53 protein-coding genes, 2 tRNA genes and 1 pseudogene (2 of these 56 cut by a window edge) are annotated in these 57,362 nt (G+C 66.0%); 32 read left to right on the top strand and 24 right to left on the bottom strand.

Features of this window, described 5'->3' with window-relative positions; translation table 11 throughout:
- From C7453_RS00800 to C7453_RS00790, 4 genes and pseudogenes are all read left to right on the top strand, one after another.
- Positions 1-824, top strand: a pseudogene (locus C7453_RS00800) (penicillin acylase family protein) (its annotated part extends 1,249 nt beyond the left edge of the window); the annotation flags it as partial.
- 109 nt (positions 825-933) lie between these two features.
- The gene (locus C7453_RS19565; RefSeq protein WP_259648894.1) at positions 934-1,206 is read left to right on the top strand and encodes a penicillin acylase family protein; all 273 of its coding nucleotides are present in this window, start codon (positions 934-936) and stop codon (positions 1,204-1,206) included.
- Positions 1,203-2,477, top strand: coding sequence for a serine hydrolase domain-containing protein (locus C7453_RS00795; RefSeq protein WP_114725159.1), 1,275 nt, complete (start codon positions 1,203-1,205; stop codon positions 2,475-2,477). Before C7453_RS19565 ends, C7453_RS00795 begins: the two co-directional genes overlap by 4 nt.
- Positions 2,478-2,482: 5 nt before the next feature.
- Positions 2,483-4,555, top strand: a complete 2,073-nt coding sequence (locus C7453_RS00790; RefSeq protein WP_114725157.1) for a S9 family peptidase — start codon at positions 2,483-2,485, stop codon at positions 4,553-4,555.
- Between the two features lie 12 nt (positions 4,556-4,567).
- On the opposite strand, the gene C7453_RS00785 is transcribed toward C7453_RS00790, so the two are convergent.
- From C7453_RS00785 to C7453_RS00775, 3 genes are all read right to left on the bottom strand, one after another.
- Positions 4,568-5,938 carry a sugar porter family MFS transporter gene (locus C7453_RS00785; protein ID WP_245948742.1) on the bottom strand — a complete coding sequence of 457 codons (1,371 nt, stop codon included), beginning with the start codon at positions 5,936-5,938 and terminating at the stop codon, positions 4,568-4,570.
- Between the two features lie 237 nt (positions 5,939-6,175).
- Positions 6,176-7,891 carry a stimulus-sensing domain-containing protein gene (locus C7453_RS00780; protein WP_114725949.1) on the bottom strand — a complete coding sequence of 572 codons (1,716 nt, stop codon included), beginning with the start codon at positions 7,889-7,891 and terminating at the stop codon, positions 6,176-6,178.
- Positions 7,892-7,956: 65 nt separating this feature from the next.
- Entirely contained in the window at positions 7,957-8,667 is a 711-nt protein-coding gene (locus tag C7453_RS00775) for a response regulator transcription factor (RefSeq protein ID WP_114725153.1), read from the bottom strand.
- 203 nt (positions 8,668-8,870) lie between these two features.
- Between C7453_RS00775 and C7453_RS00770 the strand changes: the two genes are divergently transcribed.
- The 6 genes from C7453_RS00770 (at position 8,871) to trmB (ending at position 15,975) form a co-directional block, all read left to right on the top strand.
- Complete coding sequence (locus C7453_RS00770) at positions 8,871-9,500, top strand: nucleotide exchange factor GrpE (RefSeq protein ID WP_114725151.1); 630 nt, start codon at positions 8,871-8,873, stop codon at positions 9,498-9,500.
- Positions 9,501-9,695: 195 nt separating this feature from the next.
- A complete protein-coding gene (gene dnaK / locus C7453_RS00765) occupies positions 9,696-11,600 on the top strand; it encodes a molecular chaperone DnaK (RefSeq protein WP_114725149.1) in 1,905 nt (634 codons plus the stop codon).
- Between the two features lie 191 nt (positions 11,601-11,791).
- Positions 11,792-12,928 (top strand): molecular chaperone DnaJ, encoded by a 1,137-nt coding sequence (gene dnaJ / locus C7453_RS00760; protein ID WP_114725147.1) that lies wholly within the window; start codon positions 11,792-11,794, stop codon positions 12,926-12,928.
- Between the two features lie 155 nt (positions 12,929-13,083).
- Entirely contained in the window at positions 13,084-13,854 is a 771-nt protein-coding gene (gene dapB, locus C7453_RS00755; protein WP_114725947.1) for a 4-hydroxy-tetrahydrodipicolinate reductase, read from the top strand.
- A 167-nt stretch (positions 13,855-14,021) separates the two neighbouring features.
- Positions 14,022-15,209, top strand: a complete 1,188-nt coding sequence (metK, locus tag C7453_RS00750; protein ID WP_114725145.1) for a methionine adenosyltransferase — start codon at positions 14,022-14,024, stop codon at positions 15,207-15,209.
- A gap of 37 nt (positions 15,210-15,246) precedes the next feature.
- Positions 15,247-15,975: a tRNA (guanine(46)-N(7))-methyltransferase TrmB gene (gene trmB, locus C7453_RS00745; protein WP_245948740.1), complete on the top strand. Its 729-nt coding sequence runs from the start codon at positions 15,247-15,249 to the stop codon at positions 15,973-15,975.
- 118 nt (positions 15,976-16,093) lie between these two features.
- On the opposite strand, the gene C7453_RS00740 is transcribed toward trmB, so the two are convergent.
- Together C7453_RS00740 and C7453_RS00735 are read right to left on the bottom strand one after the other, a co-directional pair.
- A complete protein-coding gene (locus tag C7453_RS00740) occupies positions 16,094-17,041 on the bottom strand; it encodes an SDR family oxidoreductase (protein WP_114725143.1) in 948 nt (315 codons plus the stop codon).
- Positions 17,038-17,619 (bottom strand): DedA family protein, encoded by a 582-nt coding sequence (locus C7453_RS00735; protein ID WP_174788014.1) that lies wholly within the window; start codon positions 17,617-17,619, stop codon positions 17,038-17,040. Before C7453_RS00735 ends, C7453_RS00740 begins: the two co-directional genes overlap by 4 nt.
- A 163-nt stretch (positions 17,620-17,782) precedes the next feature.
- Between C7453_RS00735 and C7453_RS00730 the strand changes: the two genes are divergently transcribed.
- Positions 17,783-19,768 (top strand): alpha/beta hydrolase family protein, encoded by a 1,986-nt coding sequence (locus C7453_RS00730; RefSeq protein WP_114725141.1) that lies wholly within the window; start codon positions 17,783-17,785, stop codon positions 19,766-19,768.
- A 106-nt stretch (positions 19,769-19,874) separates the two neighbouring features.
- Here the strand turns inward: C7453_RS00730 and C7453_RS00725 are convergent, their stop codons facing one another.
- The 3 genes from C7453_RS00725 to C7453_RS00715 form a co-directional block, all read right to left on the bottom strand.
- The gene (locus C7453_RS00725) at positions 19,875-21,323 is read right to left on the bottom strand and encodes a sugar porter family MFS transporter (RefSeq protein WP_114725139.1); all 1,449 of its coding nucleotides are present in this window, start codon (positions 21,321-21,323) and stop codon (positions 19,875-19,877) included.
- 163 nt (positions 21,324-21,486) lie between these two features.
- Positions 21,487-22,905: a protein adenylyltransferase SelO gene (locus C7453_RS00720; RefSeq protein WP_114725137.1), complete on the bottom strand. Its 1,419-nt coding sequence runs from the start codon at positions 22,903-22,905 to the stop codon at positions 21,487-21,489.
- 68 nt (positions 22,906-22,973) lie between these two features.
- A complete protein-coding gene (locus tag C7453_RS00715; RefSeq protein WP_114725135.1) occupies positions 22,974-24,029 on the bottom strand; it encodes an enoyl-CoA hydratase/isomerase family protein in 1,056 nt (351 codons plus the stop codon).
- 105 nt (positions 24,030-24,134) lie between these two features.
- Here C7453_RS00715 and C7453_RS00710 point away from each other — a divergent pair, with 105 nt between their 5' ends.
- A complete protein-coding gene (locus C7453_RS00710; RefSeq protein ID WP_114725133.1) occupies positions 24,135-24,629 on the top strand; it encodes a flavin reductase in 495 nt (164 codons plus the stop codon).
- 30 nt (positions 24,630-24,659) lie between these two features.
- Entirely contained in the window at positions 24,660-24,785 is a 126-nt protein-coding gene (locus C7453_RS19560; protein WP_255318224.1) for a hypothetical protein, read from the top strand.
- A gap of 9 nt (positions 24,786-24,794) precedes the next feature.
- Here the strand turns inward: C7453_RS19560 and C7453_RS00705 are convergent, their stop codons facing one another.
- The 3 genes from C7453_RS00705 to C7453_RS00695 are packed head-to-tail and all read right to left on the bottom strand — an operon-like array spanning position 24,795 to position 27,333.
- Entirely contained in the window at positions 24,795-25,610 is an 816-nt protein-coding gene (locus tag C7453_RS00705; protein WP_114725131.1) for a metal ABC transporter permease, read from the bottom strand.
- A gap of 23 nt (positions 25,611-25,633) precedes the next feature.
- Entirely contained in the window at positions 25,634-26,476 is an 843-nt protein-coding gene (locus C7453_RS00700) for a metal ABC transporter ATP-binding protein (RefSeq protein WP_245948675.1), read from the bottom strand.
- Entirely contained in the window at positions 26,473-27,333 is an 861-nt protein-coding gene (locus C7453_RS00695; protein WP_245948673.1) for a metal ABC transporter solute-binding protein, Zn/Mn family, read from the bottom strand. Before C7453_RS00695 ends, C7453_RS00700 begins: the two co-directional genes overlap by 4 nt.
- Positions 27,334-27,566: 233 nt before the next feature.
- On the opposite strand from C7453_RS00695, the gene C7453_RS00690 reads away from it, so the two are divergent.
- The 4 genes from C7453_RS00690 to C7453_RS00675 all read left to right on the top strand — a co-directional run bounded on the left by C7453_RS00690 (position 27,567) and on the right by C7453_RS00675 (position 30,425).
- On the top strand, positions 27,567-28,058 hold the full coding sequence (locus C7453_RS00690) for a transcriptional repressor (protein ID WP_114725127.1): 492 nt from the start codon (positions 27,567-27,569) through the stop codon (positions 28,056-28,058).
- A 109-nt stretch (positions 28,059-28,167) separates the two neighbouring features.
- Positions 28,168-28,881: a hypothetical protein gene (locus C7453_RS00685; protein ID WP_245948671.1), complete on the top strand. Its 714-nt coding sequence runs from the start codon at positions 28,168-28,170 to the stop codon at positions 28,879-28,881.
- A 20-nt stretch (positions 28,882-28,901) separates the two neighbouring features.
- Positions 28,902-29,900: an asparaginase gene (locus C7453_RS00680; protein ID WP_114725123.1), complete on the top strand. Its 999-nt coding sequence runs from the start codon at positions 28,902-28,904 to the stop codon at positions 29,898-29,900.
- Between the two features lie 18 nt (positions 29,901-29,918).
- Positions 29,919-30,425 (top strand): peptide deformylase, encoded by a 507-nt coding sequence (locus C7453_RS00675; protein WP_114725121.1) that lies wholly within the window; start codon positions 29,919-29,921, stop codon positions 30,423-30,425.
- Between the two features lie 142 nt (positions 30,426-30,567).
- Here the strand turns inward: C7453_RS00675 and C7453_RS00670 are convergent, their stop codons facing one another.
- The 8 genes from C7453_RS00670 to trpB form a co-directional block, all read right to left on the bottom strand.
- Positions 30,568-31,485, bottom strand: coding sequence for a sigma-70 family RNA polymerase sigma factor (locus C7453_RS00670; protein WP_245948670.1), 918 nt, complete (start codon positions 31,483-31,485; stop codon positions 30,568-30,570).
- The gene (locus tag C7453_RS00665) at positions 31,448-31,906 is read right to left on the bottom strand and encodes a carboxymuconolactone decarboxylase family protein (protein WP_114725119.1); all 459 of its coding nucleotides are present in this window, start codon (positions 31,904-31,906) and stop codon (positions 31,448-31,450) included. Before C7453_RS00665 ends, C7453_RS00670 begins: the two co-directional genes overlap by 38 nt.
- A 76-nt stretch (positions 31,907-31,982) precedes the next feature.
- Complete coding sequence (locus tag C7453_RS00660) at positions 31,983-32,948, bottom strand: nucleoside hydrolase (RefSeq protein ID WP_114725937.1); 966 nt, start codon at positions 32,946-32,948, stop codon at positions 31,983-31,985.
- Between the two features lie 142 nt (positions 32,949-33,090).
- Entirely contained in the window at positions 33,091-34,404 is a 1,314-nt protein-coding gene (locus tag C7453_RS00655) for a bifunctional folylpolyglutamate synthase/dihydrofolate synthase (RefSeq protein ID WP_114725117.1), read from the bottom strand.
- A gap of 9 nt (positions 34,405-34,413) precedes the next feature.
- Entirely contained in the window at positions 34,414-35,289 is an 876-nt protein-coding gene (accD, locus tag C7453_RS00650) for an acetyl-CoA carboxylase, carboxyltransferase subunit beta (RefSeq protein ID WP_114725115.1), read from the bottom strand.
- 122 nt (positions 35,290-35,411) lie between these two features.
- Positions 35,412-36,167, bottom strand: a complete 756-nt coding sequence (locus C7453_RS00645; RefSeq protein ID WP_114725113.1) for a class I SAM-dependent methyltransferase — start codon at positions 36,165-36,167, stop codon at positions 35,412-35,414.
- 85 nt (positions 36,168-36,252) lie between these two features.
- Entirely contained in the window at positions 36,253-37,074 is an 822-nt protein-coding gene (gene trpA, locus C7453_RS00640; protein ID WP_114725111.1) for a tryptophan synthase subunit alpha, read from the bottom strand.
- Positions 37,071-38,324, bottom strand: coding sequence for a tryptophan synthase subunit beta (trpB, locus tag C7453_RS00635; protein ID WP_245948669.1), 1,254 nt, complete (start codon positions 38,322-38,324; stop codon positions 37,071-37,073). Before trpB ends, trpA begins: the two co-directional genes overlap by 4 nt.
- A gap of 173 nt (positions 38,325-38,497) precedes the next feature.
- Here trpB and corA point away from each other — a divergent pair, with 173 nt between their 5' ends.
- Positions 38,498-39,472, top strand: coding sequence for a magnesium/cobalt transporter CorA (gene corA / locus C7453_RS00630; RefSeq protein ID WP_114725109.1), 975 nt, complete (start codon positions 38,498-38,500; stop codon positions 39,470-39,472).
- A 227-nt stretch (positions 39,473-39,699) separates the two neighbouring features.
- The gene (gene rho / locus C7453_RS00625) at positions 39,700-41,010 is read left to right on the top strand and encodes a transcription termination factor Rho (RefSeq protein ID WP_114725108.1); all 1,311 of its coding nucleotides are present in this window, start codon (positions 39,700-39,702) and stop codon (positions 41,008-41,010) included.
- 203 nt (positions 41,011-41,213) lie between these two features.
- Here rho and C7453_RS00620 read toward each other — a convergent pair whose 3' ends face one another.
- A complete protein-coding gene (locus C7453_RS00620) occupies positions 41,214-42,185 on the bottom strand; it encodes a quinone oxidoreductase family protein (protein ID WP_114725106.1) in 972 nt (323 codons plus the stop codon).
- A 33-nt stretch (positions 42,186-42,218) separates the two neighbouring features.
- The gene (locus C7453_RS00615; RefSeq protein ID WP_114725104.1) at positions 42,219-42,692 is read right to left on the bottom strand and encodes a methylated-DNA--[protein]-cysteine S-methyltransferase; all 474 of its coding nucleotides are present in this window, start codon (positions 42,690-42,692) and stop codon (positions 42,219-42,221) included.
- Positions 42,693-42,824: 132 nt separating this feature from the next.
- Between C7453_RS00615 and mnmE the strand changes: the two genes are divergently transcribed.
- The 6 genes from mnmE to C7453_RS00585 all read left to right on the top strand — a co-directional run bounded on the left by mnmE (position 42,825) and on the right by C7453_RS00585 (position 48,515).
- Positions 42,825-44,147 carry a tRNA uridine-5-carboxymethylaminomethyl(34) synthesis GTPase MnmE gene (gene mnmE / locus C7453_RS00610; protein ID WP_114725102.1) on the top strand — a complete coding sequence of 441 codons (1,323 nt, stop codon included), beginning with the start codon at positions 42,825-42,827 and terminating at the stop codon, positions 44,145-44,147.
- A 14-nt stretch (positions 44,148-44,161) separates the two neighbouring features.
- Positions 44,162-46,024, top strand: coding sequence for a tRNA uridine-5-carboxymethylaminomethyl(34) synthesis enzyme MnmG (gene mnmG, locus C7453_RS00605; RefSeq protein WP_114725100.1), 1,863 nt, complete (start codon positions 44,162-44,164; stop codon positions 46,022-46,024).
- A complete protein-coding gene (gene rsmG / locus C7453_RS00600) occupies positions 46,024-46,656 on the top strand; it encodes a 16S rRNA (guanine(527)-N(7))-methyltransferase RsmG (RefSeq protein ID WP_114725098.1) in 633 nt (210 codons plus the stop codon). The genes mnmG and rsmG overlap by 1 nt, the downstream gene beginning before the upstream one ends.
- Positions 46,622-47,464: a ParA family protein gene (locus tag C7453_RS00595; RefSeq protein WP_281271500.1), complete on the top strand. Its 843-nt coding sequence runs from the start codon at positions 46,622-46,624 to the stop codon at positions 47,462-47,464. The genes rsmG and C7453_RS00595 overlap by 35 nt, the downstream gene beginning before the upstream one ends.
- Complete coding sequence (locus C7453_RS00590) at positions 47,461-48,354, top strand: ParB/RepB/Spo0J family partition protein (protein WP_114725096.1); 894 nt, start codon at positions 47,461-47,463, stop codon at positions 48,352-48,354. The genes C7453_RS00595 and C7453_RS00590 overlap by 4 nt, the downstream gene beginning before the upstream one ends.
- Positions 48,355-48,439: 85 nt before the next feature.
- Positions 48,440-48,515 (top strand) — tRNA-Lys (locus C7453_RS00585).
- Between the two features lie 172 nt (positions 48,516-48,687).
- On the opposite strand, the gene C7453_RS00580 is transcribed toward C7453_RS00585, so the two are convergent.
- Positions 48,688-49,236, bottom strand: coding sequence for an arylesterase (locus tag C7453_RS00580; protein WP_245948668.1), 549 nt, complete (start codon positions 49,234-49,236; stop codon positions 48,688-48,690).
- Positions 49,237-49,372: 136 nt separating this feature from the next.
- Here C7453_RS00580 and C7453_RS00575 point away from each other — a divergent pair, with 136 nt between their 5' ends.
- Entirely contained in the window at positions 49,373-50,134 is a 762-nt protein-coding gene (locus C7453_RS00575) for an ABC transporter ATP-binding protein (RefSeq protein ID WP_114725092.1), read from the top strand.
- Positions 50,131-52,686 carry an ABC transporter permease gene (locus C7453_RS00570; RefSeq protein WP_245948666.1) on the top strand — a complete coding sequence of 852 codons (2,556 nt, stop codon included), beginning with the start codon at positions 50,131-50,133 and terminating at the stop codon, positions 52,684-52,686. Before C7453_RS00575 ends, C7453_RS00570 begins: the two co-directional genes overlap by 4 nt.
- Before the next feature lie 46 nt (positions 52,687-52,732).
- Here the strand turns inward: C7453_RS00570 and C7453_RS00565 are convergent.
- Positions 52,733-52,808: transfer RNA gene (locus C7453_RS00565), tRNA-Ala, on the bottom strand.
- A 250-nt stretch (positions 52,809-53,058) separates the two neighbouring features.
- Positions 53,059-53,697, bottom strand: a complete 639-nt coding sequence (locus C7453_RS00555) for a Maf family protein (protein ID WP_114725088.1) — start codon at positions 53,695-53,697, stop codon at positions 53,059-53,061.
- A gap of 431 nt (positions 53,698-54,128) precedes the next feature.
- Here C7453_RS00555 and hemE point away from each other — a divergent pair, with 431 nt between their 5' ends.
- The 5 genes in view from hemE to C7453_RS00530 are tightly spaced (at most 36 nt apart) and all read left to right on the top strand, a layout consistent with a single transcriptional unit that may run on beyond the window.
- Positions 54,129-55,196 carry a uroporphyrinogen decarboxylase gene (hemE, locus tag C7453_RS00550; RefSeq protein ID WP_114725086.1) on the top strand — a complete coding sequence of 356 codons (1,068 nt, stop codon included), beginning with the start codon at positions 54,129-54,131 and terminating at the stop codon, positions 55,194-55,196.
- Positions 55,193-55,915: an HAD family hydrolase gene (locus C7453_RS00545; RefSeq protein ID WP_114725084.1), complete on the top strand. Its 723-nt coding sequence runs from the start codon at positions 55,193-55,195 to the stop codon at positions 55,913-55,915. The genes hemE and C7453_RS00545 overlap by 4 nt, the downstream gene beginning before the upstream one ends.
- Entirely contained in the window at positions 55,912-56,361 is a 450-nt protein-coding gene (gene hemJ / locus C7453_RS00540) for a protoporphyrinogen oxidase HemJ (protein ID WP_114725082.1), read from the top strand. Before C7453_RS00545 ends, hemJ begins: the two co-directional genes overlap by 4 nt.
- A gap of 36 nt (positions 56,362-56,397) precedes the next feature.
- Entirely contained in the window at positions 56,398-57,282 is an 885-nt protein-coding gene (locus tag C7453_RS00535; protein WP_114725080.1) for an aldose 1-epimerase family protein, read from the top strand.
- 3 nt (positions 57,283-57,285) lie between these two features.
- Positions 57,286-57,362, top strand: the 5' portion of a protein-coding gene (locus C7453_RS00530; protein ID WP_114725078.1) for an SOS response-associated peptidase. It continues 604 nt past the right edge of the window; the window shows 77 of its 681 coding nt (coding positions 1-77); it begins with the start codon at positions 57,286-57,288; the stop codon falls past the right edge of the window.

The following is a 57,362-nucleotide window of genomic DNA, read 5'->3' as shown; positions in this document are numbered from 1 at the left end:
GGCTGGCCCCCGGCGCGAACGGCCTGCTGGCCAATATCGGCATCAATCTCGCCCATGACTGGCCCAGCTTCCGCGAGGCATTGCGGGTCCACACCAGCCCGACCAATTTCACTTATGCCGATACCAGCGGCAATATCGGCTGGCAGGCCGCCGGCGGTCTCCCCCATCGCGCAGACGGCCATGACGGGCTGATGCCGGCGCCGGGCAACGGACGATACGACTGGCAGGGGCTGCAACCGCTGGAGGCCCTGCCCAGCAGCTTCAACCCCGCGCGCGGCTGGTTCGGCACCTCGAACGAGATGAACCTCCCACCGGACTACCCGGCGGAAGAACGGCGCGTCAGCTTCGAATGGCGCGACCGCTTCCGCCATGAACGCGTCGCCCAGATGCTGGACGCCACACCCCGCGCAACCCTAGTGGACAGCGTGGCGCTGCAACACGATACGCTGTCGGTACTGGCCTTGCAGATGGTGCGGCTGCTGCCGGCAATCCCGCCCTCGCTCGCCACCGAAGCCGCATTGCTGCGCGCCTGGAACGGCCGCGTGGAGGCCGACAGCCCGGCGGCGGCCCTATACGAAGTCTGGTGGACACGGCTGGAACGCGCGCTGCACGCCCTGATCATTCCGCCATCCCTGCACGACCTCCTGCCCGGCCCGGTTGGCGCCACGGTGCAGCTTTCCCTGTTCCAGTCACCCGATTCCCGCTTCGGACCCAACCCGGCGCAGGCACGCGACAGAATGCTGGCCGACTGTTTCAGCGCGGCGGTCAACGAACTGCGCGAACGGCTGGGCCCCCTGCCGGCCGCCTGGCGATGGGGGGCGCTGCACACCGTCACGCTGCGCCACCCGCTGGCCTCCGTCCCGGCGATCGCGGCGGCCTTCCCCCCCCATCGGCGGCACCGAGGCGGAAAGCGGCGGCGACCCCTACACCGTCATGGCCCGCTGGTACAGCCCGCAGGCAGGCGGAGACCACGCCTATGCGGCAACGGGCGGCGCGAGCTATCTGATGGTCTGCGATGTCGGGGACTGGGACCAATCGCTGTTCCTCAATTTCCCCGGCCAGTCGGCCGACCCGCATTCACCCCATTACGCCGATTTCCTGCCCGTCTGGCTGCGGGGCGCGATGCAAAAGCTCCCCTTCAGCACACACGGCGTCAACACCGCCGCCGTGCGGCGCCAGACCCTCCAGCCAGGAGCCCGGCCATGAGAACCTCGCGTGCCTGCGGCCTCGCCCTCGCCGCACTGGCCGTCCTGCCCTCGGCGGCACAGGCACGGACGACCACCGACCAGGCACTCGGCCGCGTGCTGGCCGAAGGCGAGGCCCGGCCACTGGCCGCGATCGCCGCCATCCGCCTGCGCCACGGCCAGGTCGCCTACAGCTATTATGGCGGCTTCGCCCGCCGCACGCGGACCGGCACCACCCCCGTCGATCCGGACACACTCTTCCGCATCGCCTCGATCTCCAAGATCGTCACGACCATCGGACTGATGGAACTGGTCGAACAGGGCAGGATCAATCTCGATCACGATGCGTCCGACTATCTGGGCTTCCCGCTCCGCAACCCCGATTTCCCGGATGTGCCGATCACGGTGCGGATGCTGCTCGATCATACGTCCAGCATCCGCGACGCCGACGGCTACACGCTCCCCCCAGGCCACCCGATCGCGGAATTTTTCGACCCGTCGCGCAAACCCGGCGATCCCGCCTATCATTTCGCCCATGCCGACGGCCACCCGCCGGGTTCGTGGTTCGATTACTGCAATCTCTGCTACGGCCTGATCGGCACGATGATGGAGCGCGCCAGCGGCGAACGGTTCGACCGCTTCCAGCAGGCGCATGTACTGGCCCCGCTGGGAATCGACGGCGGCTACAACCCGGCCGCCCTGGCCCACCCGGAGCGTCTGGCCACGCTCTACCACCACCTGCCCTCAGGCTGGGCGGCGGAGACCGATACGCAACCGGTCAAAAGCCGAAGCACGGCGACGCTGGCCGCCTATACGCCCGGCACCAACGGCACCCTTTTTTCCCCGCAGGGGGGCCTGCGCATCTCCATGCGCGGGCTGACCCGCCTCGCGCGCTTCATGCTCGGCCACGGCACGCTGGACGGCACGCGCCTGCTCTCGCCCCACAGCATCGACCTGATGCTGACGCCAACCTGGCAGTATGACGGCCATAACGGCGCCTGCCCGTACCCGATCGCCAGCTACGGGCTCAGCATGATCCGGCTGACCGGCCAGCGGGATTCCTCCGGACGGGAGACCCGCCCCTACAAGGGATATTCCGGCGACCTGGCCGGCCATCTGGGCGATGCATACGGGCTGAAATCGGGATTCTGGTACGACCCGGCCACCGGCGACGGCTTCCTGTTCGCAGCCGACGGTTTCCCCGATGACGGGCAGGAACGTCCAGGTGCCTATTCCTCCTTCACCCATGTCGAGGAGGAACTGTTCACCGCCCTCGCCGACGCAGGACAGTAAGCCGCATGACCGTCCGATCATCTCTCCTCGCGGCGTCGGCCCTGTTCGCCGCCACCATTCTCCCCGCACACGCTGCCCCGGCGGAAGACGCCACCCGTCTGGCCACCCTGCTGGCCATGCCCTACGCCAACGGCCTGACCGGCGCCGCCGGCGCGCCCCGCCTGGCATGGGTCGAACGCCGCAACGGCATCCGCAATATCCTGGTCTCGGACGGCGGCGCCGCGCCACACCGTGTCACGGCCTACACGCAAGACGACGGAACCGACCTCTGGGGCCTCACCCTCAGCCCCGACGGGCGGATGCTCGCCTTCGTCGAGGGAGGCGATCCCGAATATCCCGATGACGCACCGCCGAACGCCGGCAACGCGCCGGTGCCGGGCAAGCAGACGGTGCGCGTCGTCCTCCCCGACGGACGGATCGCCACGGCAGGGGAGGGACACGCACCGACATTCTCGCCCGACGGCCGACAACTGGCCTTCGCCCATGGCGGCGCGCTGCTGGTCGGCCGGGCCGGCGGCGTCCCCCGCACGGTCCTGACCACACCGGGCACGATCACCGCCCTGCACTGGTCGCCCGACGGCACCCGTCTGGCCATCGAGATCGATCGCGGATCGCACGCCCTCATCGCGTTATGGCAGGACAAGCCCGGCAATGAGGCCCCCGTCTTCCTCCCCGCCGCCCTGGCCCAGGACCAGATGCCGGCCTTCTCGCCGGACGGACGATCCATCGCCTTCGTGCGGGCGCGCACGCCCCTGCTGACGGCCGAACGCGGCAAGGGCCATTTCTGGTCGATACAGGCCTACGACATCGCCACCGGCACGGAACGCACGCTCTGGACGGCACCGGAAGGCGCGGGCAGCCGCTTCTGGGCACCGGAGGGCATGGGCCTGACCTGGACCGGCAACGGGCGGCTGCTCTTCCCGTGGGAGGGCAGCGGCTGGCTCCGGCTCTGCGCGCTCCCGGTCGCGGCCAGCCCGCCAACCCCGCATTGCCTGACGCCGGACGGCGCCGAAATCGCCACCTATCGCCTGTCGGCGGACCGCACGCGCCTGCTCTACACGGCCAATAGCGGCGATCTCGACCATTGGCGCGCCTGGTCGCAACCACTCGACGATACCCCGGCCACCCCGCTGACCGCCGAAGACGAGCAGGTCACGGACCTGACGACGGCCGGCCAGGCCATCGCCGTCATGGCCACGGGCATCGCCCAACCCGCCCATCCGGTGGTGCTGCAAAACGGCGCCCGCCGGACCCCCGTCACCGCCACCGTGCCGAACGGCTTCACCTTCGCCCCTCCCCAGATCGTCCACATCCACGGCGCGGACGGGTACGACATCCACGGCCAACTGTTCCTGCCGCCGGCCACAACGCCCGGTCCGCATCCGGCGCTGATCTTCGTCCATGGCGGACCTGAACGGCAGATGCTGCCGGCCTTCAACGCCATGGGCTATTATTCCAACGCCTACATCATGAACCAGCTTCTGGCGGCGCGGGGTTATGTCGTCCTGTCGGTGAATTATCGCAGCGGCACCGGCTATGGCCTGGCCTTCCGCGACGCACCCGGCATCGGCCGGGCCGGCGCCAGCGAATATGGCGATGTCCACGCGGCCGGCCTCTACCTGCGCGCCCGCCCCGACGTGGCACCGGCCCGGATCGGCATCTGGGGCGGAAGCTGGGGCGGCTACCTGACGGCCCTGGCCCTCGCCCGCGACAGCGCCCTGTTCGCCGCCGGCGCCGACTTCCACGGCGTGCACGACCTCACGGAACCCGATCATCCGGGCCTCTCCCCCGAGGAAAAACAGCGGGCACGAGCCTCCGAATGGCGATCGTCCCCCGCCGCCGACATCGCGCACTGGCAAGCACCCGTCCTGCTGATCCACGGCGATGACGACCATAACGTCGCATTCGAACAATCCACCCTGCTGGCCCGCATGCTCACGGCGCGCAACGTCCCGTTCGAGGATCACATCTTCCCCGGCGAGCGCCACGCTTTCCTCCGCACGCAGGACTGGCTCGCCGCCTATCTGTGGACACTGCATTTTCTCGACGCCCACCTGTCGGCCGGGCACGAAAAATAACGCAAACCGCTCTCAGGACACCCGGCGCAGATTGTCTCCACCCGTGGCCCCTGCGCCGAGTGTCTTTTCAAGATATCGTTCCAGCGCCTCAAGCGTCATGCCTTTCGTCTCCGGAAGACATTTCATGACAAACAGCAGCGAACAGGCATTGATGGCCGCGAAACCGAAAAACGTGGCCGCCCCCATCGCATGCAGCATGATCGGAAAAATAAACGATGCCGTCGCATTGAATATCCACTGCGCGGCAACCGACAATCCCGTCAGCGCCCCCCGCACGCGCATCGGGAACAGTTCGGACATCAGCAGCCAGTAGAGCGGCGACACCATCATCTGGATAAACAGCAGGGCCAGCAGGATGCAGGCCAGGGCAAGCAGGCTCTTGGTCATGGACGCCGCGGGGAAGAGTAGAAGCACGGTGCCCAGGGCCATATGCGCCAGGACGACCGCACCCAATCCCCCCATGAACATCGTCCGCCGCGGGTAGCGATTCATCATCCATATGCCGGCAAACGTCGCAGCCACCGCCACAAGCCCGTTCCCGATCATCGCCGTCAGCGCCGCCTCGGTCTGCATGCCCGTCTGGCGCAGGATGATGGGGGTGAAATACATAAAGGCGTTCACGCCCGTAAACTGCGCGGCAAATCCCAACCCGATTCCGATGAGCAGAAGGCGGCGCATCCATCTCTCCCGGAACACATCACCCCACCCTTTCCGGTTCTCCTCCTCGTCGTTGTTCTCGATGATCTGCGCCATCTCCTTCCTGGCCTGCGTGTCGCTCGAACGAATGAGATCGAGAACCTGCCGGGCTTCTTCATGCCGCCCCTTGCTGGCCAGCCAGCGCGGAGAACGCGGGACGAAAAACAGCCCGCTCCCCAGCAGCAGCGCAGGCACGCCCGCGATCAGCAGCATCACCCGCCAGATCGCCGGAGAATCCGACACCACCGCCAGCACGGCATTGAGCACATAGGCAATCAACTGGCCGGTCACGATCATCATCTCATTCTGGCTGACAAGCGTCGCCCGTCTCCCGGCAGGCGCCATCTCGGAGATGAACATCGGCACCAGCGCCGATGCCCCGCCCACGGCAAACCCCAGCACCGCGCGCATGGCCACCATCGCCGGAATCGAAGGAGCCATGGCCGTTCCGACCGCACCGACAAGAAAGACCAGCGAAAGCACGATCAGACTGTCTCGCCGGCCATAACGGTCGGTAAAATGGCCGCAGACCAGCGACCCCACCGCAGCGGCCAACACAAGCGAGGACGTAACCAGGCCTTCCGTCAGCGGCGTCAGGCCAAGCCCACCCTGTGACGGCGGCCGTATCATGAAAGGAAGTGCGCCGGATATGACACCGGTATCGTATCCGAAGGCCAGCGCCCCCATCGTCACCACTATAACGATCTTGGTGACAAATTTCCGTTCCGCTGTAACTTTTGCCATTTCCGCCAGGCGGATCGCGAACCGCCGCTCCTTTGATCTTTATATGACAGGTCAGGAGCGGAATTAACGCGGAACAACAGATGAATGTTCCCTCTTTACATCAATGGTCCGATTTTATGCCATCACGAACACCACGGCATGAAACGCCTCCGAAGATGCATGGAGTGGCCGGTGCCCGTCCTATGCCCCGCCACGCGGCAGGGTCACGGCGAAACGCGCCCCCATCACTTGCCCGTCCGCCCCCACGCGGTTCTCGGCGCGGATCGTACCGCGCAGGGCCTCGACGATCTGGCGGCTGATGGACAGGCCCAGCCCGGAATGCTGGCCGAAATTCTCGCTGGTCGGCCGCTCGGAATAGAACCGGTCGAAAATGCTGCCCAGCTTGGCGGCCGGAATACCCGGCCCCTGGTCGGTCACCGCAATCTCCACCATCCCGCCGGCAACAGCAGCGGCACTGAGCACGATCTGGCCGTCCGGCGGCGAAAACGAGATCGCATTGCCAATCAGGTTGCGCAGCACCTGCACCAGCCGATCCTCGACCGCCATCACCGTCAGCGGCTTGTCCGTCGGCCCGGCGCTGACGCTCAGGATCGGCTGGCCCGCACGACGGGTCGCCTGATGGATTTCGGCCAGCACCGACAGCATCGGCACCACCGCCACCGGCTCGGCCCGCGCGCGCGACAGTTCGGCATCCACCCGGCTGGCATCCGAAATATCGGTGATCAACCGATCCAGCCGGCGCACATCGTCATTGATGATGGAAAGCAGCCGGCGCTGACGGTTCAGGTCCTCGATCCGCAGCAGGGTCTCGATCGCCGAGCGGATCGAGGACAGCGGGTTCTTGATCTCGTGGCTGACATCGGCGGCGAAACGTTCGATCGCATCCATGCGCGCCCACAGCGCGCGGGCACTGTCCTGCAAGGCCCGCGCCACCTCGCCGATCTCGTCCCGCCGGGCCAGCAGGCGCGGCGGCACGCTGTCCGACCGTCCTGAGGATTCACGGATCACATGGGCCGAAGCCGCCAGCCGCAGCAGCGGCCGCGCGATGGTCAGCGACAGGTACCACGACAGCAGCACGGTCAGGGCCAGCGCCACCAGCACCAGCGACAGGATCGACGACCGCACCGCGAACAGCGACCGATCCACATCGCGCGCCTGACGCGTCAACTGGATGATGCCGACCGTCTGCCCCTCATGCATCACCGGTTCGGCCACGGTCACGATCAGATGGCGGTTGGCGGTACGGCGGATATAGGGCGGCATTTCCGGCGCAGCCTTGCCGCCGCCCGCCATGGGCTGGACCGAAGGATCGCTATCGGGCGTATCCAGCGTGATGATCCGCGTACCCGACAGGGTCGGCAGCATCGACAGCAGCCGGTCATAGAACCGTTCGACAAACCCCACATTGACGGCGGTATCCACAACCCGGTCGTCGCCGTCATCGCCGGCAACGGGCGAGGGCAGGGGCTGGGCATCGATCTGCCCGCGCACCCGGCGATGCCGGACCGCCGCCGCCTCGACCCGGCTATCCGCCACCAGTTGCCCGTCCGGCGCAAACAGCCGCGCATGGGCGCTGGGGCTGGGTTCGGTCAGCCGCAGCAGCAGCGGCCGCGCCTGCGCGGCATCCAGCGCCGGGTCGCCCCCACGGCTGGCGGTCACCGCGTTCTGCCCCAGCGCGCCGGCATAGATGCGCGCCTGCTCGCGCAGCGCCATCACCTCGGCCTCCAGCAGGCTGTTCTGAAACTGGTTGAGATAGAACAGCGTCAGCGCCAGCAGCATCAGCGGCAGGGCATTGACCAAGAGAATACGCCGCATCAGCGGCGAGACGAGGCGCGTCCGATATTCATGAAAGGCCGAAGCGGCATCGTGGGTCTGGATCTCGGCCCACGACGCCATCGCCCGCCGCGCCTGCGCCAGCAGGCCCACCGGCGACGCCCTGCGGTCCCCGCCGCGCACCGGCATTATTCTTCCTTGTACCGGTAGCCGATGCCGTACAGCGTCTCGATCTGGTTGAAATCCTCGTCCACCTGGCGGAATTTCTTGCGCACACGCTTGATGTGGCTGTCGATGGTCCGGTCATCGACATAGATGTTCTCGCCATAGGCCGCGTCGATCAGTTGGTCGCGGGACTTCACCAGCCCCGGCCGCGCCGCCAGCGCCTTGACCAGCAGGAACTCCGTCACCGTCAACTGGATGTCCTTGCCGCGCCAGAGGCACTGATGCCGCGTCTCGTCCAGCGACAGTTCACCCCGCACCAGCGAGCCGCTGACGGCCGGTCCGCCGGCCTCGGCCCTATTGGCCTCGTTGCGGCGGAGCAGGGCGCGGATGCGCTCCAGCAGCAGCCGCTGCGAAAACGGCTTGGTGATGTAATCGTCGGCCCCCAGCCGCAGCCCCATCAACTGGTCCACCTCCTCGTCCTTCGAGGACAGGAAGATGACGGGAAGCTGCGAGCGCGCCCGCAGGCGCTGCAACAGTTCCATGCCGTCCATGCGGGGCATCTTGATGTCCAGCACCGCCAGATCGACCGGCCGGCTCATCAGCCCATGCAGCGCGCTTTCGCCGTCGGTATAGGTGCGGACGTTGAACCCCTCGGCCTCCAGCGTCATCTGGACCGACGCCAGGATATTCCGGTCGTCGTCGACCAGGGCGATCGTGTGTTTCGTCGGCTCCATCGCGGCGTTCTCGCTCCATCACAGTCCAGGCGCCATCTTAGCCCCGGCCATGTGCCGATGTCATGACTGCCGGCTCATGACGATCCATCCATCTTCGTCGGCGCATTCCTGCCCTGCGTGGGATGGGAATGCCACATGAACATCACGTTGAAGGTGGTCGTTACGCCTTGTCCAAGCGCCTGGGCTCACCTACTTCTCAAGGCATGAGCCACGATACCGACCCCACCCACGTCGCCGACTCTCCGAGCGGAGAGACCGGGGCGTCCGCGCCGGGCCAAAACCCCGGCAACGATCAGGACCCGATCCGGCCGGAAAGCGGCCAGACCGAAGCCACCCATCCCCGCATCCAGGAGCTGGAAGCAGCCCTGGAAGAGATGCGCGAGAAATGGCTGCGCTCCGAAGCGGAGATGCAGAACCTGCGCACCCGCACCAAGCGCGAGGTGGACGATGCGCGGCAATATGCCACGCAGAAATTCGCCCGCGACGTGGTCGAGGCCGCCGAGAACCTCAAGCGCGCCCTGAGCAGCTTGCCGGCGCCCGCCGATGGGGAAGACGCCCTGATCACCCGCATGCGCGAAGGGATCGAGAGCACCGAGCGCTCGTTCCTGGGCATCCTGGAGCGCAACGGCATCTCGGCCACCGACCCGGCCGGCCATCCGTTCGACGCCAACCATCACCAGGCGATGGCCGAACAGCATAGCGACGAGCACGCCCATGGCACCGTGATCCAGGCCTGGACACCGGCCTGGACGCTGCATGGCCGCCTGCTGAAACCGGCGATGGTCGTCGTCTCCAAGGGCGCGCCCCCGGCGGCGGAGACGCCGGCGGGCTGAAACGCCCGGGGGACGCCGCCCCCCGGCGACACTCCCCCTTGAAACAGGCGCCATGGCTGAATACATGCTGAAGACGGCCATGGCGGTACAGGCGGATGTGGTAAAACAGTCCACCCATCCCGCCACACGGCAGTTTTTCTAGGGTCCATTCCGGTGCTTCGGGCCGGTCCGGGCCGCTGACAGGAGAGAAGACATATGAGCAAGGTTATCGGCATCGACCTCGGCACGACCAATTCGTGCGTCGCGATCCGCGAAGGGGACGAGAACCGCGTCATCGAGAACAGCGAAGGCGCGCGTACCACCCCGTCGATGGTCGCCTTCACCGACAGTGGCGAAATGCTGGTCGGCCAGGCCGCCAAGCGTCAGGCGGTCACCAACCCGTCCAACACGCTGTATGCGGTCAAGCGCCTGATCGGCCGCCGCTATGACGACCCGACCGTCACCAAAGACAAGGGCCTGGTGCCCTACAACATCGTCTCCGGCGACAATGGCGACGCGTGGGTCGAGGCTCAGGGCAAGAAATACGCCCCCTCGCAGATCGCCGCCTTCGTGCTGGGCAAGATGAAGGAAACCGCCGAGTCCTATCTGGGCGAGACGGTGACCCAGGCCGTGATCACGGTTCCGGCCTACTTCAACGACGCCCAGCGTCAGGCCACCAAGGACGCCGGCCGCATCGCGGGCCTGGAAGTCCTGCGCATCATCAACGAGCCGACGGCAGCGGCGCTGGCGTACGGCCTGCAGAAGAAGAATGGCGGCACGATCGCGGTCTACGACCTCGGCGGCGGCACCTTCGACGTCTCGGTGCTCGAAATCTCCGACGGCGTGATCGAGGTAAAGTCGACCAACGGCGACACCTTCCTCGGCGGTGAGGATTTCGACGCGCGGATCATCAGCTACCTGGCCGACGAGTTCAAGCGCGAGCAGGGCATCGACCTGCGCGCCGACAAGCTGGCCCTGCAGCGCCTGAAGGAAGCGGCGGAAAAGGCGAAGATCGAGCTGTCCTCCTCCAAGGAGACCGAGATCAACCTGCCCTTCATCACCGCCGACGCCTCGGGCCCGAAGCATCTGGTGCTGAAGCTCAGCCGCGCCAAGCTGGAAAGCCTGGTCGACGACCTGATCCAGCGCACGCTGGAGCCCTGCCGCGCCGCCCTGAAGGATGCGTCGGTCTCGGCCGCGGAAATCGAGGAAGTGATCCTGGTCGGCGGCATGACCCGCATGCCCAAGGTCATCGAGGCGGTGAAGCAGTTCTTCGGCAAGGAGCCGGCCCGCAACGTGAACCCCGACGAAGTCGTGGCCATCGGTGCGGCGGTGCAGGGCGCGGTGCTGAAGGGCGACGTCAAGGACGTGCTGCTGCTCGACGTCACCCCGCTGTCGCTGGGCATCGAGACTCTGGGCGGCGTCTTCACCCGTCTGATCGACCGTAACACGACGATCCCGACCAAGAAGAGCCAGACCTTCTCGACCGCCGAAGATAACCAGGGCGCCGTGACCATCAAGGTCTATCAGGGCGAACGCGAGATGGCGGCCGACAACAAGCTGCTGGGCAATTTCGACCTGACCGGCATCGCGCCCGCGCCGCGCGGCATGCCGCAGATCGAGGTGACGTTCGACATCGACGCCAACGGCATCGTGTCGGTCTCCGCCAAGGACAAGGCGACCAACAAGGAACAGCAGATCAAGATCCAGGCGTCCGGCGGCCTGTCCGACGCCGACATCGACAAGATGGTCAAGGACGCCGAGGCCAACGCCACGGCCGACAAGGCCAAGAAGGAACTGGTCGAGGCCCGCAACCAGGCCGAAAGCCTGGCCCATCAGGTCGAGAAGTCGCTGGCCGAAGCCGGTGACAAGGTTCCTGCCGCCGACAAGGCCGAAGCCGAAGCCGCCATCGCTTCGGTCCGCACGGCCCTTGAAGGCAGCGACGTGGCGGCACTGAACAGCGCCTCCGAGACGCTGTCCAAGGCCGCGATGAAGATCGGCGAGGCCGTCTACAAGGCCGGCCAGGCCGAAGGCGCTCCGGGTGCCGGCGCCGCCGGTGCCACGGGCCCGAACGGCGAAAAGGTCGTCGACGCCGACTTCGAAGACGTCGAAGACAAGAAGTAAGCAGTCGGCCACACAGGCCGGCGTTTACCGCGCGGCACGCGCCGGCCTCCGGGCCGGCGTCCTGCCCCAAGCGAGGCGCCCCCTTCCCTGAAGGCGGGCGCTTTTCCGTTACATGACTGTCAGGGCCGCATGCCGGCCAGGGGCACCGCCCCCCGACCCGCTGCGAAGCGGCCCCGCCAATGAGGACCATTATGGCCACCAAGCTTGATTATTACGCCACGCTCGAAATCTCCCGCGATGCAAATGGCGACGAGGTAAAGAAGGCGTATCGCAGGCTGGCCATGCAGTACCATCCCGACCGCAACCCCGGCGATGCCTCGGCCGAGGCGCGGTTCAAGGAAATCAGCGAAGCCTACGACGTCCTGAAGGACGACCAGAAACGCGCCGCCTACGACCGGTTCGGCCATGCGGCGTTCGAGGGCGGCGGCCCCGGTGCCGGTGGCTTCGATTTCGGTGGCGGCGGTGGCCTGGGCGACATCTTCGAGCAGATGTTCGGCGACATGATGGGTGGCCGTCGCGGCGGCCGCCGCTCGGGCAGCGACATCCAGGTGCAGGTCTCGATTTCCTTCACCGAGGCATTTTCGGGCATCAAGAAGTCGATCACGGTGCCCACCCGCGTCACCTGTGAATCCTGCGAGGGCACCGGCTCGGCCGACCGCGACCAGGGCGCCGAGACCTGCCCGACCTGCCATGGCGCCGGCAAGGTTCGTGCGCAGCAGGGCTTTTTCCTGGTCGAGCGCGCCTGCCCCACCTGTCACGGCGCGGGCAAGGTGGTGCGCAATCCCTGCGCCGTCTGCCGTGGCGCCGGCACCGTCGAGCGCGAGCGGACGCTGGAAGTCGCGATCCCGGCAGGCGTCGAAGACGGCACGCGCATCCGCCTGACAGGCGAGGGCGAGGCCGGCGGCAAGGGTGCGCAGCCCGGCGACCTCTATGTGCATATCGCGGTCGAACCCCACCCGATCTTCCAGCGCGACGGCGCGAACATCTATTGCCGCGTCCCGCTGCGCATGACGCAGGCCGCCCTGGGTACCGAAATCGAGGTCCCGGTCGTCGACGGTTCCCGCGCCAAGGTGAAGGTCCCCGCCGGCACCCAGACCGGCGAGAATTTCCGCCTGCGCGGCAAGGGCTTCTCGGTCCTGCGGTCGTCGGCACGCGGCGACATGTATATCCAGGTGTCGGTCGAAACCCCGCACCACCTGACAAAACGCCAGCGCGAATTGCTGGAAGAGTTCGAATCAGACGCCGAGGCCGACGACCACGCGCGCGCCAACCCGGAAAGCACAGGCTTCTTCAGCAAAGTCCGTGATTTCTTCGAAGGCAAGCTCTGATCACCCGCCCCAGGGGCGACAATACGCGCGGTTGAACGCTCTGTGGGTTGGGGCTAGAAAATCCACTATCCATGGTGATCCCCCCAACTCGCACCATGGATAATCAGGCGGCGCGATCCCCCGGTCGCGCCGCCACCCATTTTCCGGACCGTGACATGACGACAGACAGGATGCGGATCGGCATCGCCGGCATCAACGGGCGCGTCGGGCGCCTCCTGCGCGAGGAGGTCACGGCCGCCGGCGCGCTCCTCGCAGGCGGCACCAGCCGCGACCGGCAGGAAGACGACCACCTGTTCACCACGCTCGATGCCCTGGCCCCGCTCTGCGACGTGGTGATCGACTTCACCCACGCCGTCACCGTCCAGGCCCATGCCGCCGCCCTGGCCAAAGCCGGCGCCGGCTGGGTGCTGGGCACCACCGGCCTGTCGCAGGCAGACCAGGATGCCGTCGCCACCGCGGCCCGCACAATCCCCGTGGTCCAGGCCGCCAATTACTCGCCCGGCGTCACCCTGGTCACCCGGCTGGCCCGACAGATGGCAGCAGTATTGCCGTCTTCGGTCTACGATGCCGAAATCCTGGAAATGCACCACAGGCAGAAGGTCGATGCCCCGTCCGGCACGGCACTCGCCATCGGCCAGGCCGTCGCCGACGGGCGCAATATCGACCTGTCCAGCCATATGGAATCCGGCCGCACCGGTCATACTGGCCCCCGCCAGGCGGATGCGATCGGCTTCGCCGTGCTGCGCGGCGGCCAGATCGTGGGCGAACATACGCTGCTGTTCACGTCCGCCAGCGAACAGATCGCCCTGACCCACCGCGCGTTCGACCGCCGGGTTTTCGCCACCGGCGCGGTCCAGGCCGCCCTGTGGCTGCGCGGCCGGGCACCGGGGCTGTACAGCATGGAAGACGTTCTAGGACTTCACTGAATATTCTCCCCAACCGAAACAATCGTCACACCAATGCCCATGCGGGATCGTGGTATCCCGCAAAAATACTTGACGATTTGTAGGTTCTCGGCCAAACGGACCCGCCCGGACCCCGCATGCGTGGCGGTGTCGTTCCCTATTCCCCGTACGAGACAGACAGGACCATCATGCGTAACAAAGGTGATTTTCTGTTCACATCGGAATCGGTATCCGAAGGCCATCCCGACAAGGTTGCCGACCGGATCAGCGATACGGTGCTGGACGCCTATCTGGCGGCCGATGGTGAATCCCGTGTTGCGTGCGAGACCCTGGTCACCACCAATCGCGTGGTTCTGGCCGGCGAAGTCCGTGGCCCGGCCTCCGTCACCACCGAGGCCCTGATCGAAGGCGCGCGCGCCGCGATCCGCGACATCGGCTATGACCAGTCCGGCTTCTCGTGGAAGAACGCGACGATCGAATCCTTCCTGCACGCGCAGTCCGCCGACATCGCCGTCGGTGTCGACAGCGCCGGCGACAAGGACGAGGGCGCGGGCGACCAGGGCATCATGTTCGGTTTCGCCACCCGCGAGACCGAAACGCTGATGCCGGCGCCGCTGTTCTATTCCCACGCCATCCTGCATCGCATCCGCGACCTGCGTAAGGCCGGCGACGCCCGCGTGGCCAACCTGCAGCCCGACGCCAAGAGCCAGGTCACGCTGCGCTATGTCGACGGTCGCCCGGTCGGCGCGACCTCGGTCGTCATCTCGACCCAGCATGACGAAGGCGCCAGCCAGACCGCCATCCGCGACGCCCTGCGCGAGATCGTGGTGGACGTTCTGCCGGAAGGCTGGATGTGCCCGGATGACGAATTCTACGCCAACCCGACCGGCGTGTTCGTCGTCGGCGGTCCCGATGGCGATTGCGGCCTGACCGGGCGCAAGATCATCGTCGACACCTACGGCGGCGCGGCCCCGCATGGCGGCGGCGCGTTCTCCGGCAAGGACCCGACGAAGGTCGACCGTTCGGCCGCCTATGCCTGCCGCTACCTGGCCAAGAACGTGGTCGCGGCCGGCCTGGCCGATCGCTGCACGCTACAGATTTCCTACGCCATCGGCGTCTCGCACCCGCTCTCGGTCTATGTGGACCTCGACGGCACCGGCAAGGACGTGGACGAGGAAAAGCTGGGCCGCGTCCTGCGTGAAGTCATGAACCTGACGCCGCGCGGCATCCGCAGGCATCTGCGCCTCAACCGCCCGATCTACACCGAAACCTCGGCCTACGGTCATTTCGGCCGCACGCCCGACGCCGCCCGCGACAATTTCACGTGGGAACAGACCGATCTGGTGGACGCGCTGCGTGGTGCGTTCAACCGCTGATCAGACCGGGGACCCCGTGACGGTATCCGAAACGACCATCCCTGCCTCGCCTGACGAGGCAGGGACACCCACGATTGCCGTCAAGGCATCGCCCGACCGGCTCTATGGCCGCCAGCGGGGCCACCCGCTGCGGCCCCGCCAGCAGCGCCTGCTGGACGAAACCCTGCCCCGCCTGCGCTTCGACCAGTCCCTTCTGGACGATCCCGCGCGCGCCTTCGGCCGCGTCCCGACCGAAATCTGGCTGGAGGTCGGCTTCGGCGGCGGCGAACATTCGCTGGCCCAGCATGCCGCCCATCCCGCTGTCGGCTATATCGCCAGCGAAGTTTTCGAAAACGGGCTGTGCTCCCTGCTGTCGCGCCTGGTGCCCGACGATCAGGAAGCGACAGCCCCGGTGCCCGACCTGCTGCGGATCTGGGACGAAGACGCGCGCGTCCTGCTGCGTGCGCTCCCGGAACGGTCGCTCGACCGCATGTTCCTGATGTTCCCCGATCCCTGGCCCAAGGCCCGGCACGCCAAGCGGCGCTTCGTCCATCCGGCCAACATCGCCCTGGTCGCCCGCGCATTGAAGCCCGGCGCAATCTGGCGCGTCGCCAGCGACGACCCGACCTACCAGGCCTGGGTCGAAGAGGTCATGGCGGCGCAGGACCTGTTCGACACCGCCCCGCCGGCCACCACGCGCCCGGAAGGCTGGCCCCCCACCCGCTACGAAGCCAAGGCCCTGCAAGCAGGGCGCCAGCCGCTCTACTGGACCTTCGTCCGGCGATAAGGCCGGGGCTCTGCCCTGGACCCGCCAAAGGCGTCGCCTTTGGAAACCATTTCCTAAACGAATGGGGTCAAGGGGGCCGCGCCTCCTTGCGGGTTTGGGCAGAGCCCGACCCTTCCGTTCAGGAAAGCGCCACCCCGGTCAGCCGCTCCGAAACCGCCCACAGCCGCCGCGCCACCGAAAGGCTGAGCGCCTGTGGCGGAATGCGCGCCTCCGTCACCCGGCCGCGCCGTTCACCCCGTCCGCCCGGCCCGTAATAGCCGCCATCCCGCGCCTCGGGTGCCGAAGCGGCAAACAGGATCGGCCGCGCCCCAGCCTCCGCCGACTGGCCCAGATAGCGGAACCCGATGCGAACGATGCGGCGCATCGACCGCTCGGCGAGGCCCTGTGGGGCCGAAGACCGGCTGACCGCGATATCCGTTCGCGCCCAGCCGGGATGAGCGGCGATGGAATGCAGCCGCCACCCGGCGGACTGCGCCACACGGTTGAGTTCCAGCGCGAAGATCAGATTGGCCAGCTTGCTCTGCTGGTAGGCACTGAATGGCGTGTAGCGATGCCGGCTCTGGAGATCATCGAAGATGATACGCCCCTGCCACGCCGCCAGACTGGCCACACTCACCACCCGGCCACCATCCGCCGCGCGCACGAGCAGGGGGCGCAACTGCCCGGTCAGGGCAAAATGGCCCAGATAATTGGTACCGAACTGCAATTCGAACCCATCGGCCGTTTCCTGCCGACGGGGCGAAGCCATCACGCCCGCATTGTTCACCAGGATGTCGAGCGTATCGGTCCGCGCCTTCAGGTCGCGCGCGAAATCGGCAACCGACCGCAGGCTGGCCAGATCGAGCGGCAGAAATTCCGCCCGCGCCTCCGGCAACCGCTCGTGCAGCATCTCCACAGCCCGGGCACCCCGCGCCGCATCGCGCCCCGTCAGCAGCACGTTCGCGCCCCGCGAGGCCAGGCCATAGGCGACTTCATAGCCCAGGCCACCGGTCGCACCGGTCACGACGGCAGTTCGGCCCGTCAGGTTCGGCGCACGGCCGATGGTCCATTTCGCGGCAATGCTCATGGCACGGTCTCTCCTCGCTGCTCCCGCTCGGCGGCACGGGTTGCCTCTTCGGTCAGGCGGACTTCGTTCTTCTTCAGGAAAAGAAAGCTGCCGCCCAGGACGAGGGCCGCCACAATCCCCAGCGTAATCCCGACCGGGCCGGACAGGCTCAGCACCTTATGCCCCAGGTAATACGCCCCCAAGGCATAGCCGCCGGCCCAGCCGATGCCACCCAACGCATTGAAAAACAGGAACGTATGCCACGGCATATGGTTCGCCCCCGCCAGCAGCGCGACGAAGACGCGCAACACGGCGATGAAGCGGCCGAAGAACACCACCTTGCCGCCATGCCGCCGGAACAGATAGCGCCCCAATATCAGCCGGCGGTCGTTCAGCCCCACCTTGCCACCATGGCGCTCCAGCAGCCGATGGCCATAGCGCCGGCCGATCAGGTAACCGAAATTATCGCCCATGATGGCACCCGCGATCGCCGCCACCGCCACCCAGGAGATGTCCAGGCGATGCGTCGCCGCACAATAGAGTGCCGAGGAGATGATCAGCGTTTCGGCAGGCAGGGGCAGCCCCATGCTCTCAAGCATGACGACGACCGCGATTACGCCGTAGCCGTAATGCACGAAAAGAGATTCGAAGGAATGAAGCAGCGGACTGAATCCGTCCAGTGAGGCCAAGAGGCTGAGGAACCGTCTGGCCAGCGCGCTGTCAAGTCAATACGACAGACCGGCACCAAGACTGGAGGACCGTATGAGCGACCAGACCGCCGGCACCGCCGAACCCGCCATCCGCCCCTATGGCACATGGCCGTCCCCCGTCACGACCGCTCTGGTGGCCGGCAAGACCCTGGGCCTGGGCAGCGTGCAGGCGGATGGCGAGGCGGTTTACTGGCTGGAAACCCGTCCCGCCGAGGCCGGCCGCACCGTGCTGGTCCGCTGGACGGCCAGCGGGGGCATCCACGACATCACCCCGCCACCCTTCGATATCGGCACCCGCGCCCACGAATATGGTGGCGGTGCCTATGTCGCGGCAGGCGGCCATATCGCCTTCAGCCATCGGCCGGATGGCAGTATCTGGCTCGTCTCGCCCGGCACGGCCCCGCGCGCCCTGTGCACCGTGGCCGGCCTGCGCTTCGCCGATTTCGCCTTCTCGCCTGACGGCAGCAGAGTGTTCTGCGTGCGCGAAGACCACCGCGTCCCCGGCGAGCCGCTCTCCACCCTCGTCGCCTTCGCCACCGACCGCGACGCCGACCCGGCGACGGAAACCGGCCAGGTCCTGGTCTCCGGCTCCGATTTCGTCAGCTCCCCCCGTCCATCACCGGACGGCACATGGCTGGCATGGATCGAATGGAGCCACCCCGCCATGCCATGGGACGCCACGAGGCTGCGGCTGGGCCGGCTGGCATCGCACGACGGCGACACCACACTGACCGACATCCGCACGCTGGCGGATAACGGCGCCTCGGTCATCGAACCGGCCTGGGTCGGCCCCGAAACCCTGCTGGCTAGTTCCGACCATGACGGCTGGTGGAACCTCACAAGCTGGGCCGTACCCGACGGCCAGGCGGTCTCCATCGCACCGATGGAGGCCGAAATCGGCCTGCCGCACTGGGTGTTCGGCCTGCGCAGCTACCAGCCACTCCCCGACGGCACGATCCTGGCCATCGCCATCGAGAACGGCGAAGCCCGCACCCTGCATCTCACCGGCCCGGTCGCCCGTCCGGTGGCACTGGGCCATCCCGCCCAATGCCCAGCCCTGCTGGCCGACGGATCGTTCGCCTGGCTTGACACTCCACCGGACGGCGCCCCCACCATCCGCCACGGCCGCATCGGCGCCCCGTCACACATCCTGCGCGCCGCCACCACACTGGACCTGGCATCCGGCGACATCGCCCGCGCCGAGACCATCCGCTTTCCCCTGCCCGACGGCCACCATACCGGCCACGCTTTCTTCTATCCCCCCGCCAACAGCCGCTTCCGTGGCCCGGCGGGCGAAAAGCCGCCGCTGATCGTCATGGCCCATGGCGGCCCGACCGGCCGCGCCAGCAACGCCTTCGCCTTCAAGGTCCAGTGGTGGACCAGCCGGGGCTTCGCGGTCGTGGATGTCAATTATCGCGGCTCCACCGGCTTCGGCCGCGCCTATCGCCGCCAACTGGAAGGGCAGTGGGGCGTCGCGGATGTCGAAGACTGCATCGCCGCCTGCCGCCACCTGATCGCCACCGGCCGCGTTGATCCCGCCCGCATCGCCATTCGCGGCAGCAGTGCCGGCGGCCTGACCGTGCTACTGGCTCTCGCCGGGTCCGACCTGTTCGCCGCCGGTGCCAGCCTGTACGGCGTCACCGACCTGCGCGCCCTGGCGCAGGAAACCCACAAATTCGAATCCCGCTATCTCGACAGCCTGGTCGGCCCCTGGCCCGAGGACGACGCCACCTATCTGGCCCGCTCCCCCCTGACCCAGGCCGACGCCATCCGCACCCCGGTCCTGTTCCTGCACGGCCTCGCCGACGCGGTGGTCCCGCCCGCGCAGGCACAGGCCATGGCGGACGCACTGGCCAGCAGCAACATCCCCTACGCACATTATACGTTCGAAGGCGAGGCCCACGGGTTCCGGCGCGAAGAGACGGTTCGCCGCGCGCTGGAACTGGAACTGGATTTCTATGGCCGGATCTTCGGGTTTACCGTTCCCGATGTGACGGAACGGGTGGTCTTGTCCGGTGAACAAGGGCTTTGCCCTTGACCCACCAAAGGGCAAAGCCCTTTGGAAACCCAGTCGTTGATACAGAATGGTTTCCAAAGGCCGCCGGCCTTTGGTGGGGGTTCGGGGGCAAAGCCCCCGAACGCACTTACTGCTCCACGATGGCCGTCTGGCCCCGGCTCGGCCGAAAGCGCCCTTCCTTGAGCGCCTTTTCGATATCTTCCAACGAAGCACCGCGCGTTTCCGGAACCAGGAAATACACGAACAGCACCGAAGCCAGATTCACCCCGGCATAGAACCACATCGTCCCACCCAGCGAGATCGTCTGCACCAGCGTCAGCGCCGTGCTGGTCACCAGCAGGTTGCTGCCCCACAGCGTGGCCGCATGCAGGCTGGTGGCGGTGCCGCGCATCGGCAGCGGGAACATCTCGGCCCCCAGCAACCAGCCGACCACCTGAATGCCGCCCGAATTAAACATCATGAACAGCAGCAGGAAGACGATGATCATCCAGCTTCCGACACTACCCTTGTCAGGATGCATCATGAACATCAGCCCCAGCCCGATCAGGCTGAGAACCGACCCCGGCCCCATGATCAGCATCAGCCGCCGCCGACCAATCCGGTCCACGACCATCGAGCCGGTAAACGTCATCACCAGATAGACGACCGCCACCCCCACGCTGGCCAGCAGCGCCGCCGAATGGCCGAACCCGGCATCCGACAGAAAAGTGGGGGCATAATAGATCATCATCTCCAACCCGCCGCACTGGGTGAAGAACGCCACGCCGAACGCCGCGACCAGGGCAGGGCGCACCCAGGGCTGCGACAGGCCGCGCCACCCCCGCTGATCGTCGGAAACATTTTCGGCAGCCGCATGAATCTTCTTGATTTCCTTATGGATTTCACGATGACTCGTGCGAACCCTGATCAGTTCGCGGATCGCGGCCTTCAATCCCTTGTTTTCAGCCGTCCAGCGCGGACTGCGCGGCAGGAAGAACATCGCGACGAACACGAACAGCGCCGGCCCCGCCGCAATCGCGATCATCGGGCGCCAGCCCCACGCATCGCGCATCGCAAACCCGACGATGTTGGCAAGAAAGATGCCGATCCCGATCGCCACGTTGAACAGCGTGACCAACCGCCCGCGCTGCGCGGCAGGCGCCAACTCGGAGATATACATCGGCACGACCTGCGTCGATCCACCGACGCCAAGCCCCAGATAGACACGGGCGGCAATCAGCGTGCCGACATCGGGCGCCATCGAGCAGGCCAGGGCCCCAGTCACGAAAAGCGCCGTCACGATCATGACGGTGGTGCGGCGTCCGAACCGTTCCGATAGCCAGCCGGTGCCCACGGCACCGATCACGGCACCGGCCAGGATCGCGGAGGCCACGAATTCCTGATCGGTGCTGCTCAGATGGAAATCCCGCGTAATCAGCAGCAGGGCACCCGAAATGATGCCGGTGTCGTAGCCGTAGAGGCCGCCACAGATGGCGGCCACGGCGGCTGCGAGCCAGAGTGTCAGCCGCGCGTTATCCGAAATTTCATATTCGGACACCTGGGCCAGACTTGTCGATTGCGGCGAGAAATTCTGCATTCCATTCTCCCTGTTCGGAGCCTGTTGGAAAATGCGCGCGCTGATAGCGATCCGACGCGCATTTCCCGACAGGCCCCGGAAAAAACTGCCCTGGAACTCCTTGCTCCACAGACGCCCCGACTGGCCCGATTGCCATGCCGGTATCCCGAATCAGGCCCGCCGGTCAGGCGGCGGGCAAGAGGGCAACCTTCATCTCCCGGATCGACGCGAGCGTGTCATCGAGCATGCTCCAGTCATCCTGGTCGGCGATCGGCTGCCATATCCGCTCCACCGCATCGATCAGCATCGTGCAGGGGACGGATCGGGAAAAATACGGACTGGAAAGATCCAGGTCCGGTCGGGCGGAATAGCCATCAATCCGTTGACGCAACGGCTCGAATTCCGCACCCGCATAGAAATGGGCATTGGGCCCGTTCAGCGCCCGATGCCTGCTCTGTGCCCCTCCATACCAGTCGAAGAACAGATTTTCAAATCCTATTCCCGATCGTTCCAGAAACGTCCATGTCGCCGACGACAGATCCCGATCGTCATTTCTGGAAATGGAAGACAAGCCAAGCCGTTTCACGATGACGTTATTCATCTCCATTTCATAACGATCAGGGAAATCGTCGAAAATCTTCTGGAGATCATCAATTTCCGTTAACGGAATCAGGCATTCCGCCAGCCGGGCCAGCGTCCACAGCACGGCCTCGGGCTGGCGCCCGAACGCATACAGGCCCGACTGGTCGAAATAGGCGGCAACGAAGGAGGGATCATATCGGGGCAGGAAGCGCCATGGACCGTAATCGAAGCTCTCGCCCGTGATGTTGATATTGTCGGTATTCAGCACGCCATGCACAAACCCGGCCCCCATCCACTGGGCCGCCAGACGCGCGACGCGGGTGCAGACGATATCGAACAGCGCCGTCGCCGCATTCCCCTCCCCATGACGGTCGGGAAAATAGGTGGCCATCACATAGTCCACCAGGCGCGTCAGGCTGGCCCGGTCTTCCAGCGCGGCAAGGCGCTGGAAAGTTCCCACGCGGATATGCGAATGGCTCAGTCGCGCCAGCACGCACGACCGGGTGGGCGAGGGCTCGTCCCCCCGTTGCAGCCGCTCGCCGGTCTCGATCACGCTCAGCGTCCGCGACGTGTTCACCCCCAGCGCATCCAGCATCTCGCTGGCCAGGATCTCGCGCACCCCACCCTTCAGGGTCAGCCGCCCGTCCCCACCGCGCGACCACGGCGTACGGCCGCTGCCCTTGGTGCCGATATCCAGCAGCCTGCCATCGCGCGCATCGCGCATCTGCGCGAACAGGAAGCCCCGCCCGTCGCCCAGGTCCGGGTTGTACTGGCGGAACTGGTGCCCGTGATAGCGCAGCGCCAGCGGCGTCGGCAGCCCGTCGGGCAGCGGGACGAAGCGCCCCAGATGCTCGACCCATTCCGCATCGGTCAGCGTCTCCAGCCCGATCCGCGCCGCCGCATCCTGGTTGCGGAAGCGCAGGATATGCGCGGGAAAGCGCGCCGCTTCCACGGGGTCATAGAACGCTTCGCCCAGCGTCAGGTGCGCGCGGGCGGGATGATAGGCGGCGGAAAACGGCATGAATCAAAACCTCGGATCGCGGATATGGGCCAGCAGCCCACACCGCATTCAGATGAAACGGCCTACGGTCACACCGGTTCGGGAAAAACCGGCAGATCCAGCGTATCGGGGCGCGGAGCGAAACAGGCTTCGATGGCCACATCCCCCAGCGCCGCGCCATCCAGCCAGCGCGGCGCATTGTCCTTGTCGACGATCTTGGCCCGCACGCCCTCGGTGAAATCGGGCTGGCGGAGCAGGTTGCCGATCAGCCGGTATTCCTGCTCCAGCACCGTGTTCAGGTCGGGCAAGCGGCGCGCGGCGTGCCAAGCGCGGAACGTGACCAGCAGCGAGAGCGGCGAAGCCTGCGCCATCGCTTCCCGGTCTTCGGCCGCCCACGCCGCGTCGCTGCGTGCCAGCCGGTCGCGAATGGTCGCAAGGTCCGGCGCGTCGTACAGCGCATTGATCGCGGCCAGATCCTCCTGCCCCTCACGCGGGGCGGCGGGCGCCAGATCCACCACTTCCCCAGCCGGCCGCCGGGCGAGGGCGCTCGCCAGCTCCGGCAGGTCCGACGCCGCCAGCATGCGGTCGGCAAAACCCGCCACCACCGCCTGCCCGCCCTTCATCCGGCCGCCGGTCAGCGCCAGGCGCAACCCATACAGCCCCGGCACGCGCGAAAGCAGGTAAGACCCTCCGGCGTCCGGCGTCAGCCCGATCGCCACCTCGGGCATGGCCAGCACGCTGCGCTCGGTCACAATCCGGTGACGCACATGCGCCCCCAGCCCGACCCCACCGCCCATCGTAATCCCGTCCATGAACGACACGATCGGCTTGGGGTATCCCGCCAGCACCGAAACCAGCCGATACCCGGCCCGGAACACACGGGCCGCCGCATCCGGCCCCACCTCCAGCGCCAGGGTATAGAGTGCTCGCAGGTCCCCGCCGGCCGAAAAGGCCCGGGGACTGGTGCTGTCGATCAGCACCGTCTCGACCCCCGGATCGTCCCGCCACGCCGCCAGCGCGGCCCCAATCCCGCGATAGAGCGTAATATCCAGCGCATTCAGCGCCTTGGGACGATTGACCGTCAGGCGCCCGAGGCGCCCCTGGCGGGAGATCAGCAGCGTATCGTCTGTCGCGTCGGTCTGCATGATGGTACGTTCCTTCCGTTTTCCCTGTCGTGATACTATGCCAGAACGATCAATGATGAAGATGTCGGCCCTACGGGAATGGACGACGGCAGGAAGGGCGCGGACATGAGTGTGGATTCCCAGACCTATCGGGACGCGATGGCGCGACTGGGCGCGGCGGTCAACGTGGTCACGACCGGCACGCTGGACGACCCTGTGGGCTTCACCGCCTCGGCGGTCTGTTCCGTCAGCGACGCCCCGCCCACGCTCCTGGTGTGCATGAACCGCACCTCGCGTGCCCGCGCGGCGTTCCACACCGGCGGGGCGCTCTGCATCAATGTACTCTCCGCCGGTCAGCGCGATATTTCAGGCACCTTCGCCAGCCCGATGGACATGTACGAGCGGTTCACCGTCGGCCACTGGACGACGCTGGCCACCGGCGCCCCGGCGCTGGAAGAAGCCGTTGCCTCCTTCGACTGCCGGATCGACCGGATCGTCGAAGTCGGCACCCACAGCGTCATATTCGGCGTGGTGGAAGCCATCCGCATCGGCGAGCCGGTGGGCGGTCTGGTCTATTTCAACCGCGCCTACCACGTCCTGCCCCACAGCCACGACCACTGACCGCCTGCCACTTTCCGGAGGACCCACGCGATGCCCGCACGCCGCCGCCAGGACCAACCGCCGATCATCACCGGGCAGGTGCTGCTCGCCCTGCATGCCGGGCTGGGGGCGACCCTGGCCCTGATGGCATGGTGGTGCTGGTCCCTCCCGTCCTGAACCCTCCGTTCAGGCCGCGTCGGCGCCCGCCCCCCGTTCGGTAAACCGCCACGCACCCGCCGCCAGATAGGCGACGGTACTCAGCGCGCTGATCCAGAACGACGCCGGGCAGTCGGTCCACCAGGACAGGGCCAACCCACCCCAGCCCGCCCCGATCGCCAGCAGCACGGACAGCACGATCCCCCATCCCGGCGTCGCCGTCAGGCGCTGCGCCGTCGCCGCCGGGCCGACCATCAGCGCAAAGACCAGCAGCACGCCGGTAATCTGCACGCATTCCGCCGTCACCACCGCGACGATGGCCAGAAAGATGGTCGAGACCAGACGCAGGTTCACACCGCGCGCCTCGGCCGTCTCGGGCTGGAGGCTGGCAAACAGCAGCGGCCGCGACAGCGCCGCCATGGCCAGCACGCATCCCGCGCCCAGCACCAGCAGCCACCCCAGCATCGCCCGGTCCACCCCCAGCACGTTGCCGAACAGCAGCGCCGTGGCGCGCGTGGCCGATGTCGTGAGAAAATGCAGGAACAGCAGCCCGCAGCCCAGCATGCAGGACAGGACCAGCCCGATCGTGACATCCCGTCCATGCGTGGTGCCCCGTCCGCCCAGCCCCATGGCCACCCCGGCCAGAACCGTGGCCCCCATCAGACCCCAGAAAGGCGGCATCCCCACCAGCAGCGCGCCCGTCGCGCCGGCAAAACCGACATGCGACAGCGCATGGCCGGCAAAGCTCTCGCCCCGCAGCACCATGAAATAACCGACCAGCCCGGACAGGATCGCAACGATCCCCGTCGCGGCAAAGGCATGGCGCATGAATTCGAAGGCGAACATGCCCGGATACTACCCTCGACTGCTCAAGACTGAACCACCCCGTCGGCCACCACGAAAATGCGCCCGTTCGCCCGGATCACCTCGACAGGGACGCCATACAGCGCACTCAGTACCGGGCCGGTCACCACCTCGTCCACCGTACCCAGCCGCGCCGCGCCGCGCCCCACATACAGCACCCGGTCCATCACCCCCAGCAACGGGTTGAGATCATGGGTGGAAAACAGCACCGCAATACCGAGCTGGCGACGGATACGATCCACCAGCGCCACCACTTCCCGCGCGCGATGCGGGTCGAGGCTGGCCAGCGGCTCATCCAACAGCAGCAGCCGGGGCCGCCCCAGCAGGGCCTGCGCCAGCAACAGCCGCTGGCGCTCGCCACCCGAAAGATGGTCGATCGGCCGGCGGGCCAGATGCGTGGCCCCCACAAGGTCCAGCACCCGGTCGATCTCCATCGCGTCATGGCGGCGATGCCGGCCGGGCCGCCAGTCGCAGGGCAGGCCCCACCGCTCGCCATGCAGGGCAGCGGCGATAAAACTGCGCCCGTCCAGGCGCGGCGCGGAGCGCGCCGGAAATTGCGGCAGATAGCCGATATCGTGGTTGCCGCGCCCAACCGGCCGGCCAAAGACCGCAATCCGCCCGGCCGATACCGGCACCACGCCCAGAATGGCGCGGATCAGGCTGCTCTTGCCCGCCCCGTTCGGCCCCAGCATGCCGACAAAGGCCCCGGCCGGCACGGTCAGGCCGACATCCGAGAGGATCGTGCGCTCGCCAATGCGCAGCGTGACCTGCGCCATATCGACCGGCGGCATGGCGGCAGAGTCCGGCGCAGGCGCCGGGCCGCCGCAACACGCATCGTGCCCGTTCATGTCGGCCCCCCAGGCGGAGCGTGGGCCAGCGCCTGATCCAGACGATCCAGCATCCCGGCGATCCAGTCCTGATAGCGCATGCCGGGCGGCAGGCTCTCGCCGACATGCAGCACCGGAATCCCGGCCCCCTGCGCCAACTGCTCCAGCCGGTCGGTGGCCGGACCCGTCGTCTGCTCGTTCAGGATCAACATCCGCACCCGCCGATCCGTCAGGTCCCGCTCGAACCCGGCAACCTCCGACGGGCCGGGGTCGGTGCCGTTCATGACCGCCCGCTGAAAATCGCCATCATGCATCGTCAACCCGATCTGGCGCGTCATCAGGCCGAAAATCGGTTCGGACGCGGCAACCGGCACCCCATGATAACGCGCCCGCAAACGGTCGATCCGCTGTTCAAGCGGCCCCAGCGCGTCCAGGAACTGTTGCAGACGGTCCTGCAACGCCGCCCGGCGATCGGGAAGGATCGCGCCGCAATCGGCGGCAAACGCCGTCGCGACGGCACGGACCATCGTCAGGTCATACCAGAAATGGGCGTTCTCGCCGTCCCGCCAGCCCACCAGCGCCGCCACGTTCAGCACCACCGGCCGGTCAGCGTTTCCGCTCCCCTCCATCAGCCGGTCGAGCCATCCGTCATATCCGCCCCCATTGGCGATCACGATCCGCGCGGTCCCCAGTCGCCGCCCATCCATCGGGCTGGCCTCGAACGCATGCGGATCAGCCGCCGGGTTGGTCAGGATACTGCTCACCGTTACATCCGGCCCCCCGACCTGGCGCGCGATATCGCCCCACACCGCTTCAGCAGCCACAACGGCAACCGGACTGTCGGCATGGGCCGACCACGCGCTCAATACCATCAACATGACAGCCATCAGCCACACGCACATCAGGCGCATCACACCCAAGCGGGAACCACGAAGCGAAAATATGGGGTCAGCAGACACGCGATCAGCCGTCAGCAGGAGGGTTGGCAGGTCAGGACACGTTATAATGTAACATATTTGGAGCCTTCATATAACGCGCTTTCCGGCGTATGGAAACCAGGGAGCCGCGCAGGCGGCATCTCTGCACAGATCGGGGGCATGGCGCGGCAGGCATGGCGGCAACGATTTTCGCCGAAAAGACCGAGACTCGGCTGGATAATGCCGAGCGCTTGTGCGCCGCGCATGGTTCGCGGCTGACCGATCTTCGGCGCCAGGTGCTGGGCCTGGTGCTGGAGGCCGCGCGCCCGGTCGGCGCCTATGACCTGCTGGACGGCTTGCGCGCCGACAAGAAGGGCGCCGCCCCACCCACGGTCTACCGCGCCCTCGATTTCCTGCTGGAAGAGGGGCTCATCCACAAGATCGAGCGCCTGTCGGCCTTCGTCGGCTGCACCCATACGCTGGATGGCAGTCATGCCGAAGCCGGCCATCCTCACGCGGCGCAATTTCTGATCTGTACCGGCTGCGGTCAGGTGACCGAACTGGACGATCACGGCATCCTGCATGCGCTGGTCGACGCCACGCGGCATATCGGCTTCACGGTGCGCCATTCGACCGTCGAGGCAGAAGGGCTCTGCGCCGCCTGCCGCGACGTCGCAACAGCATAGGCACGACGGGCGACTTCAGACTTCACGGCGAACGGCACGACTGAGGATTATGGTGAGAAACGGTTACAGGGTCAGGCCGACCGGCCTGACGACCCGGAATTCGGAACGCATGATCTTCCGGATCGACGACATCCAGGGGCGACCGCGTGCCCGGATCGCTGCAAAAGACGGCCCCCAGGCCCTGGCGCTGTTCTGGCAGCGGCGCGGCCGGCAGATCCTGGCCGAAAGCCTGCCCGACCCTGACCCCGTAGCCACCCTGCGACGGAATTTTGCCATGGCACGCATCCTCCCGGATACCGCCGAACTGCCGCTGCCCGAGCCTGCGCCCACCCGTGCGCCCACCCTCCCCACACCCCGCCGGCCCCGCGCGCCCCGTCCGGTGCGCGACGTGGCTGAGGCCGGGCAGAACGACCTGTTCGCATCGCCGCTCCCCGCCCCCCCGCCGGAGGCCGAGCCCCCGCCCCCCCGGCGGCAGGTCACGCATCTGGACGCCGAGACCCTGCAACTGGCCCGCGTCCATTATCGCGGCCTGCAAGCGTCCGACCCTGCCGACAGCTATCTGTACCACATCACAACGACCGAAAATGCCGAAGCCATGCTACGCGACGGCCTGGTCATAAGCCGTCGCCACCCCCTGCTGCTGACCGAACGCGGCGGCGTGCCCTACTGGCTGTCGCTGGTGGGCGACGACGACGATGCCAGCGAGACCGATATCACTGTGCTGCGCATGAAACGCTTCATGATCGACGACCTGATCGAGGACGATCCGGATTCAAGCCGCAGTTCAGGCAACCCGAGCTACTTCCTGACCGGCAACACCTGACCCCTAAGGACGACGCCCCAATGGACACAGCAATCGCCGAGATCGAGCGCGGCGGCCGCGTCGAATCCCGCCATGCCGGTACCGCCGTGGTGGTGGATGCCGATGGCGACGTCGTGTTCGCGCTGGGCGACATCGCGCTGCCGACCTACCCGCGTTCGGCGGTCAAGGCCTTCCTCGCCCTGCCGCTAGTCGAAAGCGGCGCCGCCGAGCGACTGGGCCTGGATGACGAGGAACTGGCGCTGGCCTGCGCCTCGCACAACGGCGAGCCCGCGCATGTCACGGTCGCAGCGCGGATGCTGGGTCGGGCAGGGCGTAACGTCGCCTGCCTCGAATGCGGCACCCACTGGCCGACAAACGCCGACGCCGCCCACGCACTGGCCCGCTCCGGCGGGGAACCCAACGCTCTGCATAACAACTGCTCCGGCAAACATGCCGGCTTCGTCTGCCTGGCCTGCGATCAGGAACAGGATCTGGCCGGCTATATCCACCCCGCCCATCCGATCATGCGCGAGGTCACGGCCGCTCTGGCCGACGTGACGGATGCGGCACACGGCGAAGACAATCGCGGCATCGACGGCTGTTCGATCCCGACCTACGCCATCCCGATGCGCGCCCTGGCCCACGGCTTCGCCCGCTTCGGCACCGGCCACGGCCTGGGCCGCGAACGCGCCCGCGCGGCAGCACGGCTACGCACCGCCGTGGCCAATGCGCCTTTCATGGTCGGCGGTAGCGGGCGCTTCGATACCGTGCTGATGCAGGCGCTGGGGTCGGCCGTCTTCAGCAAGATGGGCGCGGAGGGCATCATGGCCGCCAGCCTCCCCGAACAGGGCCTGGGCATCGCGGTCAAATGCCATGACGGTGCCCCACGCGCAGCGGAAGTCGCCATGGCCACCCTGCTGATGCGCTTCCTGGGCCCCGAAGCCCGCGACCACACCGTGCTGCGCGATCTGGCAACCCACGACATCCGCAACTGGAACGGAATGACGGTCGGCCGCGTCCGCGCCGCGCCCTTCATCTGAGCCTGGGGAGGCGTCGGAATGCCTGCCCGCCCGATCGTCATGTTTCCCGACCAGCGCCTGCGCACGGCTGCCGAGCCCGTCACACAGTTCGACGCCGCGCTTCGCACACTGGCCGCCGACCTGTTCGACACGATGCAGGCCGCGCCCGGCATCGGCATCACGGCGCCGCATATCGGCATGGCGCTGCGCGTCGTGGTGCTGGACCTGCGCGACACATCGGGCGCACGCACCTACATCAATCCGGAGATCATCTGGGCATCCGACGAGACGATCCAGCATGAGGAAGGCAGCGTTTCCATGCCCGGCGTCACCGAACAGATCGAGCGCCCGGCCAAGGTGCGCGTGCAGTACCAGGATCTCGACGGGCAGAACCAGATCGAAGAATCCGATGGCCTGCGCGCAATATGCCACCAGCACGAAATCGACCAGTTGAACGGCATATTCTGGATACAGCGCCTCTCCGCCCTGCGTCGCACTCGGCTGGTAGCCCGTTACGAAAAATCCAGGCGTGCCAACTCAAGATAAGCTTTCAGGCCATTACAAGACCGCGAGAGATCTTCTTTTTCTGAAGAAAAAGAAGCAAAAAGACTTTTATTCTGTCAGGGAAATCGGAACTGGAGACCGCATATGTCCTGAATAGATCATAATTTTTTCAAAACAACGAAGATCACTCCTTTATTTGAATCCCCCGCAGCTTATCAGGATTACGCACGACATAAACCGCAACGACATGCCCCCCGCGCCACGCCAGGGTCGTTACCTGCGGCAGACCGTCGTCCTCCAGGGTGACGAATCCAGGCTCCCCATTGATCAGCCCCCGATACAGAACCGGCGGAACCCGATATTGGCGCTTACGGGCAAGACCGACGAACAGTCGGCTAACTTTCCCAATTCCTTCAACGATTTTCCGGGCAGCAGGCCGAACGCCGCCACCGTCGGATACGAAGCGGACATCCTGGCTCAGGAGGGTACGCAAACCCGTTTCGTCCCCCAGACGGGACGCCCGTAGAAACGCTTCGGTCAGCTTCCGGCCAGCCTCCCGATCCATGGGATGTCGGGTACCGGGCTGCCGGAGGTGTTTGCGGGCACGAGACGCCATCTGGCGGCAGGCGGCCTCGCTCCGCTGCAACAAGTCCGCCAGTTCATCAAACGACATTTCAAAAAGATCATGTAGGATAAAAGCCGCACGCTCGGTCGGCGACAGGGTCTGAAGCGCACACAGGAACGCCATGGACAGATCCTGCTCCCGCACATGCTGCCGGATCTGGGGCGCATCCTGCGTATCAAGAACCGGTTCCGGCAACCATGGGCCGACATAGTGCTCATATCGGTGCGCGGAAGACCGCAGCCAGTCCAGGCAAAGTCGCGTCATCACCCGAACCAGCCAGGCGCGGGGATGCTCGATCGTATCGGGTCCGGCGGCATGCCAGCGCAGGAACGCATCCTGCGCCAGATCCTCCGCAACCGACAGCGACCCGGTCATACGATAGCCGATGCCGATCAGGTCCGGCCTGATCGCCAGAAAACGGGCGGTCGTTTCCGTAACGTCAGGCATGCGGGCCGGATAACGGGCGCGGCTGGGCACGGAACCCGATGGCGATCCGGTTCCAGTGATTGATCATGCCGATGACGAGCGTAAGCTGAACGATCTCCTGATCCGTAAAGTGAGCGCGCAGACCGTCGAAATCCGTATCCGGTGCATGGGTTTCCGCCACCAGGGTCAGCGCCTCCGCCCATGCCAGGGCCGCGCGCTCCCGGCCCGTATAGAAGGTCGTCTCACGCCACGCCGGCAACAGGACGATCCGCCGCATGTCTTCGCCCGCTTTTTTCATGATCGTGGCATGCATATCCAGGCAGAACGCGCAGCCATTGATCTGCGAAACCCGCATCTTGACCAGTTCGATCAAACCCAGGTCCAAACCAGAGGTTTTGAGAACGTCCTCAAGCTCCAGCATCTTTCCCAGAAGGGCGGGAGCGGTCGCAAAATAATCCAGTCGCGGGGTCATGATCGTCATCCTGCAAGGTGTTTGTCATAAGACGAAACAGGAGACGGGTTTGTGACAGGCCGGATGGCCAGAACCGTCACACGATGAACGTATCCGCATACAGCGCCAGCACGCCGCCCACATCGACATCCACCGCCACCGCGCGGGACGGGGCATCGTCCCAGGGCGGCGCGGGCGGCCCGGGCTGGCAGACCGGCTTCTGGATCGTCTGCCCATCGGCCAACCCACCGCACACCACCCGGACCGGCCCATGCCGCAGCGTGAACAGATGCGGCGCCAGAACCTGGATCACCGCCAGACTGTCATGGGCGAAAATGCCGGCCAACCCGCGCGAGAGTTCGTGGAAGCCCTGATAAAAACGCGACACCGCCCGCAGGAAAGCACCATCCGGCCCGCCGCGTTCTTCCAGATGGTCCAGATAGGCGGCATCCATCACCACCTGTTGCGTCACATCCAGCCCCAGCATCGCAACCTTCCACGGCGCGGTCATCACCAGGTCGGCCGCCTCGGGGTCCGACAGGATATTGGCTTCGGCCACCGGCGACACATTGCCACTATGGCCATGCGTGCCAAACGCGCCCCCCATCAGGCTGACGCCCGCCACGAGTTCCGCAATACCGGGGTCATGCCGCAAGGCCAGCGCCAGATTGGTCAGCGGCCCGATGGCGATCAGCGTCACCTCGTGCGGATGTGCGCGCACCATATCCACGATCACCTGCCAGGCAGGGCGCGGATCAATTGTACGAGCCAGTTGCGCCGGCGGCATCAGGTCGCCCAGCCCACTCGCCCCATGCACATGTGGCACCCCGGCTCCCGCCGGGCGTACCAGCGGCGTAGCCGCGCCCATCGCCACAGGCACATCCAGTTCCAGCCGTTCGGCCAGCCACAGCGCGTTGCGCGTTACGGTGTCGATGTCCAGATTGCCATGCACCGTGGTCACGGCCAGCAGGTCGAATTCCGGCCGCCGGGTCAGGAAACACAACGCCATCGCATCGTCCACGCCGGGATCGGTGTCGAAAATGACCTTGTGACGGTGTGTCATCGGGATGCCCTCAAGAATGTTCTTTTTGAAAAGAACCAAAAAACTTTGACCCGATCAGGGACATCACATGTCCCCAGCACAAGGCTCCCGAACGAATAAAAGTCTTTTTGCTTCTTTTTCTTCAGAAAAAGAAGACCCTACCTCACTTCGCGACCCAGCCGTCCTGCGCCAGGACAACCCCCGCCAGATACAGGCTGCCGCAGATCACCACCCGCCCCGGACCATCCGCCTCTTCCGCCAGACGCGCCAGCGCGGCCCGCACGGTAGGGCCGGGCATGGCGCGGCCTGAAGACGCCGCCACGATCGCCTCAACCGGCAAGGCGAGATGCTGCCCTGGCTCCGCCACCGCCTGAACGCTGGCGGCACGCTCCAGCAAAGGGGCAAGAAAGCCCGTGGCATCCTTGGTCTGCTTCATGCCGACGACCAGATGAACCGGCCGATCCGACCAACCAGCCAGCATGTCGGCCAGCGCGTGGCCGGCACCGGGATTATGCCCGCCATCCAGCCACACTTCCCAGCCCGGCGGCAGCAGGGCGGCCAGTGCGCCATCCAGCCGTTGCAGACGGGCCGGCCATTCGGTGCGGGCAATGCCCGCCCACGCGGTTTCCGGCACCGCCAGGCCGCTGGCCCGCAACGCCGCCACCGCCAGCCCGGCATTATCCACCTGATGCGCCCCCGGCAGGCCAGGAGCCGGCAGGTCCAGCACACCCAGCGCGTCCGTATAGCGCACGCCGCCGGACACCGGCATAATCTCCCAGTCCTCGTCGCGCACAAGCAGGCGCGCCCCGCATTCCGCCGCCCGGGCACGCAGAACCGCCATGGCTTCGGGCGCCTGATAGCCGGTCACCACCGGCACGCCGGGTTTCATGATTCCCGCTTTTTCGGCAGCAATCGCGGCCAGGCTGTTGCCGAGAAAGGCTTCATGATCCATGGAAATCGACGCAATGGCGCAGGCAGCAGGCCGGGCAAGAACATTGGTGGCGTCGAAACGCCCCCCCAGCCCGACCTCGATCACCGCCAGACGGGCAGGATGCCGCGCGAACAGCACGAAGCCGGCAGCCGTCAGCACTTCGAACACCGTGATCGGCGCACCGTCATTGACGCGCTCGACCTCCTCCAGCACCGCCACCAGTTCCTCGGTCGAGACGATACGGCCGGCAACGCGGAAACGCTCCGTCACGTCCACCAGATGCGGCGAGGTCATGACATGCGCCGGCCAGCCGGCAGCCTCGCCGATGGCCCGCAGGTTGGCGCAGGTGCTGCCCTTGCCATTGGTGCCGGCAACATGGATCACCGGCGGCAGATGATTTTCCGGATGACCCAGCCGCCCCAGCAAAGCCTCCAGCCGACCCAGCGACAGGTCGATCAAGGCTGGATAGAGCTGGTTCAGCCTCTCCAGAACCGCGCCGGCACGGCCGACGAATTCAGGTCCCAGCGCCGTCGGCGAACTGTTCATCGGCGCGGATCAGGCCGCCGGGCGAAGCGGGGCCGCGACCTGCCGATGGTTCAGCAGGCCGATCAGGCGGCCCAGCATGGCCGGCAGGTCGGCACGCTTGGTCACCATGTCGATCATGCCGTGATCCAGCAGATATTCCGCACGCTGAAAGCCCTCGGGCAGTTTCTCGCGCACCGTATCCTCGATCACACGCGGGCCGGCAAACCCGATCAGGGCGTTCGGCTCGCTGATCTGCACATCGCCCAGCATGGCGAACGAGGCCGTGACGCCGCCGGTGGTGGGGTTGGTCAGCACGACGATATAGGGCAGACCGGCATCGCGCAGCATCTGCACCGCCACCGTGGTGCGGGGCATCTGCATCAGGCTGATCATGCCTTCCTGCATGCGCGCACCGCCCGAAGCGGTAAAGACGACCAGCGGCGCCTTCTGCAGGATCGCCAGCCGCGCCGCCGCCACGAAGCCTTCGCCCAGCGCAGCCCCCATCGTGCCGGCAATGAATTCGAACGCCATCACGGCCACTACCGCGTCATGCCCGCCGATCTTCCCGTGGGCCACCGCCATGGATTCATCAAGCTGCGACTTCGCGCGCTCGTCCTTCAGCCGGTCGGTATAGCGTTTGCGGTCGCGGAACGAGAGCGGATCGACCACAACCTTGGGCAGGTCGATACGCGTGCACGCCCCTTCGTCAAACGTCCAGGCAAAACGCTCGCCCACCGTCGCGCGCATGTGATGACCGCAATGAGGGCAGACATTCAGATTTTTATGCAGATCCTTCACCAGGATCATCTGGCTGCAGGATTCACAGTTGGTCCACAGATTGTCCGGCACCTCGCGCTTGAGCAGACCGCGGATCTTGGGGCGGACGTAATCGGTCAGCCAGCTCATCACATCACTCCATCACACACGGCGCACAGCGGCGACCAGAAACCCGCCTTCTTACAAGCAGGGTGCCAGAAAGGCCAGATGGTTCTAGGAATACTGCCGGGCAAGCGCAAAGACGGGAGAATTCAGGCCGGCACCGCCAGAAAGCGCGCGACATCCAGCGTGAAGCTGCCGTCTTCCTCTACCCCGAACAGCCGGATGACCTCCTCCGGCGCCACCTGTTGCAGGGAACGGATCGCCACCACCCGCTCCGCCGGCGTCTGCGTCCGCGCCACCCAGCTTGCGAATTCCATACGCAGGCGATGCGTCCCCAGTTCGGTGACGGCAAAGCCCGCCCCGCCCAGCAAGGACATCCACTCCGCCACCGCATAATCGCGCACATGCGATACGTCCCGCAGCAGTTCCAGCGTCTGCAGCCAGCTATCGCCCAGCGCGGACGCAGGCGCCGTCACGTCGATGAACAGCGCGCAGCCCGATGGGGCCAGTACACGCCGCGCCTCGCGCAACCCGGCGGCCGCGTCGCTCCAATGATGGGTCGTGAACCGGCAGAACACCGCATCGAACCAGCCATCCTCGAACGGCAGATGTTCAGCAGGAGCATGCACCGTCGTAATGTTCGTCAGGCCCCGCCGACCGGCTTCCTCCCTCACGGCGTCAAGCATCTGCCGGGTCACGTCGCAGGCGACGACCTCCGCCACATGGGGCGCCAGCCGATAGCTGACATGGCCGCCGCCACAGCCCAGATCCAGCACGCGGCGCAATCCCTTGCCCGCGACCAGTCTTTCCATCGCCTCAAGGTCAGCGCCCTCGGCATGCACGGCACTGGCCACATAATCGGGTGCGCGGATGCCGTAATGCTGGGCGGCGTAGGGTTGGGTCATATCTCGATCCTGGTCGATCCGGTCAGGTCGGGGCGCAGCCCCGAACCCCGCCAAAGGCCGGCGGTCTTTGGAAACCGATTTGTGGTTAGCGCGCCGAACGCACGGCCTTTGCAAGGTCCGAGAGTTGCGCCAGCACACGCGGCAGGGTGTCGGGCGTCGCGCGGCCTTCTTCGTCCAGAGAGTCTTCCAGCGTCGCGATCAACGCCGAGGCCACCACGGCGGCATCGGCGGCACGAACGGCAGCAGCAGCCTGTTCGGGTGAACGGATGCCGAAGCCGATTGCCACCGGCAGGTCGGTCGCGGCGCGCAGGCGCGGCAGGGCGGCCGCCAGTTCGTCGCTGCTGGCAGTGCGCGTACCCGTCACCCCCGTGATGCTCACATAATAGATGAAGCCCGACGCACTGCCGCACACCATGGGCAGGCGCGCATCATCGGTGGTCGGCGCCACCAGGCGAATGATATCCAGCCCGGCCTCCACCGCCGGCCCGTCCAGCAGATCGGCTTCCTCGGGCGGCATGTCGACGATGATCAGCCCGTCCACGCCCGCGCGGGCGGCATCGGCGCAGAAACGGGCATGGCCATAGGCTTCGATCGGGTTCAGATAGCCCATCAGGATGATCGGCGTATCGGCATCGTCCTCGCGGAAGCGGGCGACCATCTCCAGCACGCGCACCATGCTGGCCCCCGCCTTCAACCCCCGGCGCGCCGCCAACTGGATGGTCGGACCATCGGCACTGGGGTCGCTGAACGGCACGCCGATCTCGATCAGGTCGGCACCCGCCCCCGGCATGGCGCGCAGCAATGCCAGCGACGTGTCGTAATCCGGATCGCAGGCCTGTAAATACGGGATCAGGGCGCCACGTCCCTGCGCCTTCAGGGCCGCGAAGCGGCGGGCGATGCGGCTCACAATGTCACTCCCAGGTGCGCGGCAACGGTAAAGATGTCCTTGTCTCCCCGGCCGGAAATATTCACCACCAGCAGCGTCTCGGGGCTGAGCGTGGGTGCGATGACGGCCACATGCGCCAAGGCATGGGCAGCTTCCAGCGCCGGGATAATGCCCTCGGTCCGCGTGCAGAGTTGGAAGGCCGCAAGCGCCTGATCATCGGTCGCGCCGACATATTCCACGCGCCCGATATCGGCCAGCCAGGAATGTTCCGGCCCGATACCGGGATAATCCAGCCCGGCACTGATCGAATGCGCCTCGTCGATCTGCCCGTCTTCGTCCTGTAGCAAATAGGTGCGATTGCCGTGCAGCACACCCGGCCGCCCACGCAGGATCGACGCCGCGGTCTCGCCGCTATCCAGCCCCCGCCCGGCGGCTTCGACGCCGACCAGACGCACCGACGGGTCATCGAGGAAGGGGTGGAAGATGCCCATCGCGTTCGATCCGCCACCGATGGCCGCCACGATCACGTCCGGCAGGCGCCCCTCGGCTTCCTGCATCTGCACGCGGGTCTCATCCCCGATCACCGACTGAAAATCGCGGACCATCTGAGGGTAGGGGTGGGGTCCCGCCACGGTGCCGACGAGGAAATAGGTATCGCGGACATTGGTCACCCAGTCGCGCATCGCCTCGTTCATCGCATCCTTCAGCGTGCCGGCACCGGACGTCACGGCCACGACTTCCGCCCCCAGCAGACGCATGCGGAACACGTTGGGCTTCTGCCGTTCGACGTCGGTGGCACCCATATAAATGGTGCATTTCAGCCCGAACAGTGCGCAGACGGTGGCCGTGGCAACGCCGTGCTGGCCCGCTCCCGTTTCGGCCACGATGCGGCTGCGGCCCATGCGCCGTGCCAGCAGGATCTGACCCATGACGTTGTTGAGCTTGTGCGAGCCGGTATGGTTCAGTTCCTCGCGCTTCATATAGATGCGCGCGCCACCCAGTTCCTCGGTCAGGCGTCGGGCGAACCAGAGCGGGCTGGGGCGGCCCACATAATCCTTCAGGTAATAATCCAGTTCCTTGCGGAAGGCCGGGTCAGCCTTGGCCGCGGCATAGGCTGCGTCCAGTTCCAGGACCAGAGGCATCAGCGTCTCGGCCACGAACCGGCCGCCAAAGATGCCGAAACGGCCGCGCGGGTCCGGCCCGGCACGCAGGCTGTTGGGCAGCGTTTCCGCCACGCCGCGTTCCGTTCCGCTGCTGTCTGCTGCGCTCACGTCGTTCTCCGGACCCGATTAGATGCAGGATATCGGGTGTTCTGGACCGCATGGCGGAAAATTACCAGCCTCGTCTCGTCACGCCCAGGTAGGGAGGCCGGGGTGATTTGACACACGCCGTGGCTCCTCCGATACGGGGAGTTAAGGCGGGGAAGCGGAGAAAGACAGCATCCATGTTTGTTGCCCATTGTCCCGGTCAGCCGCCTCGGCCGATCGTCACCGATGCCGACGCCACCGGCATCGCCTGGCTGGATCTGCTGGACCCCACGCCGGATGAACAGGCCCTGGCGGCCAAGATTACCGGCCAGCGCATCCCGACCCGCGCCGACCTGGAGGAAATCGAGAGTTCCTCCCGCCTGTTCATGGAAGATGACGCCGTCTACCTCTCAACGCCTCTGGTCCGGCGCGTGCAGGACGATTTCTTCGTCTCGCCGGTCGGCTTCGTGCTGATGCGCGACAGGCTGCTGACGATCCGCTTCACCGAATTTTCCTCGTTCGACCTGATCGCGAAGCAGATCACCGGCACGAAGGAAAGCTACAGCGGCGACGAGGTCTCGGTCCTGCTGCTCGAAGCGGTGGTCGATCGCATGGCGGATATCCTGGAACATCTGGGCCAATCGCTGGATACGCTGTCGCGCGACGTGTTCCAGGCCGACCAACCGCGCCAGGCCGGCCGGGCCGACCAGATGCTGCGAACCCTGCTGCGCCGGGTCGGACGATCGGGCGACCTGGCCTCCTCGGTTCGTGACAGCCTGCTGGGCATGGAGCGGATCGCGATCTTCGTGAGCGAGAACAAGAAGCACGACCTGTCGGAAAAGCTGCGCGACCGGATGAGCACGGTAGCGCGCGATATCGTGTCGCTGAACGATTTCGTGTCGCAGATATCCAACAAGGTCCAGTTCCTGCTCGATGCCACGCTCGGCTTCATCAGCATTGAGCAGAATAACGGCATGAAGATCCTGACCGTAGTCAGCTTCATCGGGGTCGCACCCACACTGGTCGCCGGCATCTACGGCATGAATTTTCACGATATTCCGGAACTGAACTGGAAATACGGCTACTGGTATTCGCTGGCGCTGATGGCCGCGACGATCGTCGTTCCGCTGTTGTGGTTCTGGCACCGGGGCTGGCTGGCGCGAGGGCGCTGAAAGCGCCATTTGCAAAGCACCACCTTCAGAGTCTTGACCGTTGCCTGCGATTCTCTTATCATGTGGGCGTCTCTGGTGGACTTTCGTTCATCAGCAGCTCCCTCCGTATGGAACGTTGCTGGCCACTTTCCGGTCTATCCGGGTTTTCTGGCAGGCGCACCGATGCGCTGATGTCCAGGCCGATCGTTTCCCCCCCTTCTATGACCTGCCCATCCAAGGCAATCTGAATGCATCTCGCCGAACTCAAGGCCAAAACCCCCGCGGACCTTCTGGCGTACGCCGAAAGCCTGCAGATCGAGAACGCATCGTCCCTGCGCAAGCAGGACATGATGTTCGCCATTCTCAAGACCCTCGCCGACAACGACCAGGCCATTCATGGCGAGGGAACGCTGGAAATCCTGCCCGACGGGTTCGGTTTCCTGCGCTCGCCCGAGGCGAACTACCTGCCCGGACCGGACGACATCTATATCTCGCCCAGCCAGGTGCGGCGCTTCGGCCTGCGGACCGGCGACACGGTCGAGGGGCAGATCCGCGCCCCGCGCGACGGTGAACGCTATTTCGCGCTGCTGAAGGTCAACACCATCAATTTCGAGCCGCCCGAGGCGGTCCGTCATCGCATCAATTTCGACAATCTGACGCCGCTCTACCCCGAGCGCCGGCTAAAGATGGAAGTCGAGAGCGATGGGGTAGGTGGCGAGCCCGAGAAACCCGGCAAGAGCGGCAAGGGTGGCAAGGGGCAGACCAAGGATTTCACCCCGCGGGTGATCGACCTAGTCTCGCCGATCGGCATGGGCCAGCGCGCCCTGATCGTCGCCCCGCCACGCACCGGCAAGACCGTGATGCTGCAAAGCATCGCTTCGTCCATTTCCGCCAACCATCCGGAAGTCTTCCTGATCGTGCTGCTGATCGACGAGCGGCCCGAGGAAGTGACCGACATGGCGCGCTCGGTGCGCGGCGAGGTCGTGTCTTCGACCTTCGACGAACCCGCGACCCGGCACGTCCAGGTGACGGAAATGGTGCTGGAGAAGGCCAAGCGGCTGGTCGAGCACAAGCGCGACGTGGTCATCCTGCTGGATTCCATCACCCGTCTGGCGCGCGCCTACAACACCGTTGTCCCGTCATCGGGCAAGGTGCTGACCGGCGGTGTGGACGCCAACGCCCTGCAGCGCCCCAAGCGCTTCTTCGGCGCGGCGCGCAACATCGAGGAAGGCGGTTCTCTGACCATCATCGCCACCGCGCTGATCGATACCGGCAGCCGTATGGACGAGGTCATCTTCGAGGAATTCAAGGGCACCGGTAACTCGGAACTCATCCTCGACCGCAAGCTGGCCGACAAGCGCACCTTCCCCGCCATCGACATCACCAAGAGCGGCACCCGCAAGGAAGAATTGCTGGTTGAACGCTCGGAACTGTCGAAGATGTGGGTCCTGCGCCGGATCCTGGCGCCGATGGGCACCATGGACGCAATGGACTTCCTGCTGGACAAGCTGAAATACAGCAAGACCAACAGGGATTTCTTCGACGCGATGAATACCTGAAGACAGGAAAGTAGGGACCGGATTGCTCCGGTCCCTGCTTTTTATTGGTGAGAGCTCTTCTGTTCTTTTTTGAAAAAAAGAACCAAAAAACTTTTGAACTTTTAGATTGCGTCCTGAAACAAAGGCCAATCCATCACGACGACCCCAAAAACGAATAAAAGTCTTTTTGCTTCTTTTTCTTCAGAAAAAGAAGGTCTTCCTTCTCAAGGCAACAGAATCGTACTCCCGGTCGTCGTCCGAGACTCCAACGCCGTCTGCGCTGCCCCCGCATCGGGCAGACCAAAACGCTGACCAATACGCACCGTCAGCACCCCTTGAACGATCAGATCGAACAATTCCCTGGACCCGGCCAATAACGCCGAGCGCTGCGCAAGATACGTCGTCAGCCCCGGCCGTGTCAGATACAGGCTGCCGCGAGTGGCCAGCATACCAACCGAAATACCCGTTACCTCGCCCGATGCATTCCCGTAGCTGACCATCAGCCCATGCGGCGCAAGGCAATCGAGACTGGCAACAAATGTGTCCTTGCCAATACTGTCATAAACCACCGGCACCATGGCACCATCGGTCAGCTTACGCACCCGCGCGGCCAGATTGTCATGTCCGACCAGAATATCCGCGGCACCATTCTGCCGCGCCAACTCCCCTTTTTCCTCGGTCGACACGACGCCGATCACCCGCACTCCAAGATGCCGCGCCCACTGGCACAACAGAAGGCCCACGCCCCCGGCCGCCGCGTGAACCAGGATCGTCTCGCCGGCACGGACGGCATGAACTTCGCGCAACAGCATATGCACCGTCAGGCCCCGCAACATGCAGCCGGCCGCGATATCGAACGGGATATCCGGCGGCAGCGGCACGACACGATCGGCAGCAATAGTCCGGCATTCACCATAGCCGCCCAATGCCGTGGGATAGGCCACCCGGTCACCGGGCTCGAAATCAGTCACGCCCGCACCAGCGGCCATGACGACACCGGCACCCTCCATCCCCAGAATGGCCGGAAAAGCGGGGACCTTGTACAAACCGGTCCGGAAATAGATGTCGATGTAATTGACGCCAATCGCCTCCTGCCGGATCAGGATCTCGCCCCGGCCGGGAACGGGCGTAGGCAGCGTTTCCAGTTGCAGAACCTCAGGGCCGCCGTAACCGTGGATGCGGATTGCCTTATACATCGCCTGTATCCTTTTCTGTTCTGTCCGGCCGTCTCAGGCGTTCTGGCCCGCCAGGGCAGGGATCGGCGCCCCCTCCAACTCCAGCAGATAGATCTTGTCCGCCAGCCCGCCATCGCCCGAATACCCACCCAGCCCCTGGGTCGAGACGACGCGATGGCACGGGATCAGGATCGGAATCGGATTGGCCCCATTGGCCTGCCCGATGGAGCGGGGCGACCCGCCGACCTGCTCGGCGAGGTCGCGATAGGTGCGGGTTTCACCCGGCGGGATCGCGCGCAGCGCCTGCCACACGGCCTGACGGTACGGCGTGCCATACGGCGCCAGGGGCAGGTCGGCGAAATTGTCCGCAGCACCGTCGAAATAAGCGTCGAGCCGATCGCAGACCTGCCGCAGCAACGGGGTTTCGTCCTGATCACGCCCCCAGCCCCAATCCAGGGCGACGATCGCGCCGTCTTCCTCGGTCAGGGTCAGATCCCCGATGGGCGAGTGCATCGAAAGCTGCGGCATACCAGTCGTCGTCCCTTTTGATCCTGTATCCCGCACCATATCGGGACTGTCTGGTATTCTGTACCCTTCCGCCACAGGTTGCGACATGCAAGAGCACCGACCAGACGCCCGATGACGACAGGAACCGACACGATGCCCTCCGGACAGACCCAACCCGATGCGCCGATCTTTGCCCTGGCCAGCGGGGCAGGGCGCGCCGCCATCGCGGTCATGCGCCTGACCGGGACGGGATGCGGCGAGATCCTGCGCCATCTGTGCGGCACCCTGCCGGCACCTCGCCGGGCCACGCTACACGGATTGCGGCACGCCTCCGGCGACGCCCCGCCCATCCTGCTGGACCGCGCGCTGGTGCTGTGGTTTCCCGGCCCGAACAGCTATACCGGCGAGGATAGCGCAGAACTGCACCTGCATGCCGGCCCCGCAGTCATCACCGCGGTGGCCGACGCATTGGTCGCACTGGGCGCCCGACCGGCCGAACCGGGCGAATTCACCCGTCGCGCTTTCATGAACGGGCGCCTGGACCTGATCGAGGCCGAAGGCATCGCAGACCTGATCGACGCCGAAACTGAAGCCCAGCGCCGGCAGGCGCTGGAACAGGCCGACGGTACGCTGAGCCGCCTGTATGACGACTGGGCAACACGGCTGCGCACCACGCTCGCGCATCAGGAAGCCCTGATCGACTTCCCGGACGAAGACCTCCCCCCCGAAATCGAGCAGGCATTGCTCGACGAACTGCGCGCCCTGACCCGCGAGATGCGCGCCCACCTGGACGATGGCGGGCGAGGCGAGCGGCTACGCCGGGGCCTGCTATTTGCCATCGTCGGCGTGCCCAATGTCGGCAAATCCAGCCTACTGAACACACTGGCCGAGCGCGACGTGGCCATCGTCTCGCCCCGCGCCGGCACCACCCGCGATGCGATCGAGGTTCGGGTCGTGCTGGGCGATGTCCCCGTCACCCTGATCGACACCGCCGGCCTGCGCGAGACCGAAGACGAGATCGAAGCCGAAGGCGTACGCCGCGCCCTGTTTCACGTGAAACAGGCCGACTGCGTAATCGGCATGTTCGACGGCGACACGCCACCCGCCGATCTCCCCGCCAACGTAATCCTGGTCCGCAACAAGATCGACCTGGTCCCCACGACGAAAGCCCCTCATGGAGCCATCGCCATCAGCGTCCATGACGGCACGGGATTGGCGCAATTGACCGAAATCCTGGCCGATCGCGCCCGTGCCCTGACCGCGGCGCAAGCCGGCCCGCCGCTGACACGAGCACGCCATCGCGCCGCGATCGAAGAAAGCGCTAGCCATCTGGCCGCCGCACTCGATATGCACTGGCCAGAGATGCGGGGCGAGGAAATGCGGCTGGCCATGCGCGCCCTTGGGCGCCTGACCGGAGCCATCGGGGTCGAAGATCTACTGGATACCGTCTTCGGTCAGTTCTGCATCGGCAAGTAAGGGAGCGGGCAAAGGTGACTGGCGAATACGATGTCATCGTCATTGGCGGGGGGCATGCGGGGTGCGAGGCCGCGGCGGCATCCGCCCGATGCGGCGCACGCACGCTGCTGCTGACGCACCGGCGGGACACGATCGGCGCCATGTCCTGCAACCCCGCAATCGGCGGCATCGGCAAGGGCCACCTGGTGCGCGAGATCGACGCACTGGACGGGTTGATGGGCCGCGCCGCCGACCGGGCCGGGATTCATTTCAAACTACTGAACCGCTCCAAGGGGCCGGCTGTCCACGGCCCGCGCGCACAGGCCGACCGCTCGCTCTATCGCCGCGCCATCCAGGACCTGCTGGCCGAAACCGAAAACCTGGATATCGCCGAAGGCGGGGCAGGGGACCTGATCGTCGATGCCAGCGGACAGGTGGCCGGCGTGGTATGCGAAGACGGGCGCCAGATCACGGCCGGCGCGGTGGTGCTGACCGCCGGCACCTTCCTGCGCGGCGTGATCCATATCGGTCATGAAAGCCACCCGGCCGGCCGGGTCGGCGAGGCCCCGGCCCAGGCGCTGGGCGAACGCTTGCAGGCGCTGGGCCTGCCGATGGGCCGACTGAAGACCGGAACCCCCGCCCGGCTGGACCGCACCACCATCGACTGGGACAACCTGGCGGAAGACAAGGGCGACATCGAGCCCGAACCGTTCAGCCGCCTGACGCGCACGCTCGACAACCCGCAACTCTCATGCCGGATCACCGCCACCACGGCACAGACCCATGCGCTCATCCGCGCGCACCTGCATCTCTCGGCCGTCTATGGCGGCGCCATCGCGGGGCGCGGCCCGCGCTATTGCCCCTCGATCGAAGACAAGGTGGTCAGGTTCGCCGAACGCGACAGCCACCAGATCTTCCTCGAACCCGAGGCCCTGCCGGGCAATGAGGGCGGCAATCTGGTCTATCCCAACGGCATCTCCACCAGCCTGCCGGCCGATATCCAAGAACAGATGATTCATTCCATCCCCGGTCTGGAACATTGCCGCATCGTGCGACCCGGCTACGCGGTGGAATATGATTACGTCGATCCACGCGCCCTGAGCCCCACGCTGGAACTGACAGCCCTTCCGCGCCTGTTCCTGGCCGGCCAGATCAACGGCACCACCGGCTATGAAGAAGCCGGCGCACAGGGGCTCCTGGCCGGGCTGAACGCGGCCCGCCGAGCCGGGGGCGGGCATGGCGTAACCCTCGATCGCGGCACCGCCTATCTGGGCGTGATGATCGACGACCTGACCACCCAGGGCGTGTCGGAACCATATCGGATGTTCACCTCCCGCTCCGAATACCGGCTCAGCCTGCGGGCGGACAATGCCGATCTGCGCCTCACCGGCCTGGGCATCGACTGGGGGTGCGTGGGGGCCGAGCGCACCCGCCTGTTCGAAGCCGATCGCACCGCCATCGACACCGCAATGCAGCGCGCGGAACAGGAAAGCTTCCTGCCCGACGGATTGCAGCAAGCCGGCATCACAGTCTCGGCCGACGGGCGCCGGCGCACGCTGCTGGACGTTCTGGCAACCGCCGCCACGCCCGAGCAGATAGCGCGGGTCGCCCCATGGTTTGCCGACCTCGCCCCCCGTGTCCGCCGCCATGTCGAAACCGAAGCCCGCTATAGCGGCTACCTGGTCCGACAGGCGCGCGAGATCCGGCAATTGGAAGCCGAAACCCGCATCACCCTCCCGCCCGATCTCGATTACCGCCATATCGGCGGCCTGAGCAGCGAGATGCAGGAACGTCTGGCCACCGCCCGACCCGCCAGCTTCAGCGCCGCCCAGCGCATCCCCGGCGTCACCCCCTCGGCGCTGATGGCGCTGCTGGCCCATATCAAACAGGTCGCCTGATGTTTCACGTGAAACCCGAAACCCTCGCCGACCTCCCGGGCGACCTCGGCCCGCGACTGGACAGCTTCGCCGAGATCCTGACCCGCTGGAACAGCCGCATCAATCTGGTCTCGCCGCGTGACCTACCGCATCTATGGGACCGCCATATCGCGGATTCGATGCAACTGGCATCCCTGATCCCGCCCGGCGGCGTGCGTCTGGCCGACCTGGGGTCGGGCGGCGGCTTCCCCGGCCTGATCATCGCCATCGCAACCGATGCCGACGTCACGCTGATCGAATCCGATCAACGCAAGGCGGCCTTCCTGCGCGAGGCCGCGCGGGCAGCCGGCGCACGCGTCACCGTGCTGGCCCGACGGATCGAAGAGGTCGACATCCCGCCGGTGCAGGTCGTCACCGCCCGCGCGCTGGCCGCCCTGCCGCAATTGCTGGACTGGAGCAGTCGCCTGCTAGCGCCGGATGGTTTTTGCCTGTTCCTGAAAGGCAGAAATGTCGACGATGAGTTGACCTCGGCCGCCGCCGACTGGCACATGGCAGTATCCCGATTGCCTAGCCGCACCAACGCGGACGGTACCATTCTCAAACTGGGTGAAATCACGCGTGCCAGACACTCAGAACGCGCAACGGGCTCCTGACGCCACGCGCGCTTCCTGCATTCTCGCCCTCGCCAACCAGAAAGGCGGCGTGGGCAAAACAACAACGGCCATCAATCTGGCCGCCGGACTGGCCGATCGCGGCCTGTCCGTCCTGCTGGTCGACCTCGACCCGCAAGGCAATGCCTCTACGGGCCTGGGCGTCGGTTACGACGCCAGACGACAGGGCACCTACGCCCTGCTGATGGACGATGTCCCGATGGCCGATCTGGCCCAGGACACCGAAATCCCCGGCCTGAAAATCATCGCCGCCGATACCGAACTCGCCGGTGCCGAACTGGAACTGGTCATGGCCGACCGGCGCGAATTTCGCCTGCGCGACGCCATCACCCGCGCCGGCAGCAATTTCGACGTCATCCTGATCGACTGCCCCCCCAGCCTGGGCCTGCTGACGCTGAATGCGCTCGCGGCATCGGACGGTGTGATCGTGCCGCTGCAATGCGAATTCTTTGCGCTGGAAGGCATCAGCCAGTTGGTCCGCACCGTCGACCGCGTGCGCCGCGCCTTCAATTCCGACCTGCATGTCGCGGGCATCGTGCTGACGATGTACGACCGGCGCAACAACCTGTCCGAACTGGTCGCCGCCGACGCCCGCAGCTTTTTCGGCGAGCAGGTGATGGAAACACTGATTCCGCGCAACATCCGCATCTCCGAGGCCCAAAGCCACGGGCGCTCGGTCATGGCCTATGACGGCCGGTCCAGCGGCGCCGTCGCCTACCAGGCCCTGGCCGATGAAGTGATCGCCCGGAGCGGTCTGAAGACATCCAGGAAGAAGAAGGCACGGGCATGAGCACCAAGAAAGAGCAGTCACGTCCGCGCCTCGGCCGGGGTCTCGCGGCCCTGCTGGGCGATCAGGCCCCCGCCGCCATCGCCCGCGTCTCGGGCCGGACAGAGCAGGACCGCACCGGCACGCTGGGGGTCGATCAGTTGGAGCCGGGGCCGTTCCAGCCGCGCCAGGTCATGGAGCCCGAGGCCTTGGCCGAACTGGCGGATTCGATCCGTACACGCGGCATCCTGCAACCGATCCTGGTCCGCCCGCATCCCGAGCGCGAAGGCCATTACCAGATCATCGCCGGCGAACGCCGCTGGCGCGCGGCCCAGATCGCGGCTTTGCATGAAGTCCCGGTCCATATCCGCGCGCTCGATGACGGCGACGCCATGGCCGCCGCCCTGGTCGAAAACCTGCAACGCGCAGACCTGAACGCCGTGGAAGAGGCCGAGGGCCTGCAACGGCTCCTTCAGGATTATGGCCTGACACAGGAAGAACTTGCCGGCGCGCTGGGTAAGTCGCGCTCACACGTCGCCAACATGGTGCGGCTTCTCAACCTGCCACAGCCGGTGCGCGCCGCCCTGCGCGACGGCCAGTTGACGGCCGGTCACGCCCGCGCGCTGCTGGGCCACCCCGATCCGGTCGCGGCGCTGAAGACGGTGCTGGAGCAGGGGCTGAATGTCCGCCAGACCGAAGCCCTGGTGCAAAAAGCCGTCCGCCAGCCCACGAAGCCAACCCCGGCCGAAACCGCCGAACCCAAGAACCCCGAAATCCAGGTTCTGGAACGCGACCTCACGGCCCGGCTGGGTCTGAAGGTCCAGATCTCGTTCGACGGGCGGGGCGGGGCAATCCGCATCCTCTATCAATCACTTGATCAGTTCGATACCGTGCTTGCACGCCTGAACGGCTGAGAATGAAGGACATTTTTTCAATAAAACCGCTTGCCCTCCATCCGCCACGCTGTTAGAAGCGCGTCACCCGAGAGGGACACTCCATGGGCGCATAGCTCAGTTGGTAGAGCAGCTGACTCTTAATCAGCGGGTCCAAGGTTCGAGTCCTTGTGCGCCCACCATGGAGCATCCGGAAATCCCCGACAAGACAAAGCGTCTTCCCTTCTTTTTCTGAAGAAAAAGAAGCAAAAAGACTGTTGATCGTTCAGGGCCATCGTCTGTCCCCAGCACAAAGCTCCTGAACGAATCAGAGTTTTTTGGTTCTTTTTTTTTGCAAAAAAGAACAGAACTCCCTCACTCCCGGCGCGCCAGCCGCTCCACCAAAGGCACCATCCGCGCCACGATCACGGCAACCCCGGCGGGATTAGGGTGGATATGATCTGCCTGTTCCAATTCCGGATGCGCCGCCACCCCGTCGAGGAAGAACGGGTCCCATAAAATACCCGGCCGGCGCGACAGCCGCTCGAACACCGCGCGGAAGGACTGGCCATAACCCGCTCCCATATTGGGCGGCGCGTACATACCCGACAGCAGCACCGGCAGATGGTCCTGCTGCAACCGGTCCAAAATCGCCGTCAGGTTCTGTTCCATCCGGGCCGGGTCCAGCCCGCGCAGCCCGTCATTGCCACCCAGTTCCACGATCACCGCGTCGGGCTTATCGCCCAGCGCCCAGTCCAGCCGCGCCAGGGCATCGGCGCTGGTATCGCCGGACACGCCGCCATCCAGGATGGTAATCGCATCGCCACGCGCATCCAGCGCCGCCTGAAGGCGCGGCACGAAGCTGTCCGCATGCGCCAGCCCATATCCGGCCGTCAGAGAATCCCCCAGCGCCAGAATCCGCACGGGACGATCGGCAGCGTGGCCCGATGAAGCCGCAACGGCCCACAGACAGGCGACAAGAAACAGAAAAACCGTTCGGGCTCCGTGCAGGCGCCGTGTAGCGTGCAGGCAGGGCCATACCCTGTGGGAAGGAAAACGCATGGACGGCGACGGGCTCCCGAATGGACGGACGACGCTGGTCGAAGCACAGGATCTGTGGCTGACAGTGCCGACGCGCGCCGGTGCGGTCAATCCACGCCGGACCAACGATGCCGGGCAGGGGGCATTGACCATCCTGCATGATGTCAGCCTGCGCGTAACCGAGGGCGAAGCGCTGGGCATCATCGGCCCCTCCGGATCGGGCAAGACATCGCTGCTGATGCTGCTGGCGGGGCTGGAACGCCCGACACGCGGCACAATCCGCATCACCGCCACCACGCTGGGCGATCTGGACGAAGACGCACTGGCCCGTTTCCGGCGCGAGACGATGGGCATCGTCTTCCAGTCCTTCCAGTTGATCCCCACCATGACGGCGCTGGAAAACGTACTGGTGCCGCTGGAACTGGCCGGCCGGGCCGACGGCGCCACCGCAGCCCGCGCCGCGCTGGATGCGGTGGGGCTAGGCCACCGGCTGGATCACCTGCCGGGCGAATTGTCGGGCGGCGAACAGCAGCGCGTGGCACTGGCCCGCGCCTTCGTCACCCGGCCAAGGCTGCTGCTGGCCGACGAACCGACCGGCAATCTCGACAGCCGCACCGGCGCGGCGGTGATGGACCTGCTGTTCAGCCTGCAACGCCAATACGGCACGACACTCATCCTGATCACCCACGATCCGGCCCTCGCGGCACGCTGCGACCGCCGCCTGCGTGTGGAGGACGGGCATGTGCTGGCCGACCACCCGGTACGGGAGCCCGCATCGTGAGCCAATGGCGTCTGGCCGCCCGTCTGGCTTGGCGTGACCTGCGCGGCGGTATCGGCGGCATGCGCATCGTTCTGGCCTGCCTGGCGCTGGGGGTGGCCACCATCGGCGGGGTAGGCAGCCTGCGCGACATGATCCGCAACGGCATCGCTGGCGAGCAGCGCACGCTGCTGGGCGGCGATCTGTCGATCGAAAGCAGCGACCCGCTCCCCGCCGAGCTGGCCGATTTCGCAATGGCGCACGGGGCCCACGTCTCGCAGGTGCTGCGCATGCGTTCGATGCTCTACGCCCCACGCGGCCCCGGTCGGGCAGAAGACCGGATGCTGGTCGAACTCTCGGCGGTCGATGACGCCTATCCTCTGGTCGGCACGCTCGCCCTCACACCGCAGGTTCCTCTCGGCCGCGCCCTGGCGCCGGATCACGGCCAGTCCAGTCTGCTGGCCGACCCCCTGGTCATCGACCGGCTGGGGCTGAAAGTCGGCACGATCGTACGGATCGGCACCGCTCAATTCCGTGTGGCCGGCAGCCTCGACCGCACCCCGGACGGCGCCGGCACGGTAACGCTGGCCCCCACGGTCATGACCACCCGATCCGCCCTGGATGCCGCCGGATTGATGCAGCCGGGTGCCCTGGTCAATCATGCGCTGCGCCTGGCTCTGGACGAGCCGGCAACAGACCGGCCAGCGCGGGCCGGAGCGTTGGCGCGCGCGATTGCCACCCGTTTCCCCGATCAGGGCTGGCGCATTCGCGGCGAAGCCGACGCCGCCCCCGCGCTGACCCGCACCGTCGACCAGATGGCCCGCTTCCTGGCCCTGATCGGGTTATGCGCCCTGCTGCTGGGCGGGTTGGGCGTTTCGACCGGCGTCACCTCATGGCTGGAAGGCCGCGGACGCACCATCGCCATCCTCCGCTGTCTCGGCGCCTCGGGGCCGTTGATCCGGCGCACATTCGGCCTCCAGATCGCGGCCCTGTGCGGCATCGGCATCGGGGCTGGCATGGTGCCGGCCCTGCTGCTGCCGCCACTAGCGGCACGCATGCTGAGCGGCCTGCTCCCCATCGAGACGACCACGATCCCGCCGCTTCTCCCGGTCCTGACGGCCGGCCTGTTCGGCGTGCTGGTCGCCCTGCTGTCGGTCATCCTGCCGCTGGCACGGGCCTGCACGATCAGCCCGGCCTCGCTGTTCCGCGACCAGGGCCAGCAGGGAACAACCCGCGTGCGTTCCTGGCGCGTCGGTGCGGCCCTGACCCTGTGCGTGCTCCTGGCCGGTCTGCTCACGATCCGGCTGGCGGACAGCCCGCTCTTCGCGGCCGGCTTCCTCGGCGTCGTCCTGTTCGCCGCCGGTACCCTGCTGCTGGCGGGCCTCATACTGCGCGGGGGCGTGTCCTTACTGCTGGCAAGGCTGGATACGGCGCGGGGCGTGCCGAGACTGGCTCTGGCACTGTTCGCCCATCGCAATGCGACCACCACCCGAATTGTCACCGCGCTGGGGGCAGGACTGGCCGCCATGGCCGCCATCCTGCTGACCGAGGGCGCGATGATGGCGCAACTGCGCGACCAGATGCCGCACAACGCCCCCGCCTTCTATTTCATCGATATCCAGCCCGCCGACCTGGACCGGTTCGACAGTCTGGCAAAGGCCCAGCCCTCGGTCCGCACGATTCAACAATTGCCCTCGATGCGCACGCGCGTCGTCGCGGTCGACGGCATACCGGCCGAACAGGTCAACGCAACACCACAGACCCGCTGGGCCCTGCGCGGCGATCACGGGCTGACGGTGGCCGGCACACCGCCGCCGGGCACGAAACTGGCCGAAGGCACATGGTGGGCCGCCGATTACGCAGGGCCGCCCCTGCTGTCGCTGGATGCCGGACTGGCCCAGGGATGGGGCGTGCATATCGGCTCAATCATCCGGCTGAACGTGCTGGGCCGCGCGATCGACGTCAGGGTGGCCAACCTGCGCACCGTCGCCTGGCGGTCGCTCCAACTCAATTTCGCATTCGTCGTCTCGCCGGGCCTGCTGTCGCACGCCCCCCACACCTTCGTCGCCACGCTGGCCACCGATGGCCGGGCCGATCAGGATGCCGCCACACTGGCCGCCATCACCGATGCACTGCCGGGCGTCACCGGCATCAGGGTTGCCGACGTGCTGGCCCGCCTGACCGCGCTGGCCGGACAGATCGCCACGGCACTCAGCGTCGCGGCTTCGATCATCATGGCATCGGGCGCGCTGGTCCTGGCCGCGACATTGGCCGCCGGCTGGCGCCAGCGGGTCGCCAACGCCGCTATCCTTCAGGCGGTGGGCGCCGGCCCGCGCCAGATCCGCGCCATCTGGCTGATCGAATTTACGCTGCTGGGTCTGACGGCCGGCCTCTCGGCCATCCTGCTCGGCGCATCGGCCGCCTGGCTGGTCATGCGCACGGTCCTGCACCTGCCTTGGACGGCAGATTGGACAGCAGTAGGGGGTATGATGGGCGGCACGCTGGCGGCCACAACACTGTGCGCAATGCTGGTCTGGCACCGCGCGCTACGGCCCTTGCAGGGCAGAGCGCGATAGCAGAATGCGCAGTTCAGATTGTCTGGAAAAAAGGGACCGGAAGGATTGGTGGAGCCAATCGGAATCGAACCGACGACCTCCTGAATGCCATTCAGGCGCTCTCCCAACTGAGCTATGGCCCCGTCCAACCGGTCCGCGCCGTCAGTGATGACGTGCGGGTGGGCGGGGTATAACCGTGCCCCGTTTCCTTGGCAAGCCCCCGTCCATGGATTTTTTGCACCTCGTCAGTCGGAAGGAAGAAGCCTTCTTTTTCTGAAGAAAAAGAAGCAAAAAGACTTTCTCGGGTTCGGGACCATCGCGCGTCCCCAGCACAAGGCTCCTGAACGAATCAAAAAGTTTTTTGGTTCTTTTTTTCAAAAAAGAACCGAACCCTTACGCAAGAAGCACCCCATGCTGGCGCAGAAACCCCAGCAACGGCAGCAGAGGCAGCCCCAGGATGGCCGCATGCTCGCCCGTCACGCGTTCGAACAAATGGATGCCCGGCCCTTCCAGGCGATAAGCCCCGACCGAGGACAGCACGGCATCCCCTTCCAGATCGAGATAGGCATCGAGGAAGGGTTCGGAAAACCGGCGCATGGTCAGTTCCGGGCGAGCAACATGCCGCCAGATCACCTGCCCATCGCGCATCACCACCACCGCGCTGTGCAGCACATGCGCCCGCCCGCGCAATGCCAGCAACTGGGTCCGGGCTGCCGCGCGGTCGGCGGGTTTCTCGAACCATACACCATCGCATTCCAATATCTGATCAGCGCCGATCACCACGCAATCGGGCTCATGAATGCGCTGCGCCTTGAGTTCGGCAAGCAGCAGCGCGCAATCACCGGCCGACAGTCCCTCGGCGCGTGCCGACTCCCGCACGGCACCTTCGTCGATGCGCGCGGGGCGGGTTTCGGGGCGGATTCCCGCCTGTTCCAGCAGGATGCGCCGGGTTGCTGACTGGCTGGCCAGTACTATCCGGGGCGACTCGGCCTGTAGAAGAGTCGCGATTAGTACTAATGACGAGTCGCTCATGCGCCGGCTCTCCGTACTGAAAAAAAGAAACCCTGTGATCGGGGCGAACGAGTACTGGGGTACATGGGGATAGTACTCCATACGCTTCTTGATCGTACCGAGTACCGTGGACAACCCTCACAGCCGCCGACACGGTGGGTTGTACACAGCCCCATGTCGGCACATTCGGGATAACTCATCTAACCTTATGAATCCCTGTGTGAATGAAACTGTACACCCTGTGGGAAAGACGGGGTACGTTTTTGGAAATGCGGGTACCCCGTCATCCACAGGCCCTATTAACCTCCTCAGCGTTTCTTTCTTCTTATTTCATGTTTAGAGGTTGGTCCCGAAATCCGGTGATGGCGTACCGGACCTCGCCATGCGGTCCTGTCATCCCCGACAAAAGTACGGGATAGTCCCGCAATGAACGATCTGACGGCGGACAGGCGATGACGGAAACAGGCAAACCCCTCCTGCGGGTCCTACAGGGCGAGGCCGTGTGGCCGCCGCCGCTCTGGCTGATGCGCCAGGCGGGGCGCTACCTGCCGGAATTCCGCGCCCTGCGCGACAAGGCGGATTTCATCACCCGCTGCATGACTCCCGATCTGGCAACCGAAATCACCCTGCAACCGATCCGGCGCTACGCCATGGACGGGGCGATCCTATTCTCCGACATCCTGATCCTGCCCTGGGCAATGGGGCAGTCGCTGGAATTCGTCCACGGCACCGGGCCAGTTCTCGGCCCGATCCGCAGCCAGGCCGATCTCGACCGCCTGGACCCGAAGCGCGTGCCCGAGGCCACGGCACCGGTCATGGAAACCCTGACGCGCCTGCGCGGCATCCTCGACGGTCCGGACACGATCGGTGCCGCGCAGGGTGGCCGCACAACGCTGCTGGGCTTTGCCGGCGCACCGTTCACGGTCGCGTGCTATATGGTCGAAGGCCATGGATCGCGGGAATTCGATGCGACACGCGGCATGGCCTATGCCGATCCGCTGCTGTTCGACCGCCTGATGGCGCGCCTGACCGAAGCGACAGCCGATATGCTGGTTGCGCAGATCGACGCGGGAGCCGAGGCGGTGATGCTGTTCGACAGCTGGTCGGGTCTGCTGCCGCCAAACCAGTTCCGCCGCCACGTCATAGCCCCCACCCGTGCCATCGTGCAGGAAATCCATGCCCGCCGGCCGGGCGTGCCGGTAATCGGCTTCCCGCGCTTGGCCGGGGTAATGGCGACCGAATATGCGCGTGAAACCGGCGTGCGGGTGCTTGCGCTGGATACCGGCGCCGACATGACAGCGATGAGCCGCCTGCTGCCCGACAACATCACACTCCAGGGCAATCTCGACCCGCTGCTGCTGCTGGCGGGCGGCGACGCGATGACGCAGGAAGCCCGTGCGATCCGCGATGCGATGAAAGGTCGGCCCCACGTCTTCAATCTCGGCCACGGTGTGGTGCCCGCCACGCCGCCCGAGCATGTGGGCGAACTGGTCAGGGCGGTCCGGGAGATCGGGCAATGACGCCCGTCGCGCTGCCGAAGGCCGTTCGGCCCGATGGACGACTTCGTCTGGTGATCTTCGATTGCGACGGCGTGCTGATCGACAGCGAAGGGCCGTCCTGCCGGCTGGTGGCGCAGGAATTGCGCCAGATCGGCCTGGACTATGACGACGAGGAAGCCGTGCAGCGCCTGGCCGGACGGGCCCTGACCCGCATCAAGGTCGAGGCAGAGGCGGAAACCGGCCGCAAGCTGCCCGACGACTGGGCGACGATCGTGCAATACAAACTGGTCGACCTGATGCGGGAAGAAGCGCGGGTTATCGACGGCGCGCACGACATGCTGACGGCGGTGATCGGGCTCGACCTGCCGGTTCGCGTCGGTTCCAATTCCTCGATCGCCGAGATGGACGTGAAATTCGCCCGTACCGGGCTGGACCGGTTCGTGGCCGACCGGGTTCACTCGGCGCGGGACATGGGCAAGCCGAAGCCGGATCCGGCCGTCTATCTGCACGCGGCGGAAACCGAAGGCGTACCGGCGGACGAATGCGTCGTGCTGGAAGATACCGATACCGGCGCCAACGCCGCGCGGGCCGCCGGCATGGCCTGCGTGCTGCTACGCCCGCTCGACCTTCCGGCCCCGGATTGGCCGGGCCTGTTCCGGATCGGGCACCTGTCGGAATTCGCCCCGTTCCTGGAGCGGATTCAGGCTGCGCAGGCAGGGCATCATGGGGGCCGGTCTTGATCCTGGGTTTCCTGCCCTGGCTGGCATGGTTCAAGGCGCTGCACGTGATGTCGCTGATCGCGTGGATGTCGGGCATGTTCTATCTACCCCGTCTGTTCGTCTATCACTGCCAGGCCCAGCCCGGTTCCGCCGAGAGCGAACGTTTCAAGGTCATGGAACGCAAATTGCTGCGCCAGATCATGAACCCGGCCATGATCAGCACTTTTCTGTTCGGCACCCTGCTGGTGCTCACACCCGGCACAGTCGATTGGCATGCCGGCTGGTGGTATCTCAAGATTGTCTCAGTGCTGGGCCTAGCCGGCTTTCATGGCGCATGCGCGCGCTGGCGGCGGACCTTCGCCGAGGACAGAAACACGCGGCCGGAAAATTTCTATCGTGCAGCAAATGAAATTCCGACCATTCTGATGGCTGTCGTGGTGATCATGGTGATTGTCCGCCCGTTCTGATCGGAAATATGCGGGCCGGCATATGGAGGAAACGCGATGACGGATCATGTCTTCAGTTCGGGCCGGATTACAGCTCGCGTTGCCGGACAGGGCGCCGAATTGCAGTCGCTGGCCGACGGGGCAGGGCAGGAGCGTCTGTGGTCTGGCCTGCCGGCGTGGCCGCGGCGCTCGCCGGTGCTGTTTCCCATCGTCGGCCGCCTGCCGGACGACACGGCCTGGATCGATGGCCGGCCTTATCACATGACCCAGCACGGTTTCGCGCGTGACCGGGCCTTCACATGGCAGGATCGCCGCGCCGACGGATGCACGCTGCTCCTGACCGATGATGCTGACAGCCGCACGATTTTTCCGTTCCGTTTCGTACTGGCGCTCGATTATCAGGCCGAGGGCGATACGCTGCATGTGCGCTATCGCCTGCACAATCCCGACCCGACGCAGGTCCTGCCGGCCTCACTGGGCGCGCACCCGGCCTTTGCCTGGCCGCAGCGGCAGGGCGTGGCGAAGCAGGATCATGTGCTGACATTCGAACGGCCCGAACCCGAGCCGATCCGGCGGATCGCCGGCGGCCTGCTCCAGCCCGAACCTTTTCCCACACCGATCGTCGGTCAGACGCTGGCTTTATCCGATGATCTGTTCACGGATGATGCCATCATCATGGATGATCCGGCCAGCCACAGGGTAAGTTTCCATGCTCCGGATGGAACCGGCGTAACACTCGCCTGGAAAGGCTTCCGCGAACTGGGACTATGGACAAAGCCGGGGGCCGATTTCCTGTGCATCGAACCCTGGCATGGGTTTTCAACACCTCAAGCATTTTCAGGCGAATTTACGAACAAGCCGGGCCTTCTGCATATCGGTCCGGGCAAGGAATGGCATGGATCGTGGTCGGTTACCGTCGACCCGAAATCCGCATCCGCCTGAACGATGTGCGGGCGTTTCGCCAATGCGCTGTCGCTGGAGCGCATGCGGCAGGCTTTCCATCTCGCCGGCCCCGCGCCTGA

The organism is Gluconacetobacter liquefaciens (assembly GCF_003350405.1).
Classification (GTDB): domain Bacteria; phylum Pseudomonadota; class Alphaproteobacteria; order Acetobacterales; family Acetobacteraceae; genus Gluconacetobacter; species Gluconacetobacter liquefaciens.
This window is presented reverse-complemented; position numbering and strand designations above follow the sequence as displayed.

Bases quoted from the DNA above. Each gene is read 5' to 3' on its own strand.
- C7453_RS00770 (WP_114725151.1), top strand. From the start codon at position 8,871: ATGAGCCACGATACCGACCCCACCCACGTCGCCGACTCTCCGAGCGGA.
- C7453_RS00720 (WP_114725137.1), bottom strand. From the start codon at position 22,905: ATGCCGTTTTCCGCCGCCTATCATCCCGCCCGCGCGCACCTGACGCTG.
- C7453_RS00700 (WP_245948675.1), bottom strand. From the start codon at position 26,476: ATGAACGGGCACGATGCGTGTTGCGGCGGCCCGGCGCCTGCGCCGGAC.
- C7453_RS00555 (WP_114725088.1), bottom strand. From the start codon at position 53,697: ATGAGCGACTCGTCATTAGTACTAATCGCGACTCTTCTACAGGCCGAG.
- hemE (WP_114725086.1), top strand. From the start codon at position 54,129: ATGACGGAAACAGGCAAACCCCTCCTGCGGGTCCTACAGGGCGAGGCC.
- C7453_RS00665 (WP_114725119.1), bottom strand. From the start codon at position 31,906: ATGACCCCGCGACTGGATTATTTTGCGACCGCTCCCGCCCTTCTGGGA.
- C7453_RS00685 (WP_245948671.1), top strand. From the start codon at position 28,168: ATGATCTTCCGGATCGACGACATCCAGGGGCGACCGCGTGCCCGGATC.
- C7453_RS00705 (WP_114725131.1), bottom strand. From the start codon at position 25,610: ATGTTCGCCTTCGAATTCATGCGCCATGCCTTTGCCGCGACGGGGATC.
- C7453_RS00655 (WP_114725117.1), bottom strand. From the start codon at position 34,404: ATGAACAGTTCGCCGACGGCGCTGGGACCTGAATTCGTCGGCCGTGCC.
- rho (WP_114725108.1), top strand. From the start codon at position 39,700: ATGCATCTCGCCGAACTCAAGGCCAAAACCCCCGCGGACCTTCTGGCG.
- dnaJ (WP_114725147.1), top strand. From the start codon at position 11,792: ATGGCCACCAAGCTTGATTATTACGCCACGCTCGAAATCTCCCGCGAT.
- C7453_RS19565 (WP_259648894.1), top strand. From the start codon at position 934: ATGGCCCGCTGGTACAGCCCGCAGGCAGGCGGAGACCACGCCTATGCG.
- accD (WP_114725115.1), bottom strand. From the start codon at position 35,289: ATGAGCTGGCTGACCGATTACGTCCGCCCCAAGATCCGCGGTCTGCTC.
- C7453_RS00710 (WP_114725133.1), top strand. From the start codon at position 24,135: ATGAGTGTGGATTCCCAGACCTATCGGGACGCGATGGCGCGACTGGGC.
- C7453_RS00725 (WP_114725139.1), bottom strand. From the start codon at position 21,323: ATGCAGAATTTCTCGCCGCAATCGACAAGTCTGGCCCAGGTGTCCGAA.
- C7453_RS00680 (WP_114725123.1), top strand. From the start codon at position 28,902: ATGGACACAGCAATCGCCGAGATCGAGCGCGGCGGCCGCGTCGAATCC.
- C7453_RS00695 (WP_245948673.1), bottom strand. From the start codon at position 27,333: ATGTTGATGGTATTGAGCGCGTGGTCGGCCCATGCCGACAGTCCGGTT.
- mnmE (WP_114725102.1), top strand. From the start codon at position 42,825: ATGCCCTCCGGACAGACCCAACCCGATGCGCCGATCTTTGCCCTGGCC.
- C7453_RS00730 (WP_114725141.1), top strand. From the start codon at position 17,783: ATGAGCGACCAGACCGCCGGCACCGCCGAACCCGCCATCCGCCCCTAT.
- metK (WP_114725145.1), top strand. From the start codon at position 14,022: ATGCGTAACAAAGGTGATTTTCTGTTCACATCGGAATCGGTATCCGAA.
- C7453_RS00620 (WP_114725106.1), bottom strand. From the start codon at position 42,185: ATGTATAAGGCAATCCGCATCCACGGTTACGGCGGCCCTGAGGTTCTG.
- C7453_RS00615 (WP_114725104.1), bottom strand. From the start codon at position 42,692: ATGCCGCAGCTTTCGATGCACTCGCCCATCGGGGATCTGACCCTGACC.
- C7453_RS00780 (WP_114725949.1), bottom strand. From the start codon at position 7,891: ATGGCGTCGTGGGCCGAGATCCAGACCCACGATGCCGCTTCGGCCTTT.
- C7453_RS00575 (WP_114725092.1), top strand. From the start codon at position 49,373: ATGGACGGCGACGGGCTCCCGAATGGACGGACGACGCTGGTCGAAGCA.
- C7453_RS00715 (WP_114725135.1), bottom strand. From the start codon at position 24,029: ATGCAGACCGACGCGACAGACGATACGCTGCTGATCTCCCGCCAGGGG.
- C7453_RS00590 (WP_114725096.1), top strand. From the start codon at position 47,461: ATGAGCACCAAGAAAGAGCAGTCACGTCCGCGCCTCGGCCGGGGTCTC.
- corA (WP_114725109.1), top strand. From the start codon at position 38,498: ATGTTTGTTGCCCATTGTCCCGGTCAGCCGCCTCGGCCGATCGTCACC.
- C7453_RS00645 (WP_114725113.1), bottom strand. From the start codon at position 36,167: ATGACCCAACCCTACGCCGCCCAGCATTACGGCATCCGCGCACCCGAT.
- C7453_RS00735 (WP_174788014.1), bottom strand. From the start codon at position 17,619: ATGCTTGAGAGCATGGGGCTGCCCCTGCCTGCCGAAACGCTGATCATC.
- C7453_RS00675 (WP_114725121.1), top strand. From the start codon at position 29,919: ATGCCTGCCCGCCCGATCGTCATGTTTCCCGACCAGCGCCTGCGCACG.
- C7453_RS00775 (WP_114725153.1), bottom strand. From the start codon at position 8,667: ATGGAGCCGACGAAACACACGATCGCCCTGGTCGACGACGACCGGAAT.
- C7453_RS00660 (WP_114725937.1), bottom strand. From the start codon at position 32,948: ATGACACACCGTCACAAGGTCATTTTCGACACCGATCCCGGCGTGGAC.
- C7453_RS00785 (WP_245948742.1), bottom strand. From the start codon at position 5,938: ATGGGGGCGCTGGCCTTCGGATACGATACCGGTGTCATATCCGGCGCA.
- C7453_RS19560 (WP_255318224.1), top strand. From the start codon at position 24,660: ATGCCCGCACGCCGCCGCCAGGACCAACCGCCGATCATCACCGGGCAG.
- rsmG (WP_114725098.1), top strand. From the start codon at position 46,024: ATGTTTCACGTGAAACCCGAAACCCTCGCCGACCTCCCGGGCGACCTC.
- C7453_RS00790 (WP_114725157.1), top strand. From the start codon at position 2,483: ATGACCGTCCGATCATCTCTCCTCGCGGCGTCGGCCCTGTTCGCCGCC.
- C7453_RS00535 (WP_114725080.1), top strand. From the start codon at position 56,398: ATGACGGATCATGTCTTCAGTTCGGGCCGGATTACAGCTCGCGTTGCC.
- C7453_RS00795 (WP_114725159.1), top strand. From the start codon at position 1,203: ATGAGAACCTCGCGTGCCTGCGGCCTCGCCCTCGCCGCACTGGCCGTC.
- C7453_RS00690 (WP_114725127.1), top strand. From the start codon at position 27,567: ATGGCGGCAACGATTTTCGCCGAAAAGACCGAGACTCGGCTGGATAAT.
- C7453_RS00740 (WP_114725143.1), bottom strand. From the start codon at position 17,041: ATGAGCATTGCCGCGAAATGGACCATCGGCCGTGCGCCGAACCTGACG.
- dnaK (WP_114725149.1), top strand. From the start codon at position 9,696: ATGAGCAAGGTTATCGGCATCGACCTCGGCACGACCAATTCGTGCGTC.
- C7453_RS00545 (WP_114725084.1), top strand. From the start codon at position 55,193: ATGACGCCCGTCGCGCTGCCGAAGGCCGTTCGGCCCGATGGACGACTT.
- dapB (WP_114725947.1), top strand. From the start codon at position 13,084: ATGACGACAGACAGGATGCGGATCGGCATCGCCGGCATCAACGGGCGC.